The sequence below is a fragment of the Dyadobacter sp. SG02 genome, from assembly GCF_900109045.1.
Taxonomy (GTDB): Bacteria; Bacteroidota; Bacteroidia; order Cytophagales; family Spirosomataceae; genus Dyadobacter.
Genome location: NZ_FNYL01000001.1, coordinates 663,913 through 721,583, shown reverse-complemented (window position 1 = coordinate 721,583; position 57,671 = coordinate 663,913). Strand labels below are relative to the sequence as shown.

General features: G+C 50.0%; 51 protein-coding genes (1 of these 51 running past the window's edge). 27 read left to right on the top strand and 24 right to left on the bottom strand.

The annotated features are described in order from the left end of the window. The 3 genes from BMW93_RS03050 to BMW93_RS03040 all read left to right on the top strand — a co-directional run. On the top strand, window positions 1-1,395 hold the 3' portion of the coding sequence (locus tag BMW93_RS03050) for an ABC transporter permease (protein WP_090373880.1). Its footprint begins 1,005 nt before the window's first position; 1,395 of the gene's 2,400 nt are visible here — the last part of the coding sequence; the start codon falls outside the window, past its left edge; it ends in the stop codon at window positions 1,393-1,395. Between the two features lie 24 nt (window positions 1,396-1,419). Continuing rightward, window positions 1,420-1,707 (top strand): hypothetical protein, encoded by a 288-nt coding sequence (locus BMW93_RS03045; RefSeq protein ID WP_090151229.1) that lies wholly within the window; start codon window positions 1,420-1,422, stop codon window positions 1,705-1,707. 114 nt (window positions 1,708-1,821) lie between these two features. Then, window positions 1,822-3,030, top strand: a complete 1,209-nt coding sequence (locus BMW93_RS03040; protein WP_090373693.1) for a hypothetical protein — start codon at window positions 1,822-1,824, stop codon at window positions 3,028-3,030. Window positions 3,031-3,071: 41 nt separating this feature from the next. Here BMW93_RS03040 and BMW93_RS03035 read toward each other — a convergent pair whose 3' ends face one another. Continuing rightward, the gene (locus BMW93_RS03035; RefSeq protein WP_090373692.1) at window positions 3,072-3,938 is read right to left on the bottom strand and encodes a carbohydrate-binding family 9-like protein; all 867 of its coding nucleotides are present in this window, start codon (window positions 3,936-3,938) and stop codon (window positions 3,072-3,074) included. 44 nt (window positions 3,939-3,982) lie between these two features. Further along, entirely contained in the window at window positions 3,983-5,299 is a 1,317-nt protein-coding gene (locus BMW93_RS03030; protein ID WP_090373691.1) for a hypothetical protein, read from the bottom strand. A 198-nt stretch (window positions 5,300-5,497) separates the two neighbouring features. Here BMW93_RS03030 and BMW93_RS03025 point away from each other — a divergent pair, with 198 nt between their 5' ends. The 4 genes from BMW93_RS03025 to BMW93_RS03010 all read left to right on the top strand — a co-directional run bounded on the left by BMW93_RS03025 (window position 5,498) and on the right by BMW93_RS03010 (window position 10,838). After that, on the top strand, window positions 5,498-6,073 hold the full coding sequence (locus BMW93_RS03025; protein ID WP_090373690.1) for an RNA polymerase sigma factor: 576 nt from the start codon (window positions 5,498-5,500) through the stop codon (window positions 6,071-6,073). Window positions 6,074-6,933: 860 nt separating this feature from the next. Next, window positions 6,934-8,901 carry a T9SS type A sorting domain-containing protein gene (locus BMW93_RS03020; protein ID WP_090373689.1) on the top strand — a complete coding sequence of 656 codons (1,968 nt, stop codon included), beginning with the start codon at window positions 6,934-6,936 and terminating at the stop codon, window positions 8,899-8,901. Between the two features lie 114 nt (window positions 8,902-9,015). Beyond that, window positions 9,016-10,419 (top strand): GH1 family beta-glucosidase, encoded by a 1,404-nt coding sequence (locus tag BMW93_RS03015; protein WP_090373688.1) that lies wholly within the window; start codon window positions 9,016-9,018, stop codon window positions 10,417-10,419. Window positions 10,420-10,481: 62 nt separating this feature from the next. Then, window positions 10,482-10,838 (top strand): hypothetical protein, encoded by a 357-nt coding sequence (locus tag BMW93_RS03010; protein WP_090373687.1) that lies wholly within the window; start codon window positions 10,482-10,484, stop codon window positions 10,836-10,838. Between the two features lie 3 nt (window positions 10,839-10,841). On the opposite strand, the gene BMW93_RS03005 is transcribed toward BMW93_RS03010, so the two are convergent. Next, window positions 10,842-11,081 (bottom strand): hypothetical protein, encoded by a 240-nt coding sequence (locus BMW93_RS03005; RefSeq protein ID WP_090373686.1) that lies wholly within the window; start codon window positions 11,079-11,081, stop codon window positions 10,842-10,844. A gap of 121 nt (window positions 11,082-11,202) precedes the next feature. On the opposite strand from BMW93_RS03005, the gene BMW93_RS03000 reads away from it, so the two are divergent. Both BMW93_RS03000 and BMW93_RS02995 read left to right on the top strand, forming a co-directional pair. After that, on the top strand, window positions 11,203-12,246 hold the full coding sequence (locus tag BMW93_RS03000) for a DUF4097 family beta strand repeat-containing protein (RefSeq protein WP_090373685.1): 1,044 nt from the start codon (window positions 11,203-11,205) through the stop codon (window positions 12,244-12,246). Between the two features lie 118 nt (window positions 12,247-12,364). Next, window positions 12,365-13,315 (top strand): ComEA family DNA-binding protein, encoded by a 951-nt coding sequence (locus BMW93_RS02995; protein WP_090373684.1) that lies wholly within the window; start codon window positions 12,365-12,367, stop codon window positions 13,313-13,315. 33 nt (window positions 13,316-13,348) lie between these two features. Here the strand turns inward: BMW93_RS02995 and BMW93_RS02990 are convergent, their stop codons facing one another. Beyond that, the gene (locus tag BMW93_RS02990; RefSeq protein WP_090373683.1) at window positions 13,349-14,119 is read right to left on the bottom strand and encodes a TIGR00730 family Rossman fold protein; all 771 of its coding nucleotides are present in this window, start codon (window positions 14,117-14,119) and stop codon (window positions 13,349-13,351) included. 127 nt (window positions 14,120-14,246) lie between these two features. Here BMW93_RS02990 and rpiB point away from each other — a divergent pair, with 127 nt between their 5' ends. Then, window positions 14,247-14,678 carry a ribose 5-phosphate isomerase B gene (gene rpiB / locus BMW93_RS02985; RefSeq protein ID WP_090373682.1) on the top strand — a complete coding sequence of 144 codons (432 nt, stop codon included), beginning with the start codon at window positions 14,247-14,249 and terminating at the stop codon, window positions 14,676-14,678. On the opposite strand, the gene BMW93_RS02980 is transcribed toward rpiB, so the two are convergent. After that, the gene (locus BMW93_RS02980; protein WP_090373681.1) at window positions 14,675-16,087 is read right to left on the bottom strand and encodes a hypothetical protein; all 1,413 of its coding nucleotides are present in this window, start codon (window positions 16,085-16,087) and stop codon (window positions 14,675-14,677) included. The genes rpiB and BMW93_RS02980 overlap by 4 nt on opposite strands. 205 nt (window positions 16,088-16,292) lie before the next feature. On the opposite strand from BMW93_RS02980, the gene rbfA reads away from it, so the two are divergent. The 3 genes from rbfA (at window position 16,293) to BMW93_RS02965 (ending at window position 20,592) form a co-directional block, all read left to right on the top strand. After that, the gene (gene rbfA, locus BMW93_RS02975; protein ID WP_015814318.1) at window positions 16,293-16,676 is read left to right on the top strand and encodes a 30S ribosome-binding factor RbfA; all 384 of its coding nucleotides are present in this window, start codon (window positions 16,293-16,295) and stop codon (window positions 16,674-16,676) included. A gap of 16 nt (window positions 16,677-16,692) precedes the next feature. Continuing rightward, entirely contained in the window at window positions 16,693-17,919 is a 1,227-nt protein-coding gene (locus BMW93_RS02970; protein ID WP_090373680.1) for an FtsX-like permease family protein, read from the top strand. A 108-nt stretch (window positions 17,920-18,027) separates the two neighbouring features. After that, on the top strand, window positions 18,028-20,592 hold the full coding sequence (locus BMW93_RS02965) for a M1 family aminopeptidase (protein ID WP_229240154.1): 2,565 nt from the start codon (window positions 18,028-18,030) through the stop codon (window positions 20,590-20,592). A 452-nt stretch (window positions 20,593-21,044) separates the two neighbouring features. On the opposite strand, the gene BMW93_RS02960 is transcribed toward BMW93_RS02965, so the two are convergent. The 6 genes from BMW93_RS02960 to rplU all read right to left on the bottom strand — a co-directional run bounded on the left by BMW93_RS02960 (window position 21,045) and on the right by rplU (window position 26,188). Next, on the bottom strand, window positions 21,045-22,109 hold the full coding sequence (locus tag BMW93_RS02960; protein ID WP_090373679.1) for a substrate-binding domain-containing protein: 1,065 nt from the start codon (window positions 22,107-22,109) through the stop codon (window positions 21,045-21,047). A gap of 423 nt (window positions 22,110-22,532) precedes the next feature. Continuing rightward, window positions 22,533-23,585, bottom strand: coding sequence for a ferredoxin--NADP reductase (locus tag BMW93_RS02955; protein ID WP_090373678.1), 1,053 nt, complete (start codon window positions 23,583-23,585; stop codon window positions 22,533-22,535). Window positions 23,586-23,588: 3 nt separating this feature from the next. Continuing rightward, entirely contained in the window at window positions 23,589-24,701 is a 1,113-nt protein-coding gene (locus tag BMW93_RS02950; RefSeq protein ID WP_090373677.1) for a hypothetical protein, read from the bottom strand. A gap of 78 nt (window positions 24,702-24,779) precedes the next feature. After that, window positions 24,780-25,376, bottom strand: coding sequence for a NifU family protein (locus tag BMW93_RS02945; protein WP_090373676.1), 597 nt, complete (start codon window positions 25,374-25,376; stop codon window positions 24,780-24,782). A 161-nt stretch (window positions 25,377-25,537) separates the two neighbouring features. Further along, entirely contained in the window at window positions 25,538-25,816 is a 279-nt protein-coding gene (gene rpmA / locus BMW93_RS02940) for a 50S ribosomal protein L27 (protein WP_090373675.1), read from the bottom strand. A gap of 60 nt (window positions 25,817-25,876) precedes the next feature. Continuing rightward, window positions 25,877-26,188 carry a 50S ribosomal protein L21 gene (gene rplU / locus BMW93_RS02935; RefSeq protein WP_015814326.1) on the bottom strand — a complete coding sequence of 104 codons (312 nt, stop codon included), beginning with the start codon at window positions 26,186-26,188 and terminating at the stop codon, window positions 25,877-25,879. A gap of 350 nt (window positions 26,189-26,538) precedes the next feature. On the opposite strand from rplU, the gene BMW93_RS02930 reads away from it, so the two are divergent. The 6 genes from BMW93_RS02930 to BMW93_RS02905 all read left to right on the top strand — a co-directional run bounded on the left by BMW93_RS02930 (window position 26,539) and on the right by BMW93_RS02905 (window position 30,749). After that, the gene (locus BMW93_RS02930; protein WP_090373674.1) at window positions 26,539-27,159 is read left to right on the top strand and encodes a thioredoxin family protein; all 621 of its coding nucleotides are present in this window, start codon (window positions 26,539-26,541) and stop codon (window positions 27,157-27,159) included. A gap of 21 nt (window positions 27,160-27,180) precedes the next feature. Beyond that, window positions 27,181-28,092: an SMP-30/gluconolactonase/LRE family protein gene (locus BMW93_RS02925; RefSeq protein ID WP_090373673.1), complete on the top strand. Its 912-nt coding sequence runs from the start codon at window positions 27,181-27,183 to the stop codon at window positions 28,090-28,092. Between the two features lie 109 nt (window positions 28,093-28,201). Continuing rightward, window positions 28,202-28,882 carry a DUF1361 domain-containing protein gene (locus BMW93_RS02920; protein WP_090373672.1) on the top strand — a complete coding sequence of 227 codons (681 nt, stop codon included), beginning with the start codon at window positions 28,202-28,204 and terminating at the stop codon, window positions 28,880-28,882. Continuing rightward, window positions 28,857-29,231 carry a diacylglycerol kinase family protein gene (locus BMW93_RS02915; RefSeq protein ID WP_090373671.1) on the top strand — a complete coding sequence of 125 codons (375 nt, stop codon included), beginning with the start codon at window positions 28,857-28,859 and terminating at the stop codon, window positions 29,229-29,231. The genes BMW93_RS02920 and BMW93_RS02915 overlap by 26 nt, the downstream gene beginning before the upstream one ends. Before the next feature lie 64 nt (window positions 29,232-29,295). Continuing rightward, window positions 29,296-30,423 carry a hypothetical protein gene (locus BMW93_RS36125; protein WP_090373670.1) on the top strand — a complete coding sequence of 376 codons (1,128 nt, stop codon included), beginning with the start codon at window positions 29,296-29,298 and terminating at the stop codon, window positions 30,421-30,423. A 29-nt stretch (window positions 30,424-30,452) separates the two neighbouring features. Further along, the gene (locus tag BMW93_RS02905) at window positions 30,453-30,749 is read left to right on the top strand and encodes a transcriptional regulator (protein WP_090373669.1); all 297 of its coding nucleotides are present in this window, start codon (window positions 30,453-30,455) and stop codon (window positions 30,747-30,749) included. Window positions 30,750-30,837: 88 nt separating this feature from the next. Here BMW93_RS02905 and BMW93_RS02900 read toward each other — a convergent pair whose 3' ends face one another. Next, window positions 30,838-31,350 (bottom strand): DUF2911 domain-containing protein, encoded by a 513-nt coding sequence (locus BMW93_RS02900; protein ID WP_090373668.1) that lies wholly within the window; start codon window positions 31,348-31,350, stop codon window positions 30,838-30,840. Between the two features lie 184 nt (window positions 31,351-31,534). On the opposite strand from BMW93_RS02900, the gene recG reads away from it, so the two are divergent. Beyond that, complete coding sequence (gene recG / locus BMW93_RS02895) at window positions 31,535-33,655, top strand: ATP-dependent DNA helicase RecG (RefSeq protein ID WP_090373667.1); 2,121 nt, start codon at window positions 31,535-31,537, stop codon at window positions 33,653-33,655. Here recG and BMW93_RS02890 read toward each other — a convergent pair whose 3' ends face one another. From BMW93_RS02890 to BMW93_RS02850, 9 genes are all read right to left on the bottom strand, one after another. Continuing rightward, window positions 33,656-34,999 carry an FGGY-family carbohydrate kinase gene (locus BMW93_RS02890; RefSeq protein ID WP_090373666.1) on the bottom strand — a complete coding sequence of 448 codons (1,344 nt, stop codon included), beginning with the start codon at window positions 34,997-34,999 and terminating at the stop codon, window positions 33,656-33,658. A gap of 127 nt (window positions 35,000-35,126) precedes the next feature. After that, window positions 35,127-35,822, bottom strand: a complete 696-nt coding sequence (locus BMW93_RS02885) for a GDSL-type esterase/lipase family protein (RefSeq protein ID WP_090373665.1) — start codon at window positions 35,820-35,822, stop codon at window positions 35,127-35,129. 84 nt (window positions 35,823-35,906) lie between these two features. Beyond that, window positions 35,907-36,599: an outer membrane protein gene (locus BMW93_RS02880; protein ID WP_090373664.1), complete on the bottom strand. Its 693-nt coding sequence runs from the start codon at window positions 36,597-36,599 to the stop codon at window positions 35,907-35,909. Window positions 36,600-36,605: 6 nt separating this feature from the next. Continuing rightward, window positions 36,606-37,280 carry an outer membrane beta-barrel protein gene (locus BMW93_RS02875; RefSeq protein ID WP_143061572.1) on the bottom strand — a complete coding sequence of 225 codons (675 nt, stop codon included), beginning with the start codon at window positions 37,278-37,280 and terminating at the stop codon, window positions 36,606-36,608. A 151-nt stretch (window positions 37,281-37,431) separates the two neighbouring features. Then, window positions 37,432-38,745 (bottom strand): TolC family protein, encoded by a 1,314-nt coding sequence (locus BMW93_RS02870; RefSeq protein WP_090373662.1) that lies wholly within the window; start codon window positions 38,743-38,745, stop codon window positions 37,432-37,434. Window positions 38,746-38,765: 20 nt separating this feature from the next. After that, window positions 38,766-39,428 (bottom strand): ABC transporter ATP-binding protein, encoded by a 663-nt coding sequence (locus BMW93_RS02865; RefSeq protein ID WP_090151138.1) that lies wholly within the window; start codon window positions 39,426-39,428, stop codon window positions 38,766-38,768. A gap of 234 nt (window positions 39,429-39,662) precedes the next feature. Continuing rightward, window positions 39,663-42,071 carry an ABC transporter permease gene (locus BMW93_RS02860; protein ID WP_090373661.1) on the bottom strand — a complete coding sequence of 803 codons (2,409 nt, stop codon included), beginning with the start codon at window positions 42,069-42,071 and terminating at the stop codon, window positions 39,663-39,665. Window positions 42,072-42,079: 8 nt separating this feature from the next. Beyond that, the gene (locus BMW93_RS02855) at window positions 42,080-42,973 is read right to left on the bottom strand and encodes a winged helix-turn-helix domain-containing protein (RefSeq protein ID WP_229240153.1); all 894 of its coding nucleotides are present in this window, start codon (window positions 42,971-42,973) and stop codon (window positions 42,080-42,082) included. Window positions 42,974-43,007: 34 nt separating this feature from the next. Further along, window positions 43,008-43,469: a hypothetical protein gene (locus tag BMW93_RS02850; protein ID WP_090373660.1), complete on the bottom strand. Its 462-nt coding sequence runs from the start codon at window positions 43,467-43,469 to the stop codon at window positions 43,008-43,010. Window positions 43,470-43,700: 231 nt separating this feature from the next. On the opposite strand from BMW93_RS02850, the gene BMW93_RS02845 reads away from it, so the two are divergent. The 3 genes from BMW93_RS02845 to BMW93_RS02835 all read left to right on the top strand — a co-directional run bounded on the left by BMW93_RS02845 (window position 43,701) and on the right by BMW93_RS02835 (window position 45,646). Further along, window positions 43,701-44,945 (top strand): MFS transporter, encoded by a 1,245-nt coding sequence (locus BMW93_RS02845; RefSeq protein ID WP_090373659.1) that lies wholly within the window; start codon window positions 43,701-43,703, stop codon window positions 44,943-44,945. Between the two features lie 65 nt (window positions 44,946-45,010). Then, window positions 45,011-45,244, top strand: a complete 234-nt coding sequence (locus tag BMW93_RS02840) for a hypothetical protein (protein WP_090373658.1) — start codon at window positions 45,011-45,013, stop codon at window positions 45,242-45,244. Between the two features lie 3 nt (window positions 45,245-45,247). After that, a complete protein-coding gene (locus tag BMW93_RS02835; RefSeq protein ID WP_090373657.1) occupies window positions 45,248-45,646 on the top strand; it encodes a putative toxin-antitoxin system toxin component, PIN family in 399 nt (132 codons plus the stop codon). Window positions 45,647-45,665: 19 nt separating this feature from the next. Here BMW93_RS02835 and BMW93_RS02830 read toward each other — a convergent pair whose 3' ends face one another. From BMW93_RS02830 to BMW93_RS02820, 3 genes are all read right to left on the bottom strand, one after another. Further along, window positions 45,666-48,068, bottom strand: a complete 2,403-nt coding sequence (locus tag BMW93_RS02830; protein WP_090373656.1) for an ABC transporter permease — start codon at window positions 48,066-48,068, stop codon at window positions 45,666-45,668. A 265-nt stretch (window positions 48,069-48,333) separates the two neighbouring features. Next, window positions 48,334-50,709, bottom strand: a complete 2,376-nt coding sequence (locus tag BMW93_RS02825) for an ABC transporter permease (protein WP_090373655.1) — start codon at window positions 50,707-50,709, stop codon at window positions 48,334-48,336. Between the two features lie 106 nt (window positions 50,710-50,815). After that, window positions 50,816-53,215, bottom strand: coding sequence for an ABC transporter permease (locus tag BMW93_RS02820; RefSeq protein WP_090373654.1), 2,400 nt, complete (start codon window positions 53,213-53,215; stop codon window positions 50,816-50,818). A gap of 273 nt (window positions 53,216-53,488) precedes the next feature. On the opposite strand from BMW93_RS02820, the gene BMW93_RS02815 reads away from it, so the two are divergent. The 4 genes from BMW93_RS02815 (at window position 53,489) to tnpA (ending at window position 57,497) form a co-directional block, all read left to right on the top strand. After that, window positions 53,489-54,973, top strand: a complete 1,485-nt coding sequence (locus BMW93_RS02815; RefSeq protein WP_090373653.1) for a glycine--tRNA ligase — start codon at window positions 53,489-53,491, stop codon at window positions 54,971-54,973. A gap of 191 nt (window positions 54,974-55,164) precedes the next feature. Next, the gene (locus BMW93_RS02810; RefSeq protein WP_090373652.1) at window positions 55,165-56,634 is read left to right on the top strand and encodes a nicotinate phosphoribosyltransferase; all 1,470 of its coding nucleotides are present in this window, start codon (window positions 55,165-55,167) and stop codon (window positions 56,632-56,634) included. Between the two features lie 10 nt (window positions 56,635-56,644). Beyond that, window positions 56,645-56,878: a DUF3820 family protein gene (locus BMW93_RS02805; RefSeq protein ID WP_090373651.1), complete on the top strand. Its 234-nt coding sequence runs from the start codon at window positions 56,645-56,647 to the stop codon at window positions 56,876-56,878. Between the two features lie 181 nt (window positions 56,879-57,059). Then, window positions 57,060-57,497: an IS200/IS605 family transposase gene (gene tnpA, locus BMW93_RS02800; RefSeq protein ID WP_090373650.1), complete on the top strand. Its 438-nt coding sequence runs from the start codon at window positions 57,060-57,062 to the stop codon at window positions 57,495-57,497. Window positions 57,498-57,671 lie beyond the last annotated feature (174 nt).

Below are 57,671 nucleotides of genomic sequence, written 5' to 3'. Positions count from 1 at the left end.
ATGGGTGAATCGGTGTTGCTGGCGTTGTTTGCCCTGATATTGGCAGTGGCTATTGTGAAGTTGGTAATGCCCTCAGTGGCCGATTTCAGTCAGCGACGGCTCGAATTTTCGATATTTCAGAGCCCGGGTTTAATACTTGTCATTTTGCTGGGAACCATACTCGTGGGACTGTTTTCGGGATTGTACCCGGCCGCATTCCTGTCGGCTTTCGAACCCGTGAAGGTTTTGAAGGGCACCATCCGCGCCGGGAAAAGCAATTTCCGGAATGCATTGGTGATCGCTCAATTTACGAGCGCCGTGTTCCTGATCATCGCCACAGGTTTCGTGGTGAAGCAGCTCCATTATATGGTGAATAAAGATCCCGGTTTTGACAGGGAACAGGTGGTAATCGTGCCACTCAACTCGACGTCGGACAGGAAGTATGATGCATTGAAACAGGAATTGCTGACGAGCTCGTTCATCGAGGCGGTTACCGGTTCGCAGCAGCGGTTGGGTAACAACCTGCACCAGACAGGCGTGGCGTTCCAGGGCACGCATGCAAGACGGGAACTTACTTCGTCGCAAGTGATTGTTGATCCCGATTACTTGTCTTTGTACAAAATTAAGTTGATCGCCGGCCGCAATTTCACCCATAGCGCCGGGGATAATGCCAAGACCTACATTATCAACGAATCACTGGCAAAAGAGCTATTAAAGGACGAGCCGACGCTGACCATGGAAACGCTGATCGGCAAGCGGTTCGGTTTCTCGGGGATGGACTCACTTTCTACGATCGTGGGCGTGTCGGAGGATTTTAACTTCAATTCGCTGCACCACAAAATTGAAACGCTTTGCATATTCAACCAGAAGGATTGGACGTACTCCGAAATGTCGGTCCGTATCAAGGGGGAAAATGCCCAGCAAGCGCTCGCGGCGATTCAGTCGGCCTGGAACAAGCTGGTACCGGATCAACCATTTACTTATTCATTCCTGGACGAGCATTTCAACGAAATGTACCGGGCCGACAGCCAGGTGAGCGAGATTGTAGGCATACTCGCGGGGTTGGCCATTTTCGTCTCATGCCTCGGACTGTTCGGCCTGGCTTCGTATTCGGCGGAGAGGCGGATCAAGGAGATCGGCGTCAGAAAGGTAATGGGCGCTTCGGTGGCGGGGATCGTAGCATTGCTGTCGCGCGATTTTCTCAAACTCGTGCTCGTCGCGATCCTGATTGCCACCCCCATCGCCTGGTGGGCCGTAAAAAGCTGGCTGAACGACTTCGCCTACCGCATCGATATCGAATGGTGGATGTTCCTCCTCGCCGGCGCGCTGGCCGTGTTCGTCGCTTTGTTCACGATCAGTTTCCAGAGTATCAAGGCGGCGTTGATGAATCCCGTTAAAAGTCTTAGAGCGGAGTAAATTGAATTTTAACTACATAATCCCATGAGCCACATTGCCATCCCTATCCCGCCGCTTCAAGGTAAGCAGGAGATTAAAGTTGAGGTAACGATCAACGGAATCAAGCAGAACCTGTTCTATCGGGTCGAGCTGTTTTACTGGGAAGATTGTACCAACCCGGTAGCGCACCGTGCCGATTGTATCAGCGAAATGCTGTCGCACCACGATCCGGAATGGACCGTCTACTACATCGGTGCGCCCAATGACGAGTTTGTGCCGATCACTTTTGTGAAAAAGGAAAGCAGGAACCTGTTGCGTGAGGCGATAGCCTGATAGGGGAGCCCAGGGACTGTTTTAATTCTTTTTTAATCTTTATATGCAACAATGTTGCATTTGTGGTTTTTCTGAAACTACATTTGCATCATTGTTGCATGTAAAGATTTTTTTATGAAAAAGCATTTATTCAAAGTAGTATTCTCAATGGCATTCGGCGCGTTGCTCGTGGCTTGCGACGACAAGGAAAAAGACAAGGTAACACCCGTGGAGGAAACGGAGTACAAGTTCATCCGGATAGTGGTGAACGACGAGGTTTCGAAGGAACTGTCGTTGGTAGATCCGGTGAAGCTGACGGCGGAGAAGTTTGAGGCGCAATATGCCAAATCGACGCTTTATGGCACGCAAGGCGGGCGTTTCGGGGCTATTGTGAATGGGGCCAACAACTTTGTACAGCTGTTCGATACCGGCTTCGAAGGCCACGGCGACCACGTGGATGTGAAAGGAACGCCAAAGTTCGGCGCATTAACCGGCGATGGGAACAAGCCTACGCATTTCAAGAGCAAAGGCGATGAGATCATCACTTTCAACGACGGCGATGGTACCCTCAGCATTGCCAAAGAAGCCGATTTTCACGCGGTGGGCAGCAAAATGACGCATATCAATGCCGGCAACGTCGCACACCATGGCGCCATGACGAAGTTCGACAATGGTACTTATGCCATTACAGAGAAAGACGGGTCGGTTGCGGGTACATTACCCGAGCGTGTGAAGGTCATCGACGATTCCGGGAAAACACTTTTTGCTTCGACCATCCAAACCAAAGGCATCCATGGCAATGCGACCAACGGCAGCATTTCGCTTTTCGGGTCTTCCAGCGGTATCCTGGCTGTCGAACCGACGGGTAATCAGCAGCTCATCCCGCATCCCGCCGATTTCGGTGAGGCATGGTTCGGTTCCATCCTGGAAGCGAAAGGGGCCGGTAAGTTTCTGGGCTACACCGCTGCAAAAGGTGTCTACGTGATCGACGTCGCTGCCAAATCGGTAACGCCGGTTCTTGCGAGCACGGACATTATGCAGGCGAAGGTGGATTTCGCGGGGAACAATCTCGTGGTATTGCTGCATAGCGGTGAGCTGCGGATCTACGATTTGAAAACCAATGCATTGAAAATAAACGGTTCGGTAACAAGCGCTACGGCCAAAGACGAAACCCAGAAGCCGCAGCTGGAAGCGACGTCGCGCTACATATATATTACCCAGCCGAAAAGTGGCGAATTGCTCGTGGTAAGCACCGGTAATTTGGCCAAAATCAGCAAGATGAAGGTCTCGGCCACACCGTACCGACTGGCTATCCTTGGCTTCGAGTCGAGCGAAGGGCACTGATAACCAAAACCCGGCAGGTTTCGGCCTGCCGGGTTTTGATGTTACTTTGCGTTCCCTGATTTTTCTCCGCTAAAAATCAGTTTTCCCCAGTATTCGGGGTAATGCATATTGATGATGCCCTGTGGTGACCATACCCAATTATATTCCGGGACGATCTTTCCGGTTTCGGCATTTCGTTTGCGCTTGTAGCGGCCGTCCTCGCCTACCTCATGCTGCCAGTTCACCCGCGAGAAGTTGATGCGCCACTCCGAACCGTCGGCCGGAATGAGCGGTTTCACGTTTTCGGTTGATAACGACGAAAACGGAATAGCGATTTCCACAACCCAGCGTTTGTCCTTGTCCTTTGCGTTGTTGACTGTACCGTACACGGATACCGCCGATTTCAGGCCTTTGATATCCCATTTTAGTTGCGCCTTGCCGCCTTTGCGGTAGGTCTTGGGCAGGAACAAGTCGAATGTGTTGTTGATCGCGTTGATTTCCAGTTCATAATAGTTTTCGGTATCGCCATCCGGGTCGATAAACACCTCAAAATCGTTTTCCAGGTACACAATCTGGTCTTTTTTGTCCTGATACGCCCAGATATGCTCTTCCTCGATCTGCGCGGCGATGTAGAGATATTCGTCGTCCCAAAGCATCTTCGCGCGCGTCTCCTGCAATGGCAGCGGCTTTTTATCGCCTTCTATATCGACAAACGATGAGGTCCAGGCGGCTTTCTTCCAGGAACGCTCATCCAGTTTTCCATCGATTGTAATGCCCTTTTCGCTGCGATAACAGGTGTAACTTTTCGGTGTCGGAAGTGCTTGTGCCAGGGCATCAATAGTGTTCGTGCCGGCTATGGCGGCAAGCAATGAAGCGGCTTGGAAAACGTGAAATCTGCTCTTTCTGCCGATTAAATTAAAATTTTTCAAGATTGGTCAGGGGAATTGCTGAAAGAAGTTAAATATAGCGCATTTTACTTCTTCAAAAGGTCGCCTGCCTCGTTTTCATTGCTCAGCAAAACTTCAAAAAGTTTCCATCTTTTGTCGGGTTCTGCCGCCGTTCCTCCCTGCGACTCGATGTAATTTTTGATGATATCCTGTCCGTAATTGTAGTTGATGACGTAGCTACGGTACTTTCTTATAAACCGCAGGTAATCCGACGCGCCTTTTTCCGGCAGCAGGCAGTAGTCGGTCAGCCAGCGTTGGGCTTCCTGGTCGCTCATGCCGCGGTCGAGCAGGCCGCGGGCTACCTCGTTGCGGGCGTAGTTCAATGCCGACCGGATTGTCAGCGCCTCGAAATACGCGTCGGTCATCGCGGTGTCCAGTCCGGCCAGGGGAATCAATACATTCTTGCAGAATTCCCTTTGCTCGTTGCCGGGAAAAGCCATGGAAATGCCATAGTTGGCGCTGCCTTCGGCAATCAGCGATTGCGGGCTGAACAACGGGTAGAGCGAAATCTCAGTCCAGCCTTTATCCCGGAAAAGGTTCTTTTCCAGCAATGCATTATATACATGATGCCCGGGATAGCCCTCGTGGCACGCCAGATCGATGGCCCGCTCGATGTAAATAGGCTGGCTTACATTGATCTGGATCACGCTTTTGTAGTTGCCTTTGTACCAGTTGTAGCCCGACCACGGCTTGTCGTGTACGTATTCGAGCTTGAAATCCTCGCCTGCGGGCAGCACGTAATGCGCCAATGTACGCTTCCGCGCCTCCGCGATGGCCGTTCTGAAAACGGTGTCAATCTTGTTTTGAGGGATCAGGAAATGGCTTGCAAGCTTTTGATAGCGTTCGGGAATAGGCCCTTTGCCGGGCAGCAGGCGGTCGAGCTTTGCGATGAGGTCCTGAAAATGCTTCTCGTCGTGCGTCGGCGCCACGGCGTCGAACAGGTCTTTGGATTCGGAATCGAATGGGACGACGGTGCCGGAGAAGAGGTGTATCCGTCTTTCAAATGCCGTGAGCTGGGCAGTCAGCCACTGGGCGCGGCGGGCGAGCGTGTCCTGGCCGGTGCCTGTCTTGAATGCGGTAAGCGCTGTTTTCAGCGCGGCTGCCTTTCGCAGGAATGCATCTTTCGGGAATTGCAACGTATCGGCTTTCGCAGGCCTGAGCGAGTCGGGGCCGTAATATGCATCTACGAAATCGCCGTCAAACTGGCCGATGGATAGCCCGAGGTTGACGTATTCGCGGGCAATACTGTCGAGGCGGTCGTTGCGGGTAGCGGTTTTCTCGCGCGAGCCGCAGGAAATGGCAAACCATGCGAGCGCGACCATTGCAAAGTATTTTTTTAACATAACTTCAAGGTTTTCAGATGAATAATGCGGGCCGGGGCTTGTGAACCACGGCTTCCCGGAAACCTGGTTTTCAAGCCGTTCGCCCCAATTTGCGCTTAAAATACACAGGTTATCCTGAAACGCGTACTGGAACGGAAATATTAAGGGAAGCGCTAAACCCCAAACGGCTGGCGGTGTGAATTTACAACAAAGAAGACAATGGGCAGGAACGATATCCGATACCGGGAAGCAGAGCTTGTAACGAAGCTCAAAGCCAATAGTCAGAGCGCTTTCGAATACTTGTACGACCATTATTCGGCCGCGCTGTTCGGTGTGATCCTGAAAATTGTAAAGGATGAGGAGCGGGCTGCGGACGTATTACAGGAAAGTTTCCTGAAAATCTGGCGTAATATCGGATCGTATTCTCCTGAAAGAGGCACACTTTTCACCTGGATGCTGAACATTTCCCGAAACCACGCGATAGACATGCTTCGTGCCGAGGCGAAAACTGAGAAAAAGGTGATTTGCCTGGATCTGATCGCCGAAATGGAGCAGGAGCCGGCTGATGGGTGGAATCATATTGTCTATGAAATGGATGTGAAAAGCTGGGTCGCGCGCCTTTTGCCCGAACGCCGCATACCGATCGAGCTGGTTTATTTTCAGGGATACACCCATGAAGAGGCGGCGGAAAGGCTTTCAATGCCGCTCGGAACAGTGAAATCGCGCATTCGAAAAGGGCTTCAAGAGCTTCGTTCGGTGTTTTATATGCCCGAAATGCAACTAAAAATAGCCTAGAATCCAATTTCAGGTTTGATTTCGGTTGTAAAAATAACTCGAGATTTATTTGGAGCCCTGCTGGTTTGTCTCACGCTTTATTCTGCCGAAGTGCTGGTTCTGCGGTATTTTGTATTGTATTATTAATCTTTCATCTAAGTTTATTTGGAGTGCAGGGTCTATAATTCCGAATAGAATGTAGCTAAAATGCTGTAATACAGTAATAAAATGATTGCATTTTATTCGCAGTCGATAGGAATCTTGTAGAAGCCGGTTTTTTTACGAAAAAAAGTTTTGTCGAAATTCTTCAGTGAAAACTCATTGTTCTCCACAGATAAAGGCATATTCTACCAATGCCGTTAGTTAGTCTAAATAAGCATTTAGTCCCCAAAAACGGCCCGTTTGTGATTTGATAGTGTAGAAGTTTTACTTGTTGACCCGTCATCATTGCGACTAAACGATGATTTTGGGGTGAACGTATATGATACTGTGGTGTCTGTATAAAAACCGTTTGCAATGGCTAGCGACAAAATTTAATTCTGTTTCGTTGTAACCGTCAGGCTCCCGGAGCGAGGAGGTTTTCTTTGTAGTATATTGAAAAAGTTATATTACTAATTTTAGAGTATTGTGCAACCACTTTGGAGTCAAAATAGAATAGTTTTCGATAAAAATCCGCTTAAAACGTTAATTATTTGACTTTCTTTTTGTAGAAGTATTTACCAAAATTGATTTAGAAATAGTTTAAAATTAAACATAAACATAATTATTGCGGCCTTGTAATATAAAAAAAGTGCTATTTTTGGAACATCTAATTTTTACCTTTGTAACGTACATTTTGTTGACAAGCCAGTGCAGCTAATCAATTACAAATCAAATACGTTATGAAAAATTTTACGTTCCTCTTAAGCCTTTTACTATTGAGCCTGGGCTTCGCCTCCCAGGCCAATGCCACAACCAGCTGTGGTTGTGACAACAACGTTCTGGTCAACGCCAGCTTCGAACAGACCATCGACCCTAACGTGTGGCAAAGATCTTCGGGTACCAACTTCAGTAAGGACGGTGCATATAACATGTGCGGTAGTTACAACGGTCTGATCACCGGCGCAGGTTCGGTTTGGCAGGATGTGGCTGTCGCGGCCGGAAGCACAATTAACCTCAGCGTATATGGTGGTACGCACGACAACGACCAGACACACCAGTTCAAGCTGATCTTTTTGAATTCAAGTGGTAATACGATCGGCGACGCGGTTGTGAAGTCGATGAATTTCGAAGTAGGCAGCGGAAATCAGTTGCAACAGTACACGATGTCGGCAACGGCACCGGCCAACACTGCAAAAGTTCGCTTCCTGCTTTATTCAAGCGGTAATTATTTCAAAGTGGACGCGGCATGTATGAAGGTTACGCCTCCTGCAACCCCGGTTGACTGTGATTGCGTTAACAACAACCAATATATCAAAAATGCAAGTTTCGAAAACAGCAACCTGAGCGATTGGTCGAAAACCAGCGGTTTGAGCTTCTCTACCGACGATGCGTATGAAATGTGCGGCAGCAAAAATGGTTTGCTCAACGGTTCAGGATCTATCTGGCAGGACATTAATGTAGTTGCAGGTGCGAAAGTGGATATAACAGCATACGGTGGTACACACGACACAGGTTATAACCATACATTTAAAATTACCTTCTACGACGGTGCGGGAAACAAGATCAATACCAATGAAGCGGTTGTGGATATGAACTTCGCCGTAGGTAGCGGGAACAAACTCAAACAATACTCGATTTCGGGAACTGCCCCTGCGGGAGCTGTTAAAGCTCGTTTCTCGGTTAACTCGTCGGGCAACTATTTCAAAGTAGACGCGATCTGTACAACTGTAACGCAGCCGGTGACTTGCCAGTCATGTAACGGTAACACGTTGCAAAACCCAAGCTTCGAAAGCGGAACTGCCAACTGGTCGGTAACCGGTACGCTGACTGTGGAACCAACTTACGCGGTTTGCGGTGTGAACGGTGCCAAATTGAGCGGCGCAGGCAAATTCTGGCAGGATGTTGAATTGCAGACTACCACCGGAAACCAGGTTGCCCTGGATATTTATGCGGCGTACAGCAGCTCGAACAGCCAGAAAATCCAGCTCGTGTTCCTGAGCGAAGCACAGGTTGAACTGGGTCAGGTTACACAAGACGTTACGAAAGCACTTAACAGCGGAACATGGGGCCTTCAAAAATTCACATTGACGGGAACTGTTACCCCTGGATCTAAATATGTACGTGTGTTGCTGTCGTCGAACGGAAACGACCTTCTGGTAGACAATGCATGTCTTACTTTCTCAGGTCCTCCATTGCCTGTAACACTCTCCGCATTCTCTGCGAAAAAAGAAGGTGCCGTAGCGCAACTGGCCTGGGCTACCACTTCTGAAACCAACTCGGCTTACTTCGAAGTACAACACAGCCAGGACGGTAAAAACTGGACAGCGCTTACACAGGTTGAAGCGAAAGGTGAAAGCAAAGAACTCGAAACTTACACCTATACCCACACTAATCCATTCGCAGTGAACCTTTACCGACTGAAAATGGTGGATTTGGACGAAACATTCGCGTACAGTGCGATCAAGAGCCTGAATTTCGACGGCCAGGAGCAACTGAATGTTTATCCAAACCCGACTGTGGACCGTATCAAAGTGACCAGCAACCAGCAGGTAACCAATGTGAAGGTTTACGCTCAGACAGGTGCATTGGTGTTGAACGCTACACCGGATTCGTCTAACGAAGTAGACCTCACGAAACTATCGCAGGGAACTTACTACGTGAAAGTTAACAACGGTCCGCTGATGCGCAAAATCCTCGTAGTAAGGTAAGCGCACTAAAAGACCCGCAATTTTGAAAGCCCTTCGTCCGCACTTTCCGGACGAAGGGCTTTTGTTTACATATTAGTTTTAACTTTCGTGCCTGAAATGTAACCGGCACGGGCCTTGACAACAGTGATTGACCAACATATAAAGGAATCGGGGTATAAGCCGGCGACGGAAAGCCCTTTGTCGCGGGAGGATTTTGGAAATGATTTCAAATGGGGCGTGGCTACGGCTGCCTACCAGATTGAAGGCGCAGTGCATGAGGATGGCCGTACGGACTGTGTCTGGGATGTTTTTGCCAGAAAAAAAGGCAAGATCCGAAATGGCGATCATGCGCGGCATGCCTGTGATTTCTACCATCGGTACGAGCAGGACCTTGAACTGGTGAAGGAGCTGGGTTTCGAGCAATTCCGGTTTTCCATTTCCTGGTCGCGGATATTGCCCGACGGCCACGGGCGCGTGAACCAGGCGGGGATCGATTACTACAACCGGTTGATAGACCAATGCATTGCGCTGGATATCGAGCCGTGGATTACGCTGTATCACTGGGACCTGCCGCAGGTATTGGAGAAGTCGGGCGGCTGGAAGAACAGGCGTATTGTGGAATGGTTCGCCGAATATACGGCGGTATGCGCCAAAGCATTCGGCGACCGGGTTAAGCATTGGATCGTGCTGAACGAGCCGATGGCGGTGGCGGGGCTCGGCTACACCACCGGGGAACACGCGCCGGGGAATGCGGGTATTCATAACTTTCTGCCGGTAGTGCATCACCTGGCACTCAGCCAGGCGGAAGGCGGGCGGGTATTACGGCATTTGTTGCCTGATGCACGCATTGGTAATGCTATTTCCTGCTCATATGTGGTGCCCAATAGCCAGAGTGCGGCGGATATTCGTGCGGCCCGTCGTGCGGATGCATTGATGAACCGGCTTTTCATCGAACCTGCATTGGGACTGGGGTATCCCAAAGATGCATTTCCTTTTTTGTCGAATATCAAACGGTTCATGCGCGAGGGCGACCGCGAAAGGCTGAAATTCGATTTTGATTTCTGGGGGTTGCAAAACTATTTCAGCGTGGTGGTGCAGCATTCGTACCTGGCGCCGGTCATGTGGCTGAAAGAAGTGCCCGCGACGCTCAGGAACGTCCCGACGACGGGTTTGGGATGGGAAATAAGTCCTACCGGGATGTACGAGATATTGAAGCAATTTCAGCGGTACAAGGGCGTTCGTGAGCTGGTCATTACCGAAAACGGCGCGGCATTCAAGGACAAACCAAAAGACGGGAAAGTGGACGATCAGGGCCGGCAGGCCTATTACCACGCCTACCTCGAAGCCGTTCTAAGGGCTAGAAACGAAGGCGTCAATATTACCGGTTATTTTGCGTGGACGCTGCTGGATAATTTTGAATGGGCACACGGGTACTCAGCGCGCTTTGGCCTGGTGTTTGTGGATTTTAAAACGCAGGAGCGGACGGTGAAGGAGTCGGGGAAATGGTTTGCCCGATTTCTTAAAAAGGCGGAATTGTAACCTGGCTTCCAACTAATCCGAAAAAGGGTGTGTCTAACCGTCATATTTAAACCCCTAAAACCATGAAAGTCCTGATTGTTTTATTCGGTTTGCTGGCCTGGGTTAGCTGCCACGATGAAAGTAACGATATCAACGAACAGGTGTACGAAGCAGATGCAACCTGGACCAACATGCTCGCGACCGATGGTTGCTCGTGGCATTTCGCCGTTACCGGGAAGGATTCCTCCCTTTTCCTGTTGCCTAGCAAAGCATCGGTTTCAAAAATAGAAAACGAGCTGGGCAAAATCGAAGAATATTACAGCTTTACGCCCGTGCATTTAAAATACAGCCTGACAGGCGCAAAAAGCACCGTGCAATGCGGATGGGGCCGCACGGCAACATACGATGAAATCAAGGTCATCGAAATCCACAAGAAATAATCACTACAAATGAAGGATATTCTTAGCCTCCTGCTCGGTATAATAAGGCATTAACTCCGCTTCATCAATAATCTCCTGCACCTGCTCCTCTGTGGCAGGTGTAGTTGCTTTAGAGCGTGTTGTATTCGGATCAACCTGCTCTTCTTCAAATACAATAGTCCCTTTTCTTTGAAGATTTTGCAGGATTTCCAACACCAGTTGTTCTTCTGATTCCCGGACGGCTTTTACGCGATATGTTTTCATGATTGGTACTGATTTTGATTCTAATGTAGCAAAAACTATACCGGGTTGTAACTTTTAAATTTACTGCATGCAACCTGGGTGCCAGCTTTTACATCATTGATCAAACAAATCACAGAATCCCATGAAAATTAAACAACTACTTACTTTCGTCCTGTCCGCGCTTTGTTTTGTAAGTGCGTGTGCGCAAGGCGACGATGACAAACCTTACGTTACTAAAAACTTCAACAGCTCATCCCTGAAAGAATTACAAGTAGAAACTTCCGGAGGCTCTATCTCGGTGCTGGGTGGGCAAGCCGACGGTTTCAAAGTGGAAATGTACGTGCGCGGCAATGGCGGGAACGGCAATAAAAATCTGACGAAAGAAGAAATTGAAGACCGCCTCGAAGATTACGACATCCTGATCGGAGCCGAAGGCGGCAAGGTGATCGCGACCGCCAAAAGAAAGAATAACCTGCAATGGAACGAAAAACGGAGCATTTCCATCGCATTCAAAGTGACGGCCCCGCGTAATGTAGCTACCAACCTCAAAACCAGCGGCGGGAGTATTAAAATTGCCGCGCTCACCGGCCCCCAAAACTTCCAGACAAGCGGCGGCAGCCTGAAAATCGACGACCTCGACGGTGTAATCCATGGCCGTACTTCCGGCGGAAGCATCGATGTGGCACATTGCAGCAAGGAAATCAACCTGCATACCAGCGGTGGAAGCATTAAAGCCAATGAGTTGAAAGGTAAAATCGAACTGAAAACTTCCGGCGGCAGCATTGAACTGAACAAACTGAACGGCGATATCCTGGCGCACACCAGCGGCGGAAGCATTCGCGGCGAAGGCGTGGACGGCTCGCTCGACGCTGGTACCTCGGGCGGTTCGGTGCGGTTGGCCGATGTTTCCGGCAGCGTGCGTGCGAATACCAGTGCAGGCAGCATCGAATTGGAACTGAAATCGCTCGGTAAATATGTAGACCTTTCGACATCCGCCGGCAGCGTGCGTGTAACCATGCCGTTGGATAAAGGCGTAGACCTGAACCTGAGAGGTAACAGGGTGTCGATCCCACTCAAAAACTTCGATGGTTCGGCAGAAAAAGACCGTGTTCAGGGCAAAATGAATGGCGGTGGCATTCCGGTAACATTGTCGGCGAGCGCAGGCGGTGTTTATGTGAATCAGTAAGACATACATTATTAGCATTCATAAATGAGCAAGCGGCTTACCGTCTGCTCATTTGTGTTTAAAAACCTGTTACCAAACGTATGATGCTACGTAAAAAGGGAAACTAATTCCCGGATGTATGTATCAGAAAATTTTAAACGGTTTACAGGACTTTTTCGGAATATCCCGGAAAGAAGCACGCGGTGCGCTGGTGATGATGCTTTGCTGCGCAGTGATTATTTGGTCGCCCTTCGTTTTCCGGCGGTGGATTTTGCCTTTCGTACCAACCGGCAGCCGGCCGCCCGAGCGAAAGGTGCTGGACAGCATTGCATTGCTGTTGGAAAAACAGCAGACTTCCCGCTATCGGGAAAAGAAGCGATCTCCCGCGTACGACACGCCCGCGCCGAAGGCAATAAAACTGGTTCGTTTTGATCCTAATATGGCTTCCGAAAGCGAGCTCATGGGAGTCGGTATCCCCGCATTTATAGCCCGGCGCATTGAGAAATTCAGGAAAAAGGGAGGACGGTTCCGGCAGAAGGAGGATTTGATGAAGATTTACGATTTCCCGCAGGATTTGTATGCACGTTTGGAGAAATACATTGTGATGCCTGATCCGAAACCGGCTTTTGGACTTGCGCAAAATAGTTCTTTCAAAATCAATTCGGATACCAGGCAGGCCGTAAAAGGAGGCATTCAGCCATTTGATATTAACCGATGCGACACAACAGCGCTTATCCGGCTGCGAGGAATTGGTACTAAACTGGCCCTGCGTATTTTAAAGTTTCGTGACGGGCTGGGAGGGTTCTATTCCTCAGATCAGTTTAAACAAGTATTCGGGCTGGATTCGCTGGCATTGTCGGAATTGAACAAGTATGCAAAAGTTATGAGTAGTGTGAAAAAGATCAATATTAATGAAGGCACTGCGGAGGAGCTTGCGAGGCATCCCTATTTGAGAAACAGACAGCAAATGCAGGTATTGATCAATTACCGCGCACAGCACGGGCCATTTCGTTCGCTGGAAGATTTGCGGAATATCAAAGTACTGGACGAGGCGACGATACAAAAAACAGGGCCATACCTGTCGTTCTGATGGTATGGCCCTGTCGGTAGAATCACTCCTATGCTAGAAATTGGGTTTCAGCAGGTATTTCGAATAGAACATGTCGATCACTTTCACGGCTTCATCCGGCGTATCGACGAGGCTGATCAGTTTGAGGTCTTCCGGGTTAATATTGTGCTCGGTAAGCATGGTGCCTTTGATCCAGTCGATCAGGCCCGACCAGTAGGCGGAGCCGACGAGTACGATCGGGAACCGGCCGATTTTTTTGGTCTGGATCAATGTCATCGCCTCGAAAAGCTCGTCGAGAGTGCCGAAACCGCCGGGCATTACGATAAAGCCTTGCGAGTACTTGACGAACATCACTTTCCGCACGAAGAAAAAATCGAAGTTGATGCTTTTGTCGTGGTCTATGTAGAGGTTGCTATGCTGCTCGAACGGCAGTTTGATATTCAGCCCGACGGACTTACCACCTTGCTCGAATGCCCCTTTGTTACCGGCTTCCATGATACCGGGCCCGCCGCCTGTGATCACGCCGTAACCATGGCGTACGAGTTTCGCGGCAATATCTTCGGCAGTTTTATAGTGCGGATTGTCGGGCAAAGTACGGGCAGAACCGAAAATGGAAACACACGGGCCGATTTTGGCCAGTTTGTCAAATCCTTCCACGAATTCAGCCATTACCTTGAATACAACCCATGAGTCGGCACTCTTGATTTCGTTCCAGTTGCGGTCTTCAAACGCCTCTTTGATCCTTTTCTCGTCTTCCGGGACCGCCGGGTTGAGGAGAGAAACGTCCACTAATTCTCCGTTGGTTGGTTTTACTTCTTCACTCATATTTAGCATTCAATTGAGTTGTTGATCAGTATAATGGTAACTTTGCACCATTAACACCAATAATAAAAAACTTTTCACTCTGTCCGCTTTCGTTAACGAACGGTGGACTGTAATTAACAAAAAAGTAATGAGAAAAATTGCTATCGGCTCCGACCATGCAGGTTTCCCCTACAAGCAACCGGTTATCGACTGGCTTACCACCAACGGATTCGAAGTCAGGGATTTCGGGACATACAGTGCCGACTCGGCGGATTATGCGGATTTTGCGCATCCGGTGGCGAGCGGCGTGGAAAGCAAGGAGTTCGAAAAAGGCGTGCTGCTCTGCGGGAGCGGGCAAGGCGTATGCATTACCGCGAACAAGCACCAGGGCGTGCGCGCCGCACTCGTGTGGGACCTGCCGCTGGCACCTTTGGCCCGCCAGCACAACGATGCGAACGTGATTTGTTTTCCGGTACGCTTTATCGAGCTGGAAACGGCATTGGCCAGCCTCGAAGCATTTTTAAGTACCGAATTCGAAGGCGGCCGTCACCAAACACGCGTCGACAAGATTTCCTGCTAATAGGCTTTTTGGTAAACACCTTTCCAGGGGCTCTGGATATATTGCTTTTTCAATGCCGGAACCCGGTTCAGGAGTTTCGGCATGATATTCACCTTGTCGATCACAAATTCGGGCGGGTCTTTGCGGAAGTTGTCGTAGACGTGGATCACGCTGTCGAAATTGTCGAGATTCTGCAAATCGTAGCTGGCCAGTTCCCAGTTGAGGTAGGGCGTGGCAGTGAAATTATTGATATACTCTCCTGAATTTTGTCCTAAAACCAGAATGCGCTTGTTGCGGATCTGTTCCGGTAAACTCGCCGGCTTGGCACGGAGGTTTTCGAGCTTACCCATGGCGATGCCGGGCAATACCCCTCTCAATCCCTGATATTGTATTAAAACGATCATCGCGCCCATGAGCGTGAACTGCAATTCGTCGGCCCAGCTGTTCTTCTTGAAACTCTGGAAGTAATGCGTGGCGAAGAATGCCGCAGGCGGAATGAATATCACAAACTGCATCGGGGCCAGAAATTGCATGAGCGGAATCGTAAACACCGCGGCGATAAACCAAAGCGCCATTACCTGCTGAATCCGCGTCTGGTAGTTTACGAATCGCAGCGTAGTGAAAATCCTCATGAAACCCATAATCCCGAAGCCCAGCGGCAGTAATAGCGACGCAAGCAGGGACGAAAAGTCGTTGAGATTATATTGTTTTACCTGAAATACCGAAGTGAGCAGATTCCGGTTCAGGCTTTCTATTCCATTGTTGAGATAGAAAAACAACACAACCATCAGCAGCGGGAATATCGACCCGAACAGGCCCAGCAAATGATGCCTGAAACTGGAACCCGTGTAGAACAGCAACGCCAGAAACGCCCATACCATAAACAATGACGCCGGTAGATAGAATAGCGTGGCAATACCAATGTAAAGCCCCAGCTCGAAAACCTGCGTGGTTACTTCCCTTCTGACGAGCATTTTAACAATAGATCCGAATGCAAAAAGCAGGAAGGTATTGGCGAGCAGCATGGGCGATAATGTGCCCATATCGAATGAAATATTCAGAAACAGCGCGTACAGCGCGCCGGGTAGGAAGGTGCGCTCGGGAAAAACGTCGCGGGAGTGGATGACGTAATTGAAATACAATATCTGCACCAGCGAAACGCCCATGGCCGCCAGTTGGTATACCCATTGCGCCCGGCCGAAAAGGCTGTCGATAAGCCAGTAGGTAAGGCCTGAAAAAGGGCTGACATTATCCCATACGTCGCGGTAAAGCATAAATCCGCGGCCCATTTGCTCGCCTACGAGCATCCAGCTCAGCTCGGGTATCAGCAACGGTGCGCCACCCAGGAAAAAGGGGAGACGGAGCAGCAGGAAGAATACTACCAAACTGATGGTCTGGTACCGTGCATTTACGCGAAAAAAACTAAGCAAGCGGCTGGTGGATTAGGTATCTGACGGGAATAAGTTTCACGAAATTACAATGCCGGGTTCTACAAAAACAAAATAAGTATGGATATTTGTACTTATTGAAAGGAGAGAGGGAATGATTTAGGAGATGTTGGTTTACATTGTCCTAACTGGTGAACCAGGATGTGCGGTCAGGACCGGCCAAATCCCTCCGATTAACGTTCATACTATGGAATCGAAAAGACAACAAAAAGTAGGCAGGCAAATACAGAAAGATCTGGGAGAGATTTTCCAGAAGGATGCGCAGCATCTAACCCACGGCTCGTTTGTGACCATTACCGCCGTGCGCGTAACACCCGACCTGAGCATTGCCCGGGCATACCTGAGCTTCCTGCCCGATAAAAACAAAACCATGCTACTGGAAACGATCCGGGAGAATACCCGTTTCATCCGCCAGAAGCTCGCCGAACGCGTCCGTCACCAATTGAGGATCGTTCCGCATTTGCAATTTTATATCGACGACACTGCCGAATATGCGGCCAAAATGGATCAGTTGTTCGCGGATCTTGTGATCCCGCCTGCGCAGCCCGACGAGGAGGAAGATACCTACTGATTTCAAGTTCGAGCCCATGGACATTTCCTACCGGATTGCCGTTCGCTACTTTTTTTCGCGTAACAAAAGGAGTTTCATCAGTCTGATCGCACGCATTGCTATGGCCGGCGTAGCGGTCGGGACGATGGCTATGGTAGTGGTATTGTCGGTGTTCAACGGCATGGAAGACCTGAACCGCAAGATTTTCAAAACCTTCGATTCGGACGTGCGCATTGTACCTGCGGAAGGCAAGCGGTTTAAAATGACGCCTGCATTGATAAGCGAATTGAAGGCGGTGAATGGCGTGAAACTGGTGACGAAGGTGATCGAGGACAATGCGCTGGCCCGGTACGGCAACCAGCAAACCATTATCCGGCTGAAAGGTGTCGATAGTACATTCGAGCAGCAGAAGCAACTCGATGCCGCCATGATCGAAGGGTCGGTGAGGCTTGTTGGCGACAATGGCACGCCCTATGCGATTATCGCGGAAGGTATCCGGAACGCATTATCGATCTCACTGGAAGATATTTTCACCCCGCTCGAACTGCTATACCCGCGTACCGGCTCCAAAAGGCTCAATCTGACGTCGCCCGAAGCATTCAATCAGCTTAATCTGCGCCCCGGCGGGGTGTTTTCGATTGAATCACGCTACGACGACTACATTATCGCTCCGTTGAAGCAGGTGGAAGGCCTGATGGGTTATAACGGGGAACTTTCGGCGCTGGAAGTTTACACCGCGCCGGGTTTTAGCGAAACGGACGTAAGTGAGGAAATCGGCGCGAAGCTGGGCAAGGCTTTTGTAGTGAAAGACCGGGATTCGCTGAATGCGGACCTGCTCCGTGCAATAAAAATGGAAAAGCTTTTTGTGGCAGTCACCCTTTCGCTGATTATTTTAGTAGCCGCGATCAATATCTTTTTCTCACTCAGTATGTTAGCGATCGAGAAGAAGAACGATGTTTCGATGCTGTACGCCATGGGGGCGACGCAGTCGCTCATCCGGAAGATCTTTTTGGCGGAGGGTGCGATTGTGGCATTTTCGGGCGCCATTGCGGGACTTTTGGGCGGCATTGTGATATGCTGGCTGCAAATGCGCTACGGTTTGGTTTCGATGGGTATGACCACCTCGCTGGTAGACGCATACCCGGTTAAATTAATTTGGGAAGACATACTCTACACGGGCGTGATTGTCGTTATGATAACTATGGTTGTTTCGTACATCCCGGCCAGAAGGGCCGCAGAGACGGGTGCGCTGCTTCGTGTGTAGGCACCGTCCGACAACACCAGAGAATCGTTTATTAACTTATTTACATTGACTTACATCCAAGCAATCAATCAGAAAGCGGATATGACCGGTGATATTAAAAGGCCTTCTTTGAACCGATTGATCTTTACAGTTTTTGGTATACTCTCTCTTTCATTCAGCGCTCCGGCCATGGCTGGTGCGGAGGCTGATACACTTTACAGAAGAAATCCGGGTGCGGTAACCAAGCAGGGGCCTTACCGACCCGAAAGACCCCGCAAAAGCGATATTTTATATACAAGACTGGATATACAGCTGGATTGGGTGAAACAACAGGTGCCCGCTTCGGCGATTTTGAAATTCAAACCCCACTTTTATCCGCAGAATACACTCGAACTCGATGCCAAGGGATTCGAAGTAAAAGGCGTATCGCTACTCGACACGAATGCGGAATACGGCGACCTGCCGACGGAGGAGATTGCAGGTAAGATCAAAAAGAAGCTGGAATTTACCTACGACAAACGCAGGCTGATCATCAAGCTGGGCCAGGAATACACCCGCAAGGACACACTTTTCGTAAAAATCGATTACACGGCCAAGCCAAACGACGTACCGAGGGGCAAGGAAGATGATAGCGCGTCCGATAAAGGGCTCTATTTTATCAATGCCGACGGCCTCGACGAAGGTAAGCCCCGGCAGGTATGGACGCAGGGGGAGACGGAAGGCAGTTCCTGCTGGTTCCCGACGATCGACGCCCCGAACCAGAAATTTACCCAGGATATTTACATTACCGTCGATAGTACTTACAAAACCCTTTCGAATGGGTTGTTGGTAGGGCAGGAGGAAGGCAAAAAGGGCCTCCGCACCGACCATTGGAAGCAGACCAAGCCGCACGCGCCGTACCTGGCGATGATTGCCGTGGGTGATTTCGCGGTGGCGAAAGACATGATGCCGAACGGGCTCGAACTGAGTTATTACGTGGAACCCAGATACGGCGCCGACGCACACGCGATCTTTGGGCGGACGCCGGAAATGATGGGTTTCTTTACCAATATTTTCGGGGTGGAATATCCGTGGGAAAAATATGCGCAGATCGCCGTGCGTGATTTTGTCGCCGGTGCCATGGAAAATACTACCGCCACTGTCCATGAGGAAGGCGTGCAAAACGACGCCCGTTCGCTGGTAGACGGCAATTCCGATGCGGTAATCGCCCACGAACTGGCGCATCACTGGTTCGGGGATTATGTTACCGCCGAAGAATGGGGCCAGTTGCCTTTGAACGAGTCGTTTGCCAACTACGCCGAATACCTTTGGAGCGAATACAACGATGGTCGCTTCGAGGCGGACTGGGGTAATTTACAGGAAATGAAAGAATATCTCGCAGAATCGGAAACAAAGCAGGTGCCGATGATCCGCTACTTTTATAAGGATCGGGAGAATATGTTCGATGCGCATTCCTATGCAAAAGGAGGTCGCATTTTGCATATGCTGCGGGCGCAGGTGGGCGACGATGCATTCTTTGCGGCATTGCAGTTGTACCTCAAATCACACGCATTCGGAACGGCGGAGATCGACGAATTGCGCATTGCGTTCGAGAAAGTGACAGGACAGGACTTGAACTGGTTCTTTGACCAGTGGTTCCACAGACCGGGACATCCCGTGTTGAAGATCGATCAGCAATTTGTGCTTGCGCAATCAAAGGTTGTTTTAAAAATAAAGCAAACCCAGGATACGGTCGCTACGACGATTTATCGCTTGCCGGTGAAAGTGGATGTGTGGGTTTCCGGTAAAAAGAGCCGCTACGATGTGGTTGTGGACAAAGTGAACCAGACGCTCGAATTCCCCGCCGCGAAAAAGCCGGATCTGGTAGTCTTCGACGCCGATGCGAACCTGCTGGCCGTTGTGGAACATGATAAAAACAGACCGGAAATGGAATTTCAATATGTGAATTCCGACCGGTTCCTGCATAAATACGAGGCATTATCTTCTTTGGAAGGTGCGTTGGCCGATACTACCGCCCGCAAAATCCTCGTGAAAGCCATGGACGATCCATTCTGGAAACTGCGTCAGATGGCGATCAGCAACTTTGCCGAATATGCCGGGGAAGGTTTTGCGGATATTGAAAAAGTAATTCAAAACCGCGCGCAGACGGACCCGCACCCGCAGGTACGCTCGGAAGCAATCATTACCCTGGCATCGTTCGGTGACAATAACAGCGACCCGATTTTCAAAGCGGCTTTGACCGACAGTTCTTACCTGGTAGCATCGGTAGCCATCGAGAAATACCTCATGAGCCAGCCGAACGACGCGGCGGAAGTAGCGGCACAGTTCGAAAACTCGCCCAACGACGCGATCATTACGTCGGTAGGTAATTATTACGCAGGTCTCGCCCAGCCCGAGCGGTTCGACTGGTTCCTCGCGAAAATGAAGGCGATGAAACCGACAGAGAAATACAACTTCCTGCAAGTTTTTGGTAAATACCTCATTAAATCGAAGCAGGATGTTCAGCGCAAAAGCATTCCGATCCTGGAAGGTCTTGCGCGCGACAATTCGTCGTATTTCGTACGCTTCGGCGCATTCCAGGCGCTGGGGCTGCTTACCGACATTCAGGGCGTAACCGCGCTCCGCAAAGACATTCGCGCGAAGGAAACCGAGCCGAAGCTGAAAGAAATGTATAGCCAGTTTGGGGATTTGTAACACCGCGACTTATTGGTAGTTTGGAGGAGAGGTTGTCAGGTTTTGTCAAGAGTGGTCAGGTAGTGGTCAGGCGTAGTCAGGTAGTAGTCAGGTGTGGTCAGGTAGTAGTCAGGTAGTGGTCAGGTACGGTCAATTTTTAAATTGGCCGGTGGCCAAATGCCGTTAGGCATGTAATATTGGTAGGAAGGTAACTGTATGGATTATGTCCAAAAATGCCGTCAGGCATGCAACAACAGCGCATTGTTGTTGCATGCCTGACGGCATTTTCCAAAATACATTATTCGGTTCGATTGCTACCTACGTTTCATCGCTACTCGATTATAGGCCGCATTTTCGTACTGACAATTCCTGACCACAAATGACCACATCTGACCATACTTGACCACTACCCGACCACCTGACAACGCTTGACAAGACCTGACAACACCTGACCACACATTACCACCGTCGCATTACTGCGGATCAAGGTAATAATCCAGATTTTCCTTCGTAATAATGTCCAGCGGCAGGAATTTGATGGCCGGGATCTCCTTTTTGAAAATTAAATGGTTTGCCAATTGGTGAATACCCCAATAGCCTTGCCCTAGCGGGTTTTGGTTGATGAGGAAATCGATAATGCCTTTGTTGAGGTATTGCTGGTTCGGGCCGATCAGGTCATAACCGACTAGTTTGATGTCCTTTAATGCATTCTTTTCAAGGTAAGCGGCTACCTCAAATGCTTTTGAATTCGTAACGTATACCGCGCCGAGGTCGGGATATTGCTTGCGCAGCTCGTCGAGTTGCTTGTCCAGGCCTTCTTCTTCCGGAAAATTGATTTCCTTGCTGATCACCTTAAACGTATCGTCAAGTTGCTCGCCTTTGAAATAATTACGGAAACCTTCTTCCTTGGTAATCAAATGCGCCGAGTTGGAAATATCCTCGTTGACGTGCGCGACCAGTACGGTACCCGGTGAATGCAACCCGAAACGCAGGATTTTCGCCGCCAGCGAACCGCTCCGGTAAGAATCCTGGCCGATGTAGCACAGCGGGTTCACGTGCTCTATCTGCGTGTTGAAAAGCACGTAAGGAATGCCCATATCGGCCCATTCCTTGAAGAACGGTAATGCCTCTTTGTAGAATATCGGTGCAATGAGCAGGCCGTCCGGATGTTCACGACCTACCTCCTTCGCTTTCGCGATGAAAGAAGTCTCGGAATGCGAATTGAATATGAATTTGGTGATGTGTACCCCGTACTGCCGGAGCTCTTTCTCGGCCTTTTCGAGACCGTTATGCGGTGCTTCCCAGTACGAGTCGAGGTTGGGGTCGGGGATGAGGGCTGCGAGGTTGAAAGCCCGCTGCGATTTCAGGGATTGGGCGATCAGATTGGGCTCGTAATTCAACTCTTTGATGATGGCCAGGATTCGCTCACGTACATCGTCGGCTACTCTGCCGCGGTTGTGTAAAACGCGGTCCACCGTGCCTTTGGAGGTTTGCGCCCTTTCCGCTATATCTTTGATTCTGACAATTTTCTTTTTCACACTCGACTTTAATTCAGGGATTTTTCGGTTCCGTTCAGCAAATCTAACAAGTAATTATGAACATGGGTTAAATAGTCTGTTTCTAGTGGAAGGCAACTATGCTGAACAAAATTTTTCAAATTTTTTTTATGATAAATTTGAGATTTCGGGCAGTTGCCATTAGCTTTACCTGACTGAAAACTACTATGGGTAGTAATTGGTGTGCACGAGCCCGGCGTGTGTTTTACATTGCGTGCTCGAACACTTTTTTAAATTTTGTTAGGAAAAACCAATTTGACAACTAATTTTGTAAATAAGATAAGAAAGAAAATTTTATTCTTAATTACTCCTAACCTTTAACCTTTTCAGGAATTCAATCATTGAAATTCCTCATATCCTAAACCTAAGTGAAGCGTACGGCATCGTCTGTGCGCTTCTTTGTTTTTAAGCCTGTCTGAATTCGATGGCCACATCGTCGCTGTCGACATACGCAGAGCAGGTCAGTATCCACCCTTCGGCGAGGTCGCGATCGGTGAGGACTTCGTTCACGCTCATGTGCAATTTCCCGCTTGTGCATACGGCCGCACACGAGGCGCAACGCCCGCCTTTGCAGCTGTACGGGAGCTGTATGCCCTCGGCGAGCGCTGCGTCGAGCACGGTCGAATGCGCGGGAACGGGGAGGTCGTACGTCGAGCCACGGAAATCGAGCATGATGCGATGCGGGTATGATACGGGCGGCGGCGGAGGCGGGGAGGGAATCACGAAGTTCTCCTTGCGAATCTGCTCGCTCCGGAAGCCCATGAAATGCAGGGTTATCCCGGCAGAGCGCATCAGTTCGAACGGCCCGCAGATGAAAAACCGGGCATCTTCGTGCTTGAAGCGGATAGCGCTGCGCACGAGCTGTTCCAACCGCGTATTATTAATGCGCCCCTGAATGCCGGTCCAGTCTTCCGTAGGCTGGCTGTGAATGTTAATTACATGCAGCCGTTCGGGAAACCGTTCTTGCCAATCGATAATACTGTTCCAGAAAAGCGTGTTGCGGACGTTCCGGCTTGCGTAAATCAGTGTTACCTGGCTTTTCGTTTCCTGTGTGAGGGTTTGTTTTAACAATGAAAAGAGCGGCGTAATGCCACTCCCCGCACCGATCAGCACGATGTCACGTTCACCGGCATCCTCTTTTTCCAGGACAAACCTGCCCGACGGCGCCAGCACGGAAAAGGTGTCGCCAATTTTTACAATATCGATCCAGAACCGCGAAATCTCACCATTAGGCACTCTTTTGACGGTGATAGCAGGAAATGCGTCCACACCGGGAGCAGTACTCATTGAATAGGAACGCCGCACCTCATGGCCGTGCATATCGATCAGAAATGTGAGGAATTGGCCTGCTTTGTAATTTAATGTGCTGCCGTCGAGCGTTTCGAAGACGAAGGTTTTGGCGTCGTCGGTTTCGCGGATGATTTCGCGGAGCTTCAATGATAGGGTATCGTCTGCCATTGCCTAGCTGGGTTTGGATAATGGTAAAGCGCCATTCGGTCGCTGCTGGTTCCATAATGCCTCGTATTCGGCCAGGAGCGTCCAGCAATGCGCCTCGCAGGTCCAATGCATGTGCACGAGCGGGTTAACCGACAACTTGTAAAGTGTCGGATTCTCGTAAGCCGTAAGCAGGCCTGCTATGAAGAAGTAAAAGCCTTTGAAATCCTTTTCGGTCAATGTTTCAACCGGAATGCGGTCCGTTATTACCCCGAACCGCATCAGTGAGCTTGCGAGCAAGACCTGGTCCATGCGGCTGCGGGTATTTTTCAAAAGGTTTTCCGTGTCGCCGATCAGCTGTTCTTTTACACCTTGCAATACCGGTGGATCGAATGCAGCGATAAGCCTTGAAACGTGGTAGACGATCAGCGGCGTGCGTGGGTACTGATGCGCGCAACGGAACGGAGCATTGATATACCGGCGCGTTTCAATGACTGAGCGGATATACTCAAAACTGGCTTCGTCGTGCACGTTCAGGGGCAGTTTGTGATGCAAAATGCAATACAGCATATTGCTCAGCACGCTCACATCGAACTCCACGTACATATTCTTGCCAAACCAGGTGGAATACGCCCGCAGCGTTTTGTATTCGGGATAGGTATTTCGGATCCAGAGTTTGGTGCCGTTGGCGTGGAGAGCCAGTTTTTCTTTTAGCCAAATCAATTCTTTCTCCGAAGGGTTAGTGGTCAGATAAGCGAATGCGGTATCGTCGATGTCGTCGGGAATACGGAAATGCTCGAAACGGTGAAACCAGCGCCCGTTAGGGAAGTGGCGCGAGGGCTTTGTTTTCCAGAAATTATAAGTTTTTAAACCGTCCTTGTTCTGAAAATCGGGGTAGTTGGCGGTTACTGATGCGCGGATCAAATCGATCTGCGACTGACTTTCCGCATTGCAATATTTCCGGATGGATTGGAGCGTGAATGCGATAATGGCCGAGAAGAACATCGTTGTATCCGGCCGCCGGTAGCCAATGATGGGGTTGGATCGCTGCGCCGGAAAAATGCCCTTGGGAAATAATGCATTACCGGTCGATTGTAATGCCTCAATGCGGTCGATAAACTTTTCCAGCGGTGGCTTCATGCGCCGAAACTAACAAAACACATTATAAAAAGAAACCCTGCCGGGTGCGACAGGGTTTTCGTACATATCTTTCAGGCATTAAACGCCTTCTGCAACTACTTCTTTCACATCGGGCACCATACGGGTGAGCAGATTTTCGATACCGGCTTTCAACGTCAATGTCGACGACGGGCAGCCGCTGCAAGAACCTTGTAAAAGCACTTTCACTACGCCCGAACCTTCGTCGAAAGAATGGAAGTTGATCGCGCCGCCGTCCGATTCAACGGCAGGACGTACATATTGATCCAGTGCCGCCTTGATTTTCTGCACCGTGTCGGAATCCCTCGCATCGACGATCAGCGTGTTGCTATCGATCGTTTTTTGCTCGAATACCGGGTGATTTTCTTCAAAATAGATCTTGATGAACTGCTTCGTATCGCGCAAAACCTCTTCCCACGCAACATCGTCACCCTTGGTAATGGTAATGAAGTTGCTCGCGATGAACACGCGCTTCACGTGCGGGAACTGGAACAGGTCGGCGGCGAGCGGCGATGATTTGCCCTCTTCCAGCGCTGCTTCCAGTGAAGGATAGTCAAATGAAAGGCCATCGGGTACCAGCTCGAAATTCAGTACGAATTTCATCGAATTGGGGTTGGGGCTCAATTCGGTATATACAAAAATGGGTCGTGACAACATTGGGATGGTCGATAATGATAGGGTAGAACAACTTTCCGGTTTAGAGAACACCGAATGCGGGCTTTTGGTTTGGCTGAGGGCGCATTAGCCATTAAAAAACCCGCCAGACTGATGCCTGACGGGTCTTTTTAACTTCTTTGGGAAGTGCTATGAGGCGTTGATTACGCTTCCGCAGCAACTTCAACCGCGATTGGTTCGATGTGAACGTAAGATCTGTTTTCACGGGTCTTACGGAACACCACGTTACCATCAACCAATGCGAACAATGTGTGGTCGCGGCCGATACCAACGTTTTTACCTGGGTTGTGCTTGGTTCCACGCTGACGAACCAGGATGTTACCTGCTTTTGCCAACTGGCCACCGAATAATTTTACACCAAGACGTTTACTTTCCGATTCACGTCCGTTTTTCGAGCTACCTACACCTTTCTTATGTGCCATGATATCTTATACTTAAATTGTAGTTTCCTGTTTGAACTGTTTCTGGCTTCCGCCCAATCATTAAGCAACGATTTCGTCGATGCTGATTTTGGTCAGATACTGACGGTGACCGTTTTTCACACGGTATCCTTTACGGCGCTTCTTTTTGAAGACGATCACTTTCTCACCTTTAAGGTGTTCGAGAACAGTTGCTTTTACAGAAGCACCTGCTACTGTCGGAAGACCTACCTGTACTGTGCCTCCGTTATCAACGAGAAGGACTTTGTCAAATACAAGTGCAGCGTTCACGTCACCTTCAAGCCTATGCGTGAAGATTTCGCGACCCTTTTCAACTTTAAATTGCTGACCTGCGATTTCTACGATTGCGTACATGTTAATAAATGATATTAAACTGGATTCAAAATTTGAGGTGCAAAGATAAAAAGAGAGGAGCAGAATCACAACGCATTAGGCGGAATATTCCGGTTTTTTTAATATCTCGCAACCACGCAAGCCGGCATTCAGGGTAATGCGCCTTACGGTTGTCATGAGTACAGGCATTCAGGTACTTGAATTATAGACGCGGATGTGGTTAAAAATGCTCAAAAAGTTACCTTTATATGGTTCGGGTGGACTCCCGCGTTTAGACATAGAGCGTAACAAATTGCCTTAACAATATTTAACAGGTCGCGCTTTTACTTTTACCTATTATTGGGGTCTTAGAGACGGTAGATTTAGAAAACATGAAGATAAAAGTCAGTCGGTGGGTTTTGATGGTGCTGTTCCTTGCCTCATTCTGGCACCTCGCCCATGCGCAGGCCGGATACCAGGTAGGCGATGCCGTATCGAATTTCCGTTTGAAAAATACCGATGGAAACATGGTATCGCTTTCGGATTTCGCCGGTTCAAAAGGAGTGATTGTCGTATTTACAAGCAACCATTGCCCGTTTGCAAAGGCTTATGAGGACCGCATTATCGCCCTCAACAACAAATTCGCAGGCCTGGGGTACCCGGTGATCGCCATCAACCCGAGCGATCCGGGAACGCACCAGGATGATACTTTCGAAAAAATGAAGGAGCGTTCCGCGGCCAAGCATTATGGTTATCCTTATCTTGTCGATGATATGCAGCAGGTAGCCCGCAAATTCGGGGCCGGTCGGACGCCGCAGGCATTTGTGTTGCAAAAAAGCGGTGCACAGTTCGCGGTGCGGTACATGGGTATGATCGATGACAACCCGCAGGACGCCGCCGGTGTGACCAAATTGTACGTCGATGAAGCGGTAACTAACCTTACGGGCGGTAAACCCGTGGTAACCACCATTACAAAGCCGGTGGGCTGCGCTATCAAGTGGAAAAATCAGTGATTTTCGAAGAAAAATTACCCTATGACCAGAATTTTAACGTTCCTCCTCGCCGTAGCCCTGTTATTCCCAGCCATTAGCCAGGCACAGACGAAAAGTAAAAAGTTTTCCAATGAAGGGGAGTTTACCAGCAACTGCGAAGGCCCCGCGGTGGATGAAGACGGCAACGTCTACGCCGTGAACTTCGCGCGGGACGGTACGATCGCGCAGCTCAGCAAGAAGGGCAATGCAAGTTTTTTTGTGACATTACCCAAAGGCAGCACGGGCAACGGCATCCGCTTTGTGGATAAAAACACCTTCTACGTGGCCGATTTCACCGGCCACAACATCCTGAAAGTCGATATGATCACCAAGGACGTCTCTGTTTTCGCGAACGAGCCGAAAATGAACCAGCCTAACGACCTCGCGGTAACCGCCTCGGGCCATATTTTCGCCTCCGACCCCAACTGGAAAGACGGTACCGGGCAAATCTGGCACATTACACCCGAAGGAAAAGTAAGCCTGGCCTTTGGAAATATGGGCACAACCAATGGCATCGACGTAAGTCCCGACGAGAAGAAGTTGTACGTCAACGAGAGCGTCCAACGGAATGTATGGGCGTTCGATCTCGCGCCGGATGGCACATTGTCCAATAAAAAACTGCTGCACCATTTCGAAGACGGCGGCATGGACGGTATGCGCTGCGATGTGCACGGTAACCTTTACATTGCCCGGCATGGTAAAGGCGAAGTGGCGGTACTCTCTCCCGAAGGAAAAGTGATCCATACTATTCAAACCATCGGAAAGAAGGTTTCGAACATCTGTTTCGGAGGTAAAAACGGCAAGACCTGCTACATTACCTTGCAGGACCGTGGCTGCCTGGAAACCTTTAAAGCCAAAACGGCCGGTCGCGAGTGGGCGATGATGAAGGCATTTGCTGCGAATAATAAGAAGTAGCCGTTCTTCAAGTAACCAATTTTCAACTTAAATGTATTTCCTGCGCTTGCAGTTTCGCATCGTTTTGTATTAACTTTGTATTTCAAAGTACTTTAAACAAACTTAAACGATGTTGAGAAACCTGGTCAATTATCTGGAAGGCAATTTGAAAGTTGCGCTGCTTGCATTCGTTTCCGCCGCCGCGGTAGCATTATTATCTGTCAGGATTTTCCTGCAAGACTGGGGTTTCATCTTTTTGGTCTGGAACCTATTCCTGGCCTGGATACCCTTGCTTTTCATTAAATGGGTTTGGGAAATGGAGAAACGCCGGCAGGCGCCATTTGGCATCCTGATGGTTTACCTGGCGGTCTGGCTGCTGTTTTTTCCGAATGCACCTTACATTATTACCGATCTCAAACATTTACGCGGTGTACCCGAAAACATGATCTGGTACGATGCATTGATGATATTTACATTCTCGCTGGCAGGTTTTATGACCGGCCTTTACAGCATCCGCATCGTTCACCGCATTATCGCCCACCGCTGGAACGAGCGTCTGGCGTGGTTCGCGATTTTGAACTCCATGATTTTGAGTGGTTTCGGGATCTTTCTCGGCCGGTATGGTCGCTGGAACAGCTGGGACATCGTTACGCAGCCCGGCGCGCTCGCGAAGGGCATTTACCATAGCATGAAGGACCCGCTGGCGATCAAACACACCATTACGTTTTCGTTCGTGCTCATGTTGTTGTACTTTGCGTTCCATATTTTTGCCGAAATGAAACAACATGAACGGACCCATCGATATTTTTAAAGCCGTCCGAAGCTTCCGTTACGCAGGTGCGGGGATTTACAGCCTGTTCCGATACGAAAACAATGCACGCATTCACTTGATAGCCTGCTTGGTGGTAGCTATCGCAGGTATATTTTTCCATATATCAGCTACCGAATGGTGCATTATAGTGATCCAGATCGGGCTCGTGTGGGCGGCGGAGGCATTCAATACGGCTATCGAGAAACTGGCCGATCTCGTGTCGGCCGATTATCACCCGGTGATTAAAATAGTAAAGGATACGGCCGCCGCCGGCGTGTTGCTGCTGGCCATTTCGGCGGTCATCGTGGGAGGAATCGTATTTATCCCCAAAATCCTGCTGCTATTTTAGCACCACACCTGACTGTAACTGACTATTTCTGACAATTACTGACTGATATTACATTTACGCGCTTATGAGCCCGAATCAGGATTCTTTGCACACCTTGAACGAAATCCGCGACCTGATGGAGCGGTCGTCCAAGTTTTTGTCCCTTAGCGGTTTGAGCGGGGTTTTTGCCGGTATTTTTGCGCTCATCGGTGCCGGTGTAGCCTATATCCGTTTTAAAACCGACTGGCTGGCCGACATCCTGGTGCCGCTCGGCACTTACCACGGGCATTCCCGACAGGATGTGATCGGATTTTTAATGGTCGACGGCATTTGCGTACTGGTGTCATCATTGGCGGTGGGCATCATTCTCACGGTGCGGAGAGGACGTAAAAAAGGCCTTACGGTTTGGAACGGTAGTTCAAAGCGGTTGTTGGTCGCGATGCTGATCCCGCTGGTAACAGGCGGTATATTCGCACTGGCCATGCTGCACTACGGCTTCATCTGGCTCGTGTTTCCCGTTACGTTGTTGTTTTATGGCCTGGCGCTCGTAAATGCGAGCCGTTTTACCTACCCGGAAGTATTTTATATGGGCATTTCCGAAATCGGCATTGGCTGCGTCGCATTGTTCCTGACGGGTTATTCGCTGATCTTCTGGGCGATCGGTTTCGGTCTGCTGCACATTGTTTACGGCCTCACGATGTACAACCGCTACGAAAGGGAAAAGCTGCCCGGTGGGCAGCCCGCAGGCGGCAGATCGGGCGTTGCGGTGGTATTGTTATTGCTTGTAACGGGGTGCGTTTGCTCGGCGCAAGTACGGATACCATCCGACAGTACCGCGTCCAAAGCGAGAAAATGGTACGATAAGGAAACCATTTATTTGAGAAATGGGAATAGTTTTGTCAAAAACAATGTCGTTTATAGCGGACAAAAGGCATTGCGGAATGAATTTATGGTTTCGCCGAACGGTCTCGGCCTATATCTGAAATCCAGAAGAACGCGTAGCATTGGCCTGGTCATTTCATTGGCCGGATCGGCCGGTTCGGTGATATCGTTGCTCTCGGGCAACCGCGATCATCTGAAAACATTTTTCTGGGTGTCGGTAGGAACCGGCCTGGTGGGCTCTGGATTTACCATGGCCGCCAACAACCAACGCGATCAGGCGGTATGGGTCCGCAACAGGGATGCCATGCTGTTTCTGGAAGCCAATCAATAACTAGACGTCCGCGTCACAGGGAACCTGTAATGGAGTGGTTAGAAAAGTTTAATAAGGTATTCGAAAGCAAGATCAGGCTTGGGCTCATGTCCGTGCTGGTGGTAAACGATTCCCTCAGTTTTAATGAATTGAAAGAACTGTTGCAGCTGACAGACGGCAACCTGGCCTCGCATTTGAAAGCATTGGAAGAAATCAAATACATCGAATTCCAGAAACAATTCAACGGCCGCAAGCCGCTTACCACCTACAAAGCCACGGGAGAGGGGCACAAGGCTTTTACGGAGCATTTGCAGGTGTTGGAGAATATGATCAAGCAGAATTTGTAGTAGGGGAGAAAAGAGAGCAGGGGGGAAGGAAACAAGAACGGGGTGCCAGCAAACTGACACCCCGTTCTTGTTTATGGTAAACCAGCTTTTAGAACTTCGTGGGAACCGAGAAGCCCACTTTATCCCATTGGAAATCCAAAGAGGTGTCTTTCACATTGAAAGTCAGTTTTTCTTCGGAAGCAGGGTAGTTTTTGTTAGGTACTTTCACTTCAAGTACGTTTTTCGCTTTGTGCTTTTCGTATTCGTAAGCGCCCCATTGGCCGAGCTGGCTGTTCAGGATGACGGTCCATTCTTTTTCGTTAGGAACGGCTACCAGGGTGTAAGTTCCTGCTTTTACTGCTTTACCTCCGAAAGTAGCATCTTTCTTGAAAGTGATTTCTGTGGCCTCGTCAGCTCCGATGCGCCATGGTTTGCCATAGGGTTCGAGACTGCCGCTTCCGGCTTTTCCAAACAGAACGCGGCCTTTTTTGGATGGCTGACCATACTTGACGCTCATATTTTTGCCGTCGGCGGTAACGTGCGGGCTTACCTTCTTGTCTTGCGCGGATGCCCAGGTGAATGCGATAAGTGTCAGGAAAAGCGATAACAAAGTGGTTTTCATACGTCGTTTAGATTTTGTAATTGATTGGTGGTTAAGAGAACTACGAAGCAGCAAGTAAGGCATTCAAAAGTTGCGAGTCAAGCGTCTTGTAGCCAAAACCGGAAGATTAGCTACTCCATTAACAGAGATTAACAATTGCAGTGCCTGAACGGTGTTTTTTGTGATTTCAGTTTATATTTGAATAATGACTTCTGAAACAAACCCATCCGTTAGAACCCGTTTTTTCGACACCAAGATCGAATTCCTGAAAGGCGTGGGGCCACAAAAAGCCGCATTGCTAAACCAGGAACTGAATATTTTTACCTTCGGAGACCTTATCCAGCATTATCCTTTCCGCCACGAGGATCGCAGCGTTTTCCATAAGCTTAGCGACTTGAACGAACAAATGCCTGCGGCGCAGGTGAAGGGACGGTTGCGCGATTTTGCCATCGTCGGAGAGGGGAGCAAGAAGAGGTTAGTAGGCACATTTCAGGACGGGACAGGTTATTTGGAGCTCGTGTGGTTCCAAAGCATTTCGTGGTATGAAAAGTGGCTGAGGCCCGGCGGGGAATATATCGTTTATGGAAGCCCTGTACTATTCGGCGGTAAATGGAGCATTACCCATCCGGAAATTGAAGTACTGACACAGGAAAACGCTTCGGCAGGCTATTGGCAACCCATTTACCCGCTCACCGAGAAGCTTAGGAAGAAATTTCTCGACAGCAAGGCGATCGGTAAAATGATGCGGAGCCTGCTGGAAATCGCTCATACGCATATACGCGAGACGCTTCCGGCGCCATTGGTCGAGAAGTACCGGCTGGTTTCCAAGGCGCAGGCATTATGGCACTTCCATTTGCCCCAGGACGGCCGGACGCTCCACCAGGCGCAGCGCAGGTTGAAGTTCGAAGAGCTGTTTTACAACCAGTTCAGGTTAATCAAAAATAAACTCCTCCATAAGACGGAATATCCGGGGATGATTTTTGATAAGACAATGCTGGTGAAAGAGTTTTACGACCAGCATTTGCCTTTCAAACTCACGGGTGCGCAGATACGCGTGCTGCATGAAATCCACGAGGACCTGAAAACCGGTAAGCAAATGAACCGGCTCCTGCAAGGCGATGTAGGCTCGGGGAAGACCATTGTTGCATTCATAACCATGCTCTTTGCACTGGACAACGACGCCCAGGCGTGCCTCATGGCACCCACCGAAATCCTTACCGACCAGCATTACCAAGGCCTCAAAAAGTTCGCCGATCTGCTCGGAGTCAATATCGCCAAGCTGACGGGCTCCACCAAGAAGAAGGAGCGCGAGGTTATTCACCGCGAGCTGCTGAACGGCACATTACACATTATCGTCGGTACGCACGCGTTGATCGAGGATGCGGTGCAGTTCAAAAATCTCGGCCTTTGCATTATCGACGAGCAGCACCGGTTCGGAGTAGCGCAACGTGCCAAGCTCTGGGCTAAAAATTCGCGCATTAACCCGCATATGCTCGTAATGACGGCCACGCCTATCCCACGGACACTCGCGATGACGCTCTACGGCGACCTCGACATTTCTGCTATTAACGAGCTCCCGGCGGGCCGCAAGCCCATTAAAACCGTACACCGGTACGACAAGAACCGCTTACAGGTCTTTGGTTTTCTCAAAGAAGAAATCGCGAAGGGGCGGCAGGTTTACATGGTATACCCGCTGATAGAAGAGTCTGAAAAAATGGATCTGAAAGACCTGATGGACGGCTACGAAAGCGTAGCGCGGGCCTTTCCCGGTGTGCCGCTGAGCATTGTGCATGGTAAAATGCGGTCGCAGGACAAGGATTTCGAAATGTCGCGCTTTGTGCGGGGAGAGACGAAAATCATGGTCGCGACGACGGTGATCGAGGTGGGCGTGAATGTGCCGAATGCGTCGGTGATGGTCATTGAGAATGCGGAGCGCTTCGGACTGTCGCAATTGCACCAGCTGCGCGGCAGGGTAGGGCGCGGGGCGGAGCAGTCGTATTGTATTTTAATGACGGATTACAAGCTTAGCAAGGATACCAAACTGCGGATTGAAACCATGTGCACGACCAACGACGGTTTCGAAATAGCGGAAGTGGATTTGCAATTGCGCGGCCCCGGCGATATTTCGGGTACACAGCAAAGTGGATTGGTAGATTTACTGGTAGCCAATCTCGCCCAGGACGGCGAGATATTGAAAGCGGCACGGGCGTCCGCGGAGGAAATACTGACGGCCGATCCCGATCTGCTCCAGCCGGTTCACCATCCCATACGCAATCATCTCGAAAACTTGCGCAAGGAAGAAACTAACTGGAGCCGGATCAGTTGATCAAGGTTTTATTTCACGGATTTCATTCGCAAACTCGTACGTCTGCGGGCGCGTCACGTGCAAGGCGGCACCGAGCGACGTCGCATACGGCAGATCCGAAACGTACACTTTGTGGTTTGGATAGTTACGCGCCAGAAGTCTAGTAAATATTTCATTGCGGGCAAATCCGCCGTCCACATAAATCGCGTGTACGTCGTTGATATTCACCAGATTCAGTGAGACGAACAGAAGTTCGGTCAGCCCCTTTATCAAATGATGGTATGCAGCCTCCGCCGATGCAAATGCGCTGATCTGCCATTCCTGGGTATTCGGCTCGGGGAATGGACCGTTGCCGGTCATACAGGCCGTATAGAATTTCGGCGTATCCTGTTTCAGGATTTCGTCGTTGAAAGCTACTTTTTTATAAAAATCAGGTTCTACTTTAAAGTACTCGACAATGCGCGCTACCTGGTAATCGTGCTCGCGCCCCATGAACAGGCGCGACGCGGTCACACCGCTGCCCTCGGGGGTGAGGTAGTTCATGCAGTCGCGTTCGAGCTGGTAAGAAGTCAGTGGTTTCGAGGCGAACGAATTGAAATTGATACACCAGGTACCCGTTGAAAGCAGCACAAATGGCTTTTTCACTGCCATGCGGTAGGGTATTAATGCCGAAGAACTATCGTGCAACCCGAAGCCCGACTGAATGCCCTTGTCGCCATGGCGGTAAATGAACGATGACGACGCCAGCACCGGTGCGAGTTTCTTATGAATGGCTTCCTGTTTCACCCACTCGTGGTAATCCCACATTTCGAAGCTCCACAATGCGGTATGACAGCCGAGCGAGGTGTAATCGCTCACTTTCCGGCCGGTAAGTAGGTACAGGATATATTGCGGCAAATGTAATGTCGTGGCGATCTGGCTGTAAATCTCCGGTTTGGTATGTTTGAGCCAGTACAGCTGCATGCCCGAGTTGAGCATACCCATGGCCGGTGAGCCCGTTTGCAATGAAATGCGGGTGGGGTCGCCGTAGGTGCTGTAAAACTGTTTTAAAAGATCTTCCGGGAATGGTTTGAGGTAAGAATACAGCGGCGTAAGCGGGCGGTTTGCGGCGTCGAGATGCACCAGGCTGGCACCGTAGCCGGCCACATTCACGGCCTTGATGTCGAATTCCGGATTGGCCAGCAATTCGGCCCAGCGGTCCTGCACCCATTTGGTCAACAGGTCGCAATCTTCGGTAGGGAAGCCGTCTTCGTCAACTGTTTCTGGGAGGGATTCTGAAAACTCATGAACGATATCATACTTCTCGTTGAAAAGTACATACTTCTTATTGGTCCTGCCAATATCAAAAACCGCTGTTACTTTCATTACTGGAATATCACTTTTTTACCCGGAAATGTATTTTTTCGGTCAATATAGTGACTTTACGTTAAAACCAATACCCTTATCTGTTCTTTTAAAATCTTTGTAAAAAACCGCAAAGTGCAGGATACTTTCAGACTGATTTTTCCAGTATCGGACGGAACACTTTTGTCCATCTTTTGTAACCTTCAGCATTCATATGGAGGCTGTCGCTCACGAAGATATCGCCGTCGGGCCGGCCGTTTTTGAGCATGACGGGCCATACATCGATGTAATGATGGTTCTTGTCTTTTTTAATATAATCCTGGATAAGTTTGTTGGCTTTGATCACATCCTCCCGCTTTGCCCAGCGCGATGGCGACGGTTTCAGCGATACGCCGTAAATCTGCACTTCGGGCTGTTTCTCGCGGATCTTCTTCACGAGCGTCACGTACGCGTCGCGCACCTGCTCGGGCGACTTCGGTTTTTTGCCGAACATATCGTTCTCGCAATAGATCACGACTGTTTTGGGCTTGTATTTGGTGATCGCGCGATCGGCATAATGGATCACTTCCGGCAATGTAGAGCCTCCGAACCCCCGGTTGATGATCGGTAGCGGAGCGAGATCCTTGTCGGCATCCACCCATTTGGTAAATGAAGAGCTCCCTGTGAAAACTATTCCGCCAGGCGCCGGCATATGCTCGGCGTCCTTTTTTTCGAATTCCTTAATGGCACCTTCCGAACGGGTTACATCATAATCGGGCTCCCAGGGGCCGGCGAGGTTGGTGGTTTGAGGTTTATGGCAGGCGCTGAACGCAGCGATGAAGACAATCAGAAGGTGTTTTTTCATTACAAATAAAAAGTGGATATGGCGGTAAAAGCCATATCCACGGGGATTTTAATGTGTTTTAAGCGATTATCTTCGACTTAGAGCTCAATAGAAGTAGCGGAAACCGAGGCCGATCGAGCCGGACGATAGCTCCGGGGCAAAGCGATAGCTGAATCCTCGCAAGTTGCTTTGGGGATATTGGCCGTCCGGGCGTGGGTTGGCCACGTCACGCTGCCGACCAAATCCAAATGAGACGTCGAGCGGATTCGAGAATGCGAAACCTCCGTAAATGGCCCATTTGGGAGCAATGCGCCATGCAATGCCCGCCCCTACACTGGCAGCGAGCGAAATGGAATGAATTCGGGTTTCTGTCGTGATGATGCCATTGGCATTTTCAAAGGTATTTTCGAGGTTGTAGCCGAGGCCGATTCTGGGCCGCACATACAATGAAAATTTATCGTTCAGAGGCTTGTAAAATTCCCAGAAGCGCGAAATGCCGAAACCGAGACTGTTTAATGGTTTTGGCTCGAAGGTTAAGCTTTTGATTTTTTGAGTAGCGAGATTGTGGCTCAATGTCCAACCGACGGCTTTGGTACTGCTCCGGAACTTTCCCAGCGACACGTCGATATTATGTCCGTAGACATTATACCGGGAATCCGTATCCTTCGACTTGGAATCAAAAAGATTTACATTGAAAGCTCCGCCGATGAACGACTCTCCTTCCTTGAATTGGGCGGTGACGAGTGAATGCGTCATCGCAAATGCGACGATTAGGATGCTGGTTCTTATATTTTTCATGGCTGGTCAATTTTTAGGTTGGATATACCGTGCAATACGAAGGGAGAAATAGGACGGGAAATCCGTGGTCAGGCCCGTTCTGAAATTGAATTGCCGGTCTGCATCTGGGCGAGAAGGCAGATAGTTAAAATTGAGGGCAAGGAAATTCGTATAAGCCTCCAATGACCATTTCTTATTAGGAAATGTGTAAACTACCCCGGGTTTGACGTTCAGCCCGTATTGCCAATAGTCGCTTTTACTGGTGGATGGCACCAGGCCTCCGTTTTTGGTTTTCGACCAGGAATAGGCAGGTCCCAACTCTCCATGGATAAAGATGGACCATCGGTCGTTTAGCGTATAGTACTGTCGGATAAAAGGTAACAGTTGCAGGGATTGGTTAAAGGCCCTCACTTCGTAGTCAAGAGGGCTTTGGTCGTCCTTTTGGTAGTTCAGGCTGTATTTCAATCCTACTCCGAGCATGGTTTTGCCGGATACAAACCAGCCTAGCTGCGCTTCGGGCGTGACCGTGGGATTGCTGGTTTTGCGCATATCAAGTCCGTCATATTCGTCCGTATGGCGCGAAAACTCACCCCTGAAATTGATCGTCGCGCCCCAATATTTTACGCCTTTCTGAAATTGCGCTTCCGCGCTTCCTGCCAGCAACATCATCCCCGGCAGTAACAATAGAAAAAGTTTTTTCATGGTCCATTAAATTAGTTTGTACCTAATTTACACACCATAATGTAACCACCTAATTATTTAAATTTATTTAACTAAAGAAAGAAGCAGCCAATGCGCCTGGCTGCCTCTAAGAATTACCGATACCAAATTTAACCTAACAATCTTGAATATTTTAAAACACCCCCTGCCAGTTGCCCTGACGGTAGTATTGTAGTAATCTTTGTTGCATGAGATAATCATACTTGGCCTGGATGGCAATGCCTTGTGCCTGGGCCAGTTTCGCTTTGGAAAGCGTGTATTCAAAAATGCTCGACACACCTGCATTGAATTTGCTCTCTACCACCGTGAATGCCGCTCCGAGTGATTCTACCTGGCCTTCCGCCGCGGCATGTTTGTCGGCCATCGCGTTCAGGTTCAACACCGCTGTTTCGATCGCCTGGCGGAGCTGCTGGTTGGTTATGTCGAGCGTGTTTTGCGCCTGGCGTTCCTGCACTTTGGCCAGCTCCACGCGCGGCCGGGTTACCCAGCGGCCCATGATCGGGATGTTCAATCCAAGGTTGATATAGCCGTTGCGCGTCGCATTCAGCTGTTTGAAATAATCGAGGTTATCGTTTGTCGAAGCATAGAATGCCCGCACGTTGGTACTGAGGTTCAGCGATGGGAAATTCAATGCTTTGATCGACTTTACGAGGTACTTATAGCTCTGACGGTTCAGCTCGGCACTACGGATTTCCGGGAACGTTTTGGAAGCGTTTTCATAAAGCTCCGTCGAATTGGCAGTGGCGGGAGCGACGCTCTCTTTCGGTACCAACGGTTCAAATTCGATATTGTCGTCGGGGGGAACATTCATTCGCTGAAACAATGCGAGCCTCGCCGTACGATAATTGCTAAGCGCCGTTACCCGCAAGTATTTATCGTTCGCTAGCTGTGCCTTGATCTCAGCCAGAAGATTGTTCCCGGCAGTTCCGGCGTCCACCTGCTTCTGAACCTTGTCCACCTGCTGCTGCGACGATTCAACCTGCTGGTCCGCAGCTTCGAGCAATGCCTTCGTCGCGAGCACATTCACATACCCCTGCATGAGCAGGATGGTCTGTGCATTCAGTACGGCGGTCCGGTTTTCCATGGCCGACTCTTTGAGCAATGTGCCCTGACGTGTTTCGTTAGCCAGTTTTCCTCCCTGGTACACTGGCAATTGGAAGCCCGTGCTGATCGAATTATAGCTGTAAAGCTGATCTATGTACTCATTGGTATATTGGTCGATGCTTCGGCCAAGGTTAAGGCTTTGGTCGGCCGTAATATAGATTTGCGGGAAAATCTGTGACTTTGTCTGCCGCAGCTGCGCCTGAGCCGCTTCCGCCTGCAAGGACCCTTGCTGGTAAAGCAGGTTGTTTTTTGTCAGCAGGTCCACGCAATCGGCGAGGCTCAGCTTGGTTTGCGCCCGTCCGAGTAACGGCAGGAGGCAGAAAAGTAAAATAAAACGTTTCATGGCTAATAGATTGAGTTAGGTCACGCCAGCCATCCGTCCTTCAACCGTACGATCCGGTTGCCGTAACCCGCATTCAATTCCGAGTGGGTTACCTGAACGATGGTGACTTTATCTTCCTGGTTAAGTTTCTGAAATAATTCCATGATCTCGATCGCCTGTTCCGAATGCAGGTTACCGGTCGGTTCATCGGCGAAAATCACCTTCGGGTTATGCACGATCGCGCGGGCCACGCCCACGAGCTGCTGCTGGCCGCCCGAAAGCTGGTGCGGGAACAGATCCTTTTTGGCTACCATATTAAACCGGTCGAGCAATTCCGCCACGCGGCTCTTGCGCTCGGACGACGAGGTGCCTTTGTACAAAAGCGGCGTCTCGATGTTTTCATAAACCGTTAGTTCGTCGATCAGGTGGTAGGCCTGGAACACAAAACCGATGTGGTGACGGTGCAATTCGGTGCGTTTCTTTTCGGAGAGTTTCTGTACAGGCTCGTCGAGGAAAAGGTATTCACCTTCGGACGGTTCTTCGAGCAAGCCAAGTATGTGTAACAGGGTGGATTTGCCGGAGCCCGACGGGCCCATGATCGATATAAATTCACCTTCTTTAATGTTCAAATCAATGTGACGCAACACGTATGTCTTGCCAAAACCTGCCGGGTAATATTTGGATATCTTTTCTAACTGGATCATAAAAATTTGTAGTTTGAGATTTGGTATGTAATTACGGACAACCTGTTTTAAAAACAAATGCTTACATCCGCGTCTCTTATGCCAGTCCTATTTTAAAAAGCCTTGCCAAAGGTGTAATGTCTTGATATTCATATTGTTTTAAAATAATCCATTAATGCGTGCGTCCGATACCGTACAAAATGTGTACGCAATCGGACGCGGTCCGGACAAGCGGATAACCTGACTGAAAGAGGCCTATTCTGTCCGTAAAACCTTCACCGGATCGGCGCCGGCCGCCCGCAAAGCCTGAGCGAATACCGTGAACAGCGCCAGCGCCAGTGCCACGGCCCCGGAGCCCGCATATACCCACCACGGCAACCCGGCATGGTACGCAAAATGGCCGAGCCAAGAATGCATTAGGTAATGGCCCGCAACGGAGGCAAGGAGAATGGAGATGAAAATGAGGCGGATGAAGGTCTTGGAAAAGCCGAGTGCAATATCATAACCCGTCGCACCCAGCACGACCCTGATGCCTGTCTCGCGCTTGCGTTGCGCAATGGCCAGGTGCGCCAGACCGAACAGCCCCAGGCTGCAAATGACGACCGCCACAATGGTTGCCAGCGTGATGATCTGCTGCCAGCGAAGTTCCGTCGTGTAGGCGCGGGCGTTCGCGTCGTGCAGGAAGGTGTATTCAAAAACAGCGTAGGGTAAAACATTTTTGAACGTTGTTTCAAGTTTCCTGATAGCATAACGCTCTTTATTTTGAGCGATTTTAATCCATAATTCCCCGCCCCCGTGATGCTTGCTCATTGGCATGATCATCGGTCCGATGCGTTCTTTGAGGGAATTGAAATGGAAATCACCGACCACCCCCAGGATGGTCAGGCCTTGTTTGCCGAAGTAGTCGTCGGGCATCAATGTCTTGCCGACCGGATCGGTGAGCCCTGCTTTTTTTACAAAGGCTTCATTCACCAATACGCCGAATTTTTCGTCGGAGGAAAAGGCAGGTGAGAAGTTACGGCCTTGGAGCAGTTTCATTTCCAGCATCGGAAGATAATCCGCATCGACCGTACGGACATTTGCGAGCATTTTTTGCCCCTTCACCACTACATCACGGTTGCCAAACTCGCCCGCCAGCGAGATTGCTCCGAATGCCGGATCGCCCGCCAGCTCGTGTTGGAAGCGCTCGTGTACCTGATGCACATTCCTTACGCCCTGAATAGCCACTTTGACGATCTGATCAGGGTTGTAACCCAGGTTTTTGGATCTGATAAAATGCATTTGCCGGTAAAACAACACACTCGCAATACCCAATAGCACGGCCATCGCAAACTGGAAAACCATCAGCACATTCCCGACCGGGTTCCTGCCTGCGAGCCGGATTTTGGAATACAGTGTTTCAACCGGCGTTAACCGGGAAATCAGCCAGGCAGGGTAGAGCGCGGCGCAACCGATATTAACGACGAAAATCAATGCAATCCAGCTCAGCAATTCGGGACTGAACAGCTGGCCCGGCGCTATTTGTTTTTGAGATAAATGATTAAATGCAGGCAGCAGCAAAGCCACGAGTATGAATGCGAATACCATGGAAATGCCGACCAGCATCGCCGATTCGCCGAGAAACTGCACGACGATCGCCCAGCTTCCGCTGCCGGTAGCCTTACGTATCCCGACTTCTTTCGCCCGCTTCATGGACGACGCGATGTGAATGTTGATAAAATTGATGCTCGCCATCAGCAAAATAAACCCGGCCATACCGATGAAAATGTAGGAGTAAATCGGCTTGCTCGTGTTCACAATGCCCGATTCGCCATTCTGGTTGGGAATTGCCTGAGTATTCAGGTGAATGTCGGTCATTTTTTGTAGCCCGTACGTAATGGTTGAGGCTTCGGGATGGTCTTTCCGCTGGGTTTGCGACAATGCACCGGCAATGCGGTTGAATTTGCGTATTACCTGCCCGGGCAGCGCGTCGGGGCGGAGCACGACGAATGTGCCCAGATAGGCATTCAGCCAGCTCGTATCATCGAAGGATACCTTCATGAATTCGAAAGGAAAGAGGATATCGAACTGCACCGAGGAGTTGGCGGGAGGGTCTTCGGCTACGCCGGTAATGACCAGCGGTTTGCCGATACGCATGGCCGACGGATCGGCATCCATTTGCAGCAACTCGCCGACCACATCCGTCCGGTGGAAGAATTTCAGTGCTGTGCGCCGGGTAACGACCACCGAATTGACGTTCTGCAATGCAGTACGGCTATCCCCGTGCAGTAACGGGAATGTAAAAACGTCAAAAAAGGAAGCGTCGACAAAGAGCAGCTGCAATTTAAATGCATTGTGCCCGTGCCGCACGTCTCCGTAAATGTCCCCGCCCATAACCCGCGCGTAATGCGTGATCTCGGGTATACGCGCCTGAAATGCGGGCCCCTGCACCTGCCCGGTACCACCGGAAGCAATCAACTCGCCCCGCTCGCGCCAGGTGCTGGTAATGCGGTAGAGGTGAGGATTACGGGCGTGAAAACGATCGAAGCCACGCTCGTCGCTGATGTAAATGGCGGCGAAAAGCATGCAGGCGGTTCCGATAGCCAGGCCGGTAACATTGATCAGCGCATACAGCCGTCCCTGCCAGAGCTGACGCGCTGCAATTTTCAGAAAAGTTTTGAACATGGATTTTATCAGGAATGGACTTCCATTTTGTAGCCTACGCCGTGAATGGCGGTAATTTTGACTTGCGGGTCGGCCGCCAGCATTTTGCGGAGGCGCGAGACGAACACGTCCACACTCCGGCCGACAATGACACCTTCATCTTCCCAAACCGATTTAAGGATCGCGTCCCGTTCCAGCACCTGGTTGATATTCCGGACGAATAAGCCCAGCAACTTCGCCTCGCGGAACGTCAGCGTCTGGGTGGTTTCGCTGTTGTGGAGCGTCTGGTTAGCCGTATCCAGCCACGAATGGCCGAATGCAATCCGTGAAAGCGGAATGGCGGCCTCTTGCGAGGGCGTTTCCGGACTTTTTTTGTGCCGCGACCTCGTCCAGGCGATGTAACCCAGACCGGCCAACGCGCCTCCGACCGAAATAAGCAACCAGGTGTTACCGGCGGTTTGAGGCTTGGGTACTTCCGGCGTGAAGCGGATTTGCAGCGTATAACAACCTTCTTCACGCGAGCGGCCCGCGCACGGCACTCCACCAGGCTGTGTAAGATCGAAAAACTGGTAGCCGAGCGTTACTTCACCGGTCTTGCAATCCAGCACAGCGACGCTATACGGGCGGTCAATGTGGTAGGAATCGAACGATCGCTGCAATATTTCCGGCAGTTTGTCATAATCGAACATCCGATCCATTTGCACCGAAAAGGTATTCGCGTCCGTCTGCTTCACGGGAGGGATCTGCGACAGGGAATCACCATTGGCCCGAAGCAGCAAATCGACCGTGCGGCGCAGTGAGAGATTCACATTTTCGGAGAAGCGCACGGCATCGTTATTGGCCATCAATATGCCCGAAAGGCCGGTGCATAAGGTAGCCAGCAGCACAAATTCTCCGAAAATCGCTTTTAAATACCGCATCATAAGGCCTGGAACGAACAATCAAATTTAACGAATTTCAGCAATTGTCCTTTTTCGGTTTCAAAACATAAAACCAGTTGAATTGCGGAACGATTTGGCTGTTTTTAATAGTAAACATTTTTCGGGCGGCCTTATTATCGGAACCCACAGGGTCGATTACCAGTTGATCGCCGGCTTGTGCGAATTTCAATATGTCTGCTACCTCGTAATACATGACGGCATGGTTATGCGCATATGCCTCGGAGTCCACGATCTTCCCGCCCCGTTTGAGGTAAATCAGAAACGGAACAAGGGTTTGTTTTTCCGAGACCGGGTCGGCTGCTGTGAGGGTTAACTTTCCGCGGGTAACATAGGCAAACTGTTCGGTCGTGACCGCCTTGCCATTCAGCATTAGTGGATTGTTATCCGTCGGCCCTGCCGGTTCCGGGAATGCAACCGATGCCTGCAATGAGCATAGCAAGATCATTGCGGCGATGATTTTGATTGTTTTGAAGTCCATGTGCGAATGTGTTTTGAAGTGAATATTGACTGCTTTATCCAAAAGTACCTATGCCTGAAAGCCATGCGAACAAATGCCTGTAAAACATTGTAAACGAAATGTAAAACATTGGTTTTGGGATTTTAAGAGCCTTTTATAGCATTCGGACAGAAAAAGGCATTAATTTTCAGTTAAAGCAGAACATTCTTCCCGGCTGGTAGTGTTACTTTTTTACAACACTAAAACACGTACTTGAAAACAGTAGCATCCAACGATCCGTACGCAGCACTCCGCTATTCTGATTTCCGGTTTTTTGTATCCAATTCCTTTCTTTTCTCCGCCACGATCCGCATTCAGGAAGTGATTGTGGGCTATGAATTGTACAAAACCACGCACGATCCGCTCGCATTGGGCCTTGTGGGGTTGGCTGAGGCGATTCCGTTTATTATTACATCGTTGTTTGGGGGGTATGTGGCCGATCAGAAGAACAAGACCAGCATCATGCACGTCAGTCTGGTGGTGATCTTGCTGGGTTCGGGCATCCTCTATACCGCTTTTCAGCCAGGGGTTTACAACAGGCTGGCGGAGTGGCAGCATCTGGCCGTTATCTATGGTGTTTTTGGGTTAATAGGTTTTGCCAAAGGCTTTTACTCACCAGCGGCAAGTTCGTTGAAACCTTTCCTCGTACCGCGCACGATTTATCATAACTCCTCCACTTGGAGCAGCTCTTTTTCGCAGGCAGGCGCCATTCTCGGACCGGCCGCCGCGGGTTTTATGTATGCCTACCTCGGACTGACGCATACCTTGCTGATCGTAATCGTCAACTTTCTGGTTTGCTGGGTTTTACTGGGTATGATCAAGACGCGCCCGGAGTTTCCGAAGATCGTTACACCGATGATGGAAAGCCTGAAAGAGGGTTTCAAATTTGTGTTCAAAACGCGCATTGTGCTGTACGCCATGACGTTAGACCTCTTCTCGGTGCTTTTTGGCGGCGTGATCGCATTACTGCCCATTTTTGCCGAAGATATTTTGAAAGTCGGGCCGGAAGGTCTTGGCTTGCTGCGCGCAGCGCCTTCCATTGGTTCCATGCTGACGATGTTCGCGATGGCCTATTTCCCGCCCACGCACAACGCTTGGCGTAATATGCTGGTAGCCGTGGCAGGTTTCGGGGTATTCACCCTGGTTTTTGCCGCATCCACCAGCTTCCTGCTGTCCTGTGGGGCGCTCTTTGCCACCGGCGTGTTCGACAGCGTGAGCGTCATCATCCGCCAGACCATCCTCCAAATCTACCCGCCCGACGAAATGCGTGGACGTGTAGCGGCAGTGAACGGCATATTCGTCAGTTCCTCCAACGAACTCGGCGCCTTCGAGTCCGGCGTGATGGCTAAGGCCTTCGGAACCGTCCCGTCCGTGATGATGGGAGGCGTGCTCACGCTGGTTGTAGTCACTTGGGTGTATTTGCGTTCTAAGGATTTGTTTTCGGTGAAGTTGAGTTAGTTGCTGGTGCCGGTTTTTGTTATAAATTTTATAAATTTATAGATCTATAATTCAATCGATTGACAATGGATGCTGCGGCAAAATCAAGCGAGCAAGGAAAGTTGAACGACTTGCAGATTAGTCTTCTGAGGTTGTTCGACCGTGGTATGAGTGATGCTCAGACGTACGAATTACGGAAAATGTTGATGGCTTACTTTGACTCGGAAGTGAAAAAGGAGCTGGAAAAAGTTCAGAAAGAAAAGCAGTATACCCAGGAAGATTTTGACAGAATGCTTACCGACGACAATTTTTTCAAATGATGGATGAAAATAGTTGTCGATACAAACTGCCTGAGGGCCTCGGTACCTCCATTTAGTAAGTATTACCAGCTCTATCTGGAATTCGCCGCGGAAAAATTTCAATGGCACATTAGCAATGAAATTCTGCTGGAATACGAAGAAATCCTCACAAAAACATATTCAGCTAACACTGCGCAAAAGATACTCAATCAACTTATCATTGCGCCTAATACGGTCTACGCAGAGGCTGCATTCAAATGGAATCTGGTTGCCGATCCTGATGACAACAAATTTTCAGACCTCGCGATCAGTTGTAATTGCGATTACTTGGTGACCAATGATAGAGGATTTAATGTCTTCAATAGTTTAGAGTTTCCTAAGTTGAAGGTCATCGACTTAGCCAGTTTTCTGAAATTATTCTAAGAGGAAAATGATTGCCGAATCAGTCACTCTTTAAACTCTTCACCGGATCCATCGCCGCCGTCTTATACGTCTGCACGCAGACGAGCGCAGTGATCATTATTCCAAAAATTCCCGCAATTCCCGCAAACACTTCCCAGCCGATTTCCGTACGGTAGGCATAGGTTTTCAACCATTGATTACCCAGCAGGATTGCCAGTGGAAATGCTACGAGAATGGCCCCGGCCAGGATTGCCAGAAACTCTTTCAGGAAAAGCATTACAACATGGGCACCGGTTGCGCCGAGTACTTTGCGGACCCCTACTTCGCGGGTTCGGCGGGCCACGTTGAGCGAAACCATGCCCAGAATGCCCAGGAGTACAATGACGACCGAAAGAAAGGTCGCGACGCGGGAGGCTTTTTTGAGCTGCATTTCCGACTGATACAGTTTTTGCAGGGTTTCATCCATGAATACATATTCAAACGGGGCGTCCGGCATGAGTTCCCGCCATTTTTGCTGGATGGCAGCCATAGAGTTGCCTATGTTGCCCGGATTAAGGCGGATGCTCAGGTAACGGTAGAAGTTGGTTCCCCGGACATCGGCGAACACAAGCGGTTTGATGGCCTGGTGCATCGATTCGAAGTGGAAGTCCTGCGCTATGCCGACTATGGTTAAGGGATTTGGATAAGAATGTACCCGTACCTGTTGCCCTAATGCATCCTGGGCGCTTGCGTATCCGAGCGACCGGATAGCGGTTTCGTTCATCACGATGCGGTCGGGCTGGTATGCGGTGTTCGGAGTTTGAAGAAATTCGCCCGCGACGAGTTTTATATTGTAAGTGCCGGCATATGCGACATCTGTACGCAGCAGCGTGGCTTGAACGGCCTCGGTGGAGTCCTGGCCCGGTTTGTAAAAACCACTACCGCCCCCATTTCCATTCGGGATTTCGTAGGAAAGTGAAATGTTTTTAACCTCTTTGAGTCGCGCAAGGTCGTCGCGTACGCGCGCCATTTTCGCCAGTCCGTCAGGTGTCCAGTCGCGGGGGACGCCGAGGGTAACCACCGATTCTTTGTTGTAGCCAAGATTTTTATTGAAAAAATAATCCACTTGCCGCGCTACAATGCCAGCCCCTGCAAACACAAACAATGCGATCACAAACTGCATTGCGATCAGCGAGCGCCTGAAAAGAATATTGTCTTTCACGGACTTCAACTTTCCCTTCATGGACTCCACCGACGGAATCCGCGAGAGTACCAATGCCGGGTACAGCCCCGCCAGCAATCCGACGAGCATCGCGATCAATACCGGCACGATAAGCGCATAGGGCATCAGCGCCCACAATGACCCGATCTTTTTCCCTAAAATATCACTGAAAAACGGCCGGAACAACTCATACAATCCCAAGGAAATAAGCATCGCGAAAAGCGACAGCAAGATGGATTCTGCCAGAAACTGCCCGATCAACTGCCTTTTCAGACTGCCTAGCACTTTACGAACACCAATTTCCTTCAAGCGGGACGACGAGCTGCCAATGGAAATATTCACAAAGTTGACGATCGCCATCAGCAAAATGAACAAGGTGATGCCCGAAAGCGTCAGGATCATTTTGTCGACCACGCCATTGTTTGCTTCGCGGTAATATTCGCTCAGTGGCGTCAGGTACGCTTGGAGATTCGTCTTGATGGCTTCGGGCGCGTGCGTTGCGAGCTCCTGAGCCATCGGTTTGGCCAGGTCGGCAGGTGTAACACCATCTTTCAATTCGATGTAGGTAACCATAATTGGAAAGTTCCAATTGTCTTCCGAGCCCGTGCGACCTTCCAGGCTGCTGAATGGGAAGAAGATTTCTGTTTCGGTGCTCAGTAAATGGGTTACTGAATTGAATGGCGGATTTTTTATTACCGCGGTAATCTGGTACTGCTGCTTGCCGCCCATGAAATTGTGTAGCGTAAGGGATTGGCCTACCACGTCCGTCCGACCGAAGTATTTCATGGCCTTGTTTTCGGTAATGACGATCGAGTTGGGCGAATTCAATGCGGTTGCTGCGTGCCCGTACAGCAGCGGGAAGCCGTACATGGAGAGCAGGGTAGAGTCGCCCGTCTGCACATCCTCCCTGAAATGCTTGTCGCCGCGTGAGACGGCCACGGTAATGGCGTCGTAGCGATAGTAGTTGGCGACGAGATTTGGATAATCTGTTTTCAATGCCTTTCCAAGCGGTCCGAGCGTGGTAAGGTCCAGGCCCATATTCGGGTTGGTCCATTTGCTGCGGATAATGTACTGGTTACGCGCATGGGCGAGGTCGCGATTGACCTGCCATTCGCCCCAGACGTAGCTTGTCATCAGAAACGTGAATGTCATCCCGACGGCTAGCCCGAGAATCGTCACCAGCGAATAAAACCTGCGTTTCAAAAGATTCCGCCAGGCCGTTTTGAAGTAGTTTTTCAGCATGTTTCAAATTTAATATGCTGAACGTCAGGTGGGTTTTGTTTAACGTTTTTTAACAGTGGGGAAAGGGAGGAAGGAGGAAAGTGAGGAAAGGGGGAATTGAGAAGAATGATAAAATGCCGTCACATTTGTATTGCTACCAATGTTACATCGCTACGCGATTTGACAGTAAAAGGTCACGGAAAACTAATAACGCAAATAGGAGGAGACCCCACTGGGATCGCGTAATGTCCTCCTGTCACTTTCACCCTTCCTCCTTTCCTCCCTTTCAATCATCCCGCAAAGTCTCCGCCGGATTGGTTATCGCCGCCTTGTAAGTCTGGATGCCGATCGTCAGAAGCCCGATCGTGAGCAGGACGCCGACGCAGGTGAAAAATACGCCTGGGCCGAGCTTTGTGTGGTAGGTGAAAATGTTCAGGAACAGGGACCCGAGCAGGTATCCGATCGGAAGGGCGATGACGGCGGCGATCAGGATCATTTTTACAAATGAAGCAGAAAGCAAATGCATGATCTGCGTTACGCTGGCGCCCATTACTTTTCTCACGCCTACTTCCTTCACGCGTCGGGCAGTAGCGTAAGTTACCATGCCGAGCAGTCCGGTGGTGGCAATGGCGAATACGACGAAGATCATCATGTCCATCAATTGTTGATCGCCGCCGCCGATATACCGGTCGTACAACTGCTGCTCATACCACGACGAAACGAACGATTCGTGCGGATGGAAGCGTTTCCAGACGTTTGCGAGGCTGGCTTCGATCTGGCCAGGATCGGTACCTTCCTCGATTTCAAGGGATATGATCCCGATTTCCTGCTGGTCGAATGCCAGTACGAGCGGGGCCACGGGTAGTTCATAACGCATGAAGCAGAAATCCTTCACCACACCGGAAACGATCACTTCCGTCTGATTCAGCATAATGCTTTGACCTACAATATCTTTCGGGTCTTTCCAGCCCAGCGTGCGAACGGCATTCTGGTTAAGCACCACGAAATGGATGGAAGTATCCCGGCTGACCGGCATATTTGTGCCCGCCACGAATTTGAGTTTCATGTTTTGGATGAAACCCGCATCGGCCGAATAAACGTAAGCATCCTTTTTTGCGGCCTCGACGGCCTTTTCGGTCGTTTTGGAAAGTTTTACCTTGCCCGCCGTTTCGCTGAAAGTAGCAGAGGCAACTCCAATGCGCTTTACACCGGCTTGTTTGCCCATTTCATTACCGAGTAATTTGAAGTCGCTATCGGCAGTAAGGGGGATATTCAGGATGTTTTTGCGATTGAAATTATCATTGTCGGTGGCCATGTATTTGAACTGGCTGTTCATAATACCGGTACCCGTCATGAAAACCAGCGCGACTACGAATTGAATGATCGTGAGCGCTTTACGGAATCCCAGCTTGCCCAGTCCGGCTGCCACGGTTTCACCTTTCAGGATATTAACAGGTTGATAGCCGGATAATATCCTTGCCGGAAGCAGCCCGGCGAGTAATCCGGTCAAAAGTGTGAAACCCAGGAAAACAGCCCATAATATCCGGGTATCATTTACTTCCCAGGTAAGCCAGCGCACGTGGATATTAGCCTGCATTAATATCAATCCAACATATCCGATACAAAGAGCTAACAGGGCAATGAGCATGGTTTCGATCAGGAACTGGATCACCAGTTGCCGGCGCTTCGCTCCTGCGACCTTGCGCACGCCTACCTCACGCGCGCGGCCGAGGGACCGCGTGAGTGTGAGGTTAATGTAGTTGAAACCTGCCAGCGTGATGATGATCAGCGGAATAAGCAAGCCGACACCGATCTTCCAAATCGGTTCGATACCGGGGTTGTTCAGCAGGTTTTCGTAGTCGGGAGAAATTTCGGTAAGCGCCTGGCTGCGGAATATGTGGCCTTTGATCTCCTTGAAATCGACTGTTTTGCGATTGTCGTTCGCGACTCCGGCCAATGCGCGGTCGAGCGCGGCGCGCGGCGTGCCTTTGGTAAGCAGTACAAAAGTGTAGGTGTTGTAATCCAGCCAGTTATTGGTTTTTAAATCGGGCTTTGTCAACGGTAATGTTGCGAACGATAGCACAATATCGTCGTCCAAATGCGATTCGAACGGGGCAATGGGCTTGAAAACGCCGGTGATCGTGAATGTACCCATTTCGGCATTCGTCAACGTCTTGCCGACCGGGTTAGCATTGCCGAAAAAGCGTTCGGCAAGGTCGCGGGTGACTACACAGGTCCGTGGTGCGATGGCCGGTGTTCCTCTTTCCAATTTGAAGCCGAAGACGTCGAAAAAAGACGAATCCGCGTACAAACCATAGGTTTTGAGGGTTTTGACGCCATTGTTGAGGTCGCCCGAAAATGCCCGGTTAATGCGCACCGCTTTTTCCACTACACTTTGTTCGTCCAGCAGCTTTTGCCCCAACGGAAACGGCGTCGAAGCCAGCGAATACACTTTGCCGTTGTTGTCCGTGGCGTCGGTCAGGATGCGGAATGTGCGGTCCGGGAAGGGATGAAACGAATCCTTCTCGAAGGAGCTTTGCACCTGGATCAGCTGAATGAAACAAAATGTCATAGCCAGCCCCAGCCCCCCGATATTGATCAGCGAGAATAGCTTGTTTTTCCAGAGGTTGCGGATGGCGATTTTCAGGTAGTTTTTAAGCATTGGCGCTTATTTTGACCATGGACGGACGACCATAGACCGTTGTTTTTAATTAATCATTCATTAACAATGGACCCATGGTCTATCGTCCGTGGTCGGGCCGAAGGCGCTATTCCGCCCGCAACGCTTTAACAGGGTTAGTCAACGCCGATTTCAATGCCTGCGAACTGACGGTTGCGAGTGCGATGACGATGGCGATGATACCGGCCAGGGCGAAGACCCACCAAGACAGCGTTTCGCGGTATTCGAAGTTTTGAAGCCATTTGTTCATCGTGTAAACGGCGACGGGCGTGCCGATGGCAATGGCGACGAGCACGAGTTTGACAAAATCTTTTGATAACATCAGCACCACATCCTGAATGCTGGCACCGAGCACTTTGCGGACACCGATCTCCTTCGTGCGCGCCTCGGCGGCAAATGCTGCCAGTCCGAACAGACCGAGACAGGCAATCAGAATGGCCAGTATGGCAAATGCCAGCAATACATTGCCCTGGCGTTGCTCCGCCTGGTATTGTTTGGCAAAATTTTCGTCGAGAAATTGGAATTCAGGGCGTGCCTCGGAATCGAAAGTCTTGTAAACCTGGCTGATATAGGCGAGCGCTTCGGGTGTTTTGGCGGCGTTGATGCGCACGTACATATTGTCCTGCTCCTGAGGAGGCGCGAGCTGGATTACCAGCGGCTCGATCTTGTGTTGCAGCGAATAAATGTGAAAATCCCTGGTTACACCGACAACGGTCAGTTCCGTTGCATTACCATCTTTATCGGCAGGGTAGCGCATTCTTTTTCCGATCGGATTTGCCCAACCCTGTTTTTTAACCAATGTTTCATTCACAAGAACCGAACCGGCCAGGTCGGCAGGAGAGTTTTTGACAAAATCACGGCCTTGCAGCAGTTTGATCTCCATCGTGCGCAGGTAATCGGCGTCGGCCATAAAGCGTTGCGTCATTTGCGGGGTCGAAGCAATTTCGCCGTTGTTGGTTTCTACAAAAAGGGAGGTAGAACCAATGCCGTTGTTACCGATGGGATTACTGGCGGCTGCGGCGCTTTCGATGACCGGGTTTTGCCCTAGTTTCTCCTTCAATGCGCCCACCTGCGTACGGACTTCGTTTTTATCGATATGAAAGGTAAGAACCTGTTCTTTATTGAAACCCAGGTCTTTATGATTGACATAGCGGATTTGCCGGTATACAATGCCCGAGCAGGCAATCATGACCACCGTAGCGGCAAACTGGAACACGACCAGCGATTGCCGGAACCCCGCTCCGCCCGTGTGACTGCCCAACTGCCCTTTCAATGCAATAACCGGCCGGTAACCCGAGAGCATCAAGGCAGGGTAGAGGCCGCTCAAAAGGCCGATCAACAGCAGGAATCCGGCAGCAATACCGAATGTGAGTATATTATTGTTCTGAAAATCAAGGCTTAATGATTTTTCTGCCAACCGGTTGAAAAAAGGTAATGCCGTTTTGGCTAACAAGAAACCTACGAAACCGGCCACGATCGTCATCATGAAGGATTCCGTCAGAAACTGGCCGATCAACTGAAAACGCTGCGAGCCAATGGCCTTGCGCACGCCCACCTCGCGCACACGTTTGAGCGAGCGGGCCGTATAAAGGTTCATATAGTTAATGCAGGCAATGATCAGGATCAGTAATGCGATTGCGGAGAAAATGTAAACCGTTTTAATATTACCCTTGGTGCCGATCTCGTATTCCAGATGCATGGAATGCAGGTGAATGGACGTCAGCGGTTGCAGAATCATGTGGTAAGCTGCATTACCCATCTGTTTTTGCAGGTATTTGGTGTAAAAGGCGGGAAACTTGGCTTCGAGCTTCTTCGCGTCGGTGCCTTCTTTTAAGAGGAGGTAAGTGTAAATATCCCCGGCCTGCCAGTCGCTGGTGTAATCTTTGGGAAGTGAACGTAATGCGCTGAAATTCAGGTGGGAATTGACAGGGACGTCTTCGATAACGCCCGTAACGACATTGGGATAATTATTGGAAAAAAAGACGGTTTGTCCCACTGCTTTGGAGGCGTCGCCAAATATGCGGGCGGCCAGGGTCTTGGTCAGGACGATTTTTTGGGGTTCGACGAGGGCCGTCGCAGGATTGCCGTAAAGGAATGGATAAGAGAATACGTCGAATACTGACGCGTCTGTGAAAAAGATATCTTGCGCATCGACCTGTTTTTCGCCGAACCGGATCTTGCCGCCACCCTCGGCGCTGATACGTACGGTTTTCTCGATTTCGGGATATTCGTTTTGCAATGCCGGCGCGAATGGCGCCGAAGTAGGGGCGAGTTTGAAACTACCGGTGGCCCATTCGGCTTCCTGCGTAAGGCGGAAAATGCGGTCGGATTTGGCGTGGAAGCGGTCGTAGCTAAGCTCGTCGGCCACGTATAGCACCATGAGCCACACGGCCGCGATGCCGATCCCGAGTCCCAGGATGTTCAGCCCGCTGAACAACCGCTGCTTGCGGAAGTTCCTGATCGATATTTTAAGGTAGTTGAATAGCATAAGTCAAGGTTTGTTAGTCAGTGCCATTAACTGAATAAATTATATGCCAATGGAATTTTTGCTTGATTACTAGCTGATTATGCTAAAAAATGCCCATTCTGATGTTCGCTAACGGACATTCCTGTTCAGCGGCGCACGCGGGTTAATGAAAAATTAAGACCGGATTTCCGGCGCGGTACCAATGCGCAATGCCGTCAAAATCCCTAATTTTGCCAAATTCATGATTTTGATGGATTTAATAGTCTTTTTTCTTATTGATTTTAAACGAATAGAATGAGCCAGGCACCTGCTACCTCTCTGCAAGACATTGTTGGGCACGCGAAGGAATACGGTTTTGTATTCCCGTCTTCCGAAATATATGATGGATTACAAGCCGTTTACGATTATGGTCAGAACGGTGTTGAACTGAAAAACAACCTGAAAGCCGCTTGGTGGAAGGCTATGACGCAGCTGAACGACAATATCGTCGGCATCGACGCGGCGATTTTCATGCACCCGCTTACCTGGAAAGCATCCGGCCACGTCGACGGCTTCAACGATCCGATGATCGACAATAAGGATTCCAAAAAACGCTACCGCGCCGACCAGCTCCTGGAAGGCAAGGCAGAACAATATGAAAAAGACGGTGAGCCCGAAAAAGCAAAAGCATTGCTCGCTGAAATGGGCCGTTTGCTCAGCGCGGAAGATCTGAATGGTGTTCGCGAACTGATCATTTCCGAAGGTATCAAATGCCAGGTGTCGGGTACGAGCAATTGGACGGAAGTTCGCCAGTTTAACCTGATGTTCAGCACGCAGGTAGGGTCTGTGGCCGAGGATGCCAATATGATTTACCTTCGTCCGGAAACCGCACAAGGTATTTTCGTGAACTTCCTGAATGTACAGAAAAGCGGCCGTATGAAGGTGCCTTTCGGTATTGCGCAGATCGGTAAAGCATTCCGTAACGAAATCGTCGCGCGCCAGTTCATCTTCCGTATGCGCGAGTTCGAACAGATGGAAATGCAATTCTTCGTGCGCCCTGGTACTGAGGAAGAATGGTACGACAAATGGAAAGAGGGAAGGATGAAATTTCACAAGGCGATAGGCCTGCCTGCTGAAAAGCTGAAATACCACGACCACGAAAAACTCGCGCATTATGCGAAAGCGGCCGTGGACATCGAGTTTGAATTCCCCTTCGGCTTCCGCGAAATCGAGGGTATCCATTCCCGTTCCGATTTCGATTTGCGCAACCACCAGGAGCTTTCGAAGAAAAAACAACAGTACTTCGATGCCGATCTGGACGAGAATGGCAAGCCGTACGGTAACTATATTCCTTATGTAGTGGAAACGTCGGTGGGCGCCGACCGCCTTTTCCTCGCTACATTCTGCAATGCTTATACAGTAGAATCGGTAGGCGAGGGCGATAGCGCGAAGGAACGTACTTTCCTGAAACTGCACCCGGCATTGGCGCCGTTCAAAGCGGCGGTGTTGCCGTTGGTTAAAAAGGATGGTCTGGCAGAAAAAGCGCAGACACTGGCCAACTCGCTCAAATCGTCATTCCGTACGGTTTACGACGACAATGCGGCCATCGGTAAGCGTTACACCCGCCAGGACCTGATCGGAACGCCGTTCTGTATCGTGGTGGATTACCAGACGATGGAAGACGACACCGTTACTATTCGTCACCGCGATTCGATGGAGCAGGAACGCGTCCATATCAGTGAATTAAAGGAAAAAATCGGTTATCAGGTGGCTATCGAGCGAATTCTCGAAGCGATCTGAGGTGATTGTTAATTTTGAATGAGTGAATGAGTGAATGAGTGAATGAGTTAATATTCTCCTCATTCACTCATTCGCTGTTTTGCAGCCATCTCCCCTTTCGGTCGATTATCGGGCTGGTAAATCAGTATTGGTAGCTATAATGCCGATTATTTAGTAACTACGCGGCTTTTAGAACACCAATCCGAAGCGAAATGATCAACCAGCTTTACGACACTTCGATGAGCCTTCTTACAGACCTGTACCAGCTCACCATGGCTTACGGCTATTGGAAATCGGGGAAGGCAGAGCAAGAGGCGGTTTTTAATCTCTATTTCAGAAAACACCCTTTCCAGGGCGGATTTACCGTTGCATGCGGGCTCAGCAGCGTAATCGAATACTTGCAGGAATACCGTTTCAATGAAGAAGACCTTTCCTACATCGCTTCGCTCACCGGCGGCGACGGCAAGCAGCTTTTCGACGATGGTTTCATCGATTACCTTCGCAAATTAGAGCTACAATGCAGTATTGACGCCATTCCGGAAGGTACCGTGGTTTTTCCCAATGAGCCGTTGCTCCGCATTCAGGGGCCTATTTTGCAATGCCAGCTGCTGGAAACACCGCTTTTGAACCTCATCAATTTCCAATCCCTCGTAGCTACCAAAGCCGCCCGTATGCGATTGATCGCGAAGGACGACGCATTGCTCGAATTCGGCCTGCGCCGCGCGCAAGGGCCCGACGGGGGCGTAACGGCAAGCCGTGCGGCCTATATCGGCGGGTTTGATGCTACTTCCAATGTACTGGCGGGCAAATTGTATGATATTCCCGTGAAAGGCACCCACGCGCACAGCTGGGTCATGTCGTTCGACAACGAACTGGAAGCTTTTGAAACCTATGCGAAGCACATGCCCAACAATGTCACTCTGCTGGTGGATACTTACGATTCGCTGAATGGTGTGCGGCACGCTGTGGAAGTAGGGAAGCAGCTGCGCGCGAACGGGCACGACTTATCCGGGATTCGCCTCGATTCGGGTGACCTTGCGTACCTGAGTATCGAAGCGAGGAAAATCCTGGACGAAGCCGGGTTTGAAAAAACCAGTATTGTGGCCAGCAACGACCTCGATGAGTACATTATGGACAGCCTCAAAATCCAGGGCGCGAAAATAAATGTGTGGGGAATCGGTACAAAACTCGTCACGGCATTTGACCAGCCCGCATTGGGCGGCGTTTTCAAGCTTGCAGCCATTCGTGCCGACTCGGGTGAGTGGGATTATAAATTGAAATTATCTGAGCAGGCGATCAAGGTGTCGACGCCTGGTATTCAGCAGGTTCGCAGGTTCAGGGATGCGAGCGGGTTTGTTTCGGATATGATATTCAATACCGAAACACCGCTGATCGGTAAAGCAACCATGGTCGACCCGTATGATTTTACCAAAAATAGGTCGTTCGAGGAGTCAGTGCATTATGAGGATTTGCTCGTCCCCGTTTTCGCGAAAGGTCAGCTGATTTACAAATTGCCTTCCGTTCACGATACGCGAAAGCGTTCGCAAGAGCAGCTGGCACGTTTTTATAAGGGAATTAAACGATTTGTAAACCCGCATACCTATCCGGTAGGGCTTGAAAAGGATTTATTTGATTTAAAAACCAACTTGATTTTTAAACTTCGCGCCGGCAACGAGGCGTGAAATACTTAGTATGCAAGAGTTAACACATCCGAACAGCGAGATCCTCAAAGATCTGATCAACTACAAAATGCCTTTTGGCAAATACAAGGATTGGGTCATTGCCGACCTCCCCGTTTCTTACCTCGAATGGTTCTACCGCGAGGGTTTCCCATCCGGAAAGCTCGGTATGCTGCTAGGCACGATGCTGGAAGTCAAGATGAACGGGTTGGAGTCCTTGATCCAGGGCTTGCGGAAGGTGGCATAGCTTCATTTCTGACACACGTAAACACGCGCACCCGGAGCCTTCCTCCGGGTGCGCGTTGCGTATGATGGGTATTGGGTTTAATGAATGTGAACTGCGGCGGTATTCTACAAGGTGTGACCTTTTCGGGATTCTTACGTATCAATGACAGTCATTAATAATTCACTGCCAATCCCGTATACCAATGTCTTACGTAAAAATCTGGATACACGCTGTTTGGGCGACCAAGCACAGACAACCCGTTTTACAACCGCCAGTCCTGGCGCAACTTTGCCGGCATATCCGTGAAAATGCAAAATTTAAAGAAATACACATTGACCGGATCAATGGCCATCACGATCACATCCATGTCCTGATGCTGCTAAAAAGTGACTATGGAATATCGAAACAAATGCAGCTTTTGAAAGGTGAAAGCGCTTTCTGGGCCAACAAAATGAAATTGGTGTCAGGCAATTTCGAATGGGGCGATAAATACTTTGCAGCCTCCGTCAGTGAAAGCAGGCTTCCTTTTGTTAGAAGGTATATCGACAATCAGCAGGCACATCATGGAAAGCGGAGCTTTCGGGAGGAGTTCGAGGCTTTTGCGAAGGGAATCGGGTATGATGGTCAGGACATGGAGTGACGCAGGAGCCGGGCCGGAACCTACGCTGATAGCCAGTGGAATTGGAGCATGAAGTTATCTGGCTCGGGAGAGGGTGCTGGGGCCTCGGTCCGGGTGAGGGCTTTGGCTAAAGCCTGTCGTTGGGGAGACGTGCTAAGCCCAAGGCTTAAGCCTTGGGTTGGTTGGGTTGTGGCG

Bases quoted from the DNA above. Each gene is read 5' to 3' on its own strand.
- BMW93_RS02810 (WP_090373652.1), top strand. From the start codon at position 55,165: ATGATCAACCAGCTTTACGACACTTCGATGAGCCTTCTTACAGACCTG.
- BMW93_RS02855 (WP_229240153.1), bottom strand. From the start codon at position 42,973: ATGATGCGGTATTTAAAAGCGATTTTCGGAGAATTTGTGCTGCTGGCT.
- BMW93_RS02915 (WP_090373671.1), top strand. From the start codon at position 28,857: ATGAACGGACCCATCGATATTTTTAAAGCCGTCCGAAGCTTCCGTTAC.
- BMW93_RS02950 (WP_090373677.1), bottom strand. From the start codon at position 24,701: ATGAAGCCACCGCTGGAAAAGTTTATCGACCGCATTGAGGCATTACAA.
- BMW93_RS03040 (WP_090373693.1), top strand. From the start codon at position 1,822: ATGAAAAAGCATTTATTCAAAGTAGTATTCTCAATGGCATTCGGCGCG.
- BMW93_RS02885 (WP_090373665.1), bottom strand. From the start codon at position 35,822: ATGAAAAAACACCTTCTGATTGTCTTCATCGCTGCGTTCAGCGCCTGC.
- BMW93_RS02905 (WP_090373669.1), top strand. From the start codon at position 30,453: ATGGAGTGGTTAGAAAAGTTTAATAAGGTATTCGAAAGCAAGATCAGG.
- BMW93_RS02925 (WP_090373673.1), top strand. From the start codon at position 27,181: ATGACCAGAATTTTAACGTTCCTCCTCGCCGTAGCCCTGTTATTCCCA.
- rpmA (WP_090373675.1), bottom strand. From the start codon at position 25,816: ATGGCACATAAGAAAGGTGTAGGTAGCTCGAAAAACGGACGTGAATCG.
- BMW93_RS02835 (WP_090373657.1), top strand. From the start codon at position 45,248: ATGAAAATAGTTGTCGATACAAACTGCCTGAGGGCCTCGGTACCTCCA.
- BMW93_RS03030 (WP_090373691.1), bottom strand. From the start codon at position 5,299: ATGTTAAAAAAATACTTTGCAATGGTCGCGCTCGCATGGTTTGCCATT.
- rplU (WP_015814326.1), bottom strand. From the start codon at position 26,188: ATGTACGCAATCGTAGAAATCGCAGGTCAGCAATTTAAAGTTGAAAAG.
- BMW93_RS03020 (WP_090373689.1), top strand. From the start codon at position 6,934: ATGAAAAATTTTACGTTCCTCTTAAGCCTTTTACTATTGAGCCTGGGC.
- BMW93_RS02970 (WP_090373680.1), top strand. From the start codon at position 16,693: ATGGACATTTCCTACCGGATTGCCGTTCGCTACTTTTTTTCGCGTAAC.
- BMW93_RS02870 (WP_090373662.1), bottom strand. From the start codon at position 38,745: ATGAAACGTTTTATTTTACTTTTCTGCCTCCTGCCGTTACTCGGACGG.
- BMW93_RS03010 (WP_090373687.1), top strand. From the start codon at position 10,482: ATGAAAGTCCTGATTGTTTTATTCGGTTTGCTGGCCTGGGTTAGCTGC.
- BMW93_RS03025 (WP_090373690.1), top strand. From the start codon at position 5,498: ATGGGCAGGAACGATATCCGATACCGGGAAGCAGAGCTTGTAACGAAG.
- BMW93_RS02930 (WP_090373674.1), top strand. From the start codon at position 26,539: ATGAAGATAAAAGTCAGTCGGTGGGTTTTGATGGTGCTGTTCCTTGCC.
- BMW93_RS02840 (WP_090373658.1), top strand. From the start codon at position 45,011: ATGGATGCTGCGGCAAAATCAAGCGAGCAAGGAAAGTTGAACGACTTG.
- BMW93_RS02995 (WP_090373684.1), top strand. From the start codon at position 12,365: ATGTATCAGAAAATTTTAAACGGTTTACAGGACTTTTTCGGAATATCC.
- BMW93_RS02860 (WP_090373661.1), bottom strand. From the start codon at position 42,071: ATGTTCAAAACTTTTCTGAAAATTGCAGCGCGTCAGCTCTGGCAGGGA.
- BMW93_RS03045 (WP_090151229.1), top strand. From the start codon at position 1,420: ATGAGCCACATTGCCATCCCTATCCCGCCGCTTCAAGGTAAGCAGGAG.
- rbfA (WP_015814318.1), top strand. From the start codon at position 16,293: ATGGAATCGAAAAGACAACAAAAAGTAGGCAGGCAAATACAGAAAGAT.
- BMW93_RS02830 (WP_090373656.1), bottom strand. From the start codon at position 48,068: ATGCTGAAAAACTACTTCAAAACGGCCTGGCGGAATCTTTTGAAACGC.
- BMW93_RS02850 (WP_090373660.1), bottom strand. From the start codon at position 43,469: ATGGACTTCAAAACAATCAAAATCATCGCCGCAATGATCTTGCTATGC.
- BMW93_RS02805 (WP_090373651.1), top strand. From the start codon at position 56,645: ATGCAAGAGTTAACACATCCGAACAGCGAGATCCTCAAAGATCTGATC.
- rpiB (WP_090373682.1), top strand. From the start codon at position 14,247: ATGAGAAAAATTGCTATCGGCTCCGACCATGCAGGTTTCCCCTACAAG.
- BMW93_RS36125 (WP_090373670.1), top strand. From the start codon at position 29,296: ATGAGCCCGAATCAGGATTCTTTGCACACCTTGAACGAAATCCGCGAC.
- BMW93_RS02820 (WP_090373654.1), bottom strand. From the start codon at position 53,215: ATGCTATTCAACTACCTTAAAATATCGATCAGGAACTTCCGCAAGCAG.
- BMW93_RS02815 (WP_090373653.1), top strand. From the start codon at position 53,489: ATGAGCCAGGCACCTGCTACCTCTCTGCAAGACATTGTTGGGCACGCG.
- BMW93_RS02955 (WP_090373678.1), bottom strand. From the start codon at position 23,585: ATGGCAGACGATACCCTATCATTGAAGCTCCGCGAAATCATCCGCGAA.
- BMW93_RS02920 (WP_090373672.1), top strand. From the start codon at position 28,202: ATGTTGAGAAACCTGGTCAATTATCTGGAAGGCAATTTGAAAGTTGCG.
- BMW93_RS02990 (WP_090373683.1), bottom strand. From the start codon at position 14,119: ATGAGTGAAGAAGTAAAACCAACCAACGGAGAATTAGTGGACGTTTCT.
- BMW93_RS02875 (WP_143061572.1), bottom strand. From the start codon at position 37,280: ATGAAAAAACTTTTTCTATTGTTACTGCCGGGGATGATGTTGCTGGCA.
- BMW93_RS02825 (WP_090373655.1), bottom strand. From the start codon at position 50,709: ATGCTTAAAAACTACCTGAAAATCGCCATCCGCAACCTCTGGAAAAAC.
- BMW93_RS02880 (WP_090373664.1), bottom strand. From the start codon at position 36,599: ATGAAAAATATAAGAACCAGCATCCTAATCGTCGCATTTGCGATGACG.
- BMW93_RS02900 (WP_090373668.1), bottom strand. From the start codon at position 31,350: ATGAAAACCACTTTGTTATCGCTTTTCCTGACACTTATCGCATTCACC.
- BMW93_RS02865 (WP_090151138.1), bottom strand. From the start codon at position 39,428: ATGATCCAGTTAGAAAAGATATCCAAATATTACCCGGCAGGTTTTGGC.
- BMW93_RS02945 (WP_090373676.1), bottom strand. From the start codon at position 25,376: ATGTTGTCACGACCCATTTTTGTATATACCGAATTGAGCCCCAACCCC.
- tnpA (WP_090373650.1), top strand. From the start codon at position 57,060: ATGTCTTACGTAAAAATCTGGATACACGCTGTTTGGGCGACCAAGCAC.
- BMW93_RS03005 (WP_090373686.1), bottom strand. From the start codon at position 11,081: ATGAAAACATATCGCGTAAAAGCCGTCCGGGAATCAGAAGAACAACTG.
- BMW93_RS03000 (WP_090373685.1), top strand. From the start codon at position 11,203: ATGAAAATTAAACAACTACTTACTTTCGTCCTGTCCGCGCTTTGTTTT.
- BMW93_RS02890 (WP_090373666.1), bottom strand. From the start codon at position 34,999: ATGAAAGTAACAGCGGTTTTTGATATTGGCAGGACCAATAAGAAGTAT.
- recG (WP_090373667.1), top strand. From the start codon at position 31,535: ATGACTTCTGAAACAAACCCATCCGTTAGAACCCGTTTTTTCGACACC.